Origin of the sequence: Streptomyces sp. LaBMicrA B280, assembly GCF_049222185.1 — a bacterium.
Lineage (GTDB): Bacteria > Actinomycetota > Actinomycetes > Streptomycetales > Streptomycetaceae > Streptomyces > Streptomyces murinus.
The window spans coordinates 169,171-218,285 of the sequence record NZ_JBMJCT010000065.1 but is presented as its reverse complement, the minus strand read 5'-3'; the positions used below and the strand labels follow the sequence as shown (position 1 = coordinate 218,285).

Genomic DNA, 49,115 nt, shown 5'->3' with positions numbered 1-49,115 from the left:
GGAAGCTAAGCCTTTCAGCGCCGATGGTACTGCAGGGGGGACCCTGTGGGAGAGTAGGACGCCGCCGAACAATTTTTAGGGAAACCCCCGCACCGTTGGTGCGGGGGTTTTCTGCGTTCCGGGGTCAGTCCTCGATGACAGGGCGACAGGGCGAAAGGAATGGATCGAGTCTGTCCTGCACTTCGCCCCTGGCCATGACATGGACCCGAAAGGCCCCCGGGCCTGGCGGCTGATCCATATCGGCGGAACGTTCGTAGAGCAGACCCCAGGAGCCGGCGTCTGCCTCTTCCGTGGATCCGGCGATGCCGGACCAACCATGAAACTCGTACGTGTGTCTCTCACAGCGGTTTCGTGGGGGCGTCGTACAGCCCCTTGGCGATCAGGGCCAGGCCCTCGGTCTTCAAGTCCTTGCCGTCGCCGCTCACTTCGTGTCCCCCCACGCTTCGGTCACGTCCACCGCCACCCGGTCCGGCACGATCCCCGCGACCGGCGGGAACAGGGCGCCCGGGCCGCCCGCGTCCAGCGCGACCCCGCACGGCACCCCCGCGGCGGGCACCGCGGCGTCCAGCAGCCGGGCGCCCAGCCAGCGTACGAGAACGGCCGTGCGGCGGAACTCGCCCACTCGCGCGGCCCCTTCATGGCGCACGTGCGCCGACTCGGCGGCGGTCGACCGGGTGAAGGGATCGCCGTTCGACGGCATGGAGATGTTCTGGCCCCCTGAGGTCATGTCAGGGAGCATCGTGGCGGTGTGTGGCCGCTCGCAACGCGAATCGGGCCGGGGCGGCCGAAAACGCACGAGGCGCCCGGACTCCGAGGAGGAGGCCGGGCGCCGGGTGGTGGGGGTCGGGGGTGGTCAGGTCAGGTCAGGGCATCGCGTGGACGTGGGTGCCCACCGTGCCGGACCAGGCGTTGCCGTTCGAGGCGTCCCAGTTGGTGGACCAGGTCATGGCGCCGCGCAGGTCGGGGTAGGTCTTTGAGGGCTTGAAGGAGCCGCAGTTGGTGGCGGCGGTCAGGCAGTCGAGGGCGTTGTTCACGACCGAGGGGGAGACGTAGCCGCTGCCGGCCGCGCTGGTGGAGGCGGGGAGGCCGAGGCCGATCTGGGAGGGGGAGAGGCCGCCCTGGAGCTGGATGCAGGCGAGGGCGGTGAGGAAGTCGACCGTGCCCTGGCTGTAGACCTTGCCGTCGCAGCCCAGCATGGAACCGCTGTTGTAGTACTGGGTGTTGACGACCGTGAGGATGTCCTTCACGTTCAGGGCCGTCTGGAAGTAGGAGGCGGACGTCGACTGCATGTCGATCGTCTGCGGGGCCATCGTGATGATCAGGGACGGGCCCGCCTTCGCGGACAGGGCGCGCAGGGCCTGGGTCATGTACGTCGCGTTCAGACCGTTCTCCAGGTCGATGTCGACGCCGTCAAAGCCGTACGTCTGCATCAGGGAGTAGACGGAGTTCGCGAAGTTCGTGGCCGAGGCGGAGTCGCTGACCGAGATCGTGCCGTTCTGGCCGCCGATCGAGACGATGACCTTCTTGCCGGCCGCCTGCTTGGCCTTGATGTCGGCCTTGAACTGGTCGGCCGTGTAGCCGCCGAGGTCGGCCGAGTCCAGCGTGAAGGTCACCGCGCCCGGCGTGGTGGACGCGTCCGCGAAGGCCACCGCGATGATGTCGTAGGCGGCGGGCACGTCGGAGATCTTCTGGACCTTGGCGCCGTTGTTGAAGTTCTGCCAGTAGCCCGTCACCGCGTGCTTCGGGAGCGAGCCCCCGGTGTTGCCGCCGGTGCCGGTCGAGGCGGTGGTCGCCGTCACCGCCGCCGACTTCTGCGACTCGCCCGCCGCGTTCGTCGCCGTCACCTGGATGGAGTACGAGGTGGCGGCGGACAGGCCGGTGAGGGTGGTCGAGGTGCCGGTCGTCGAGGAGACCTTCGCGCCGTTCTCGTACACGTTGTAGCCGGTCGCGCCGGAGGACGTGGACCAGGTGAGGGAGGCGGAGGACGAGGTCGTGGCGGAGACCGCGAGGCCGGTGGGGGCGGCCGGGACGGTGGGGGGCGGGGTGGTGCCGCCGGTGCCGCCGCCGTCGGGGCCGTAGAGGGAGAGGTCGTCGGCGTAGTAGGCGGCCTGGCCGTACCAGCCGTGGGTGTAGAGCGTGACCGACGTGGTGTTCGCGCCGGTGGTGAACGACGTCGACAGCTGCTTCCAGGCCGTCGTGTCCGGCGTCCAGGTGGAGACGTCCGTGGTGCCCGTGCCCGTCACGCCCAGGTAGGTGTAGCCGCCCTGGACCCAGGAACTCAGCGTGTACGAGGAGTTGGGCTTGACGGCGACCGTCTGGGTGCACTGGGCGTTGTCCTGCCCCGCGGGGGTCGCCTTGAGCGCACTGGTTCCGGAGTGCACCGGAGAGGAGACGGTCGTGCCGCTGCCCGCCGAGCAGGTCCAGTCGGACAGGCCCGATTCGAAGCCGGCGTTGACGACGTTGTTGACGTCGGCCGCGGACGCCGGTGCGGCGGTCGCGGCGAGGCCGGCGGTGGCGAGGGCGAGGGTGACGGCGGCGGACCAGGCCGCGAGCCGGCGTCGGGGTGGTCTGGGGGTGCCTGGTGCTCGGTCCACGGGGACCTCCGGGGGGAGTCGGAGTGGGGCAGGGGTCCAGCGGGTGGATCCCAACGGGTGAATTCCAGGGGAGTGGAATCCGACGGGCTGGAATCCGTGGGGTGGAGCCGGTGGCCACCGGTGCACAGACAAGTTGGTCCAGACCAATCCGGCTGTCAAGAGGTCCAGACCAAAGCGGGGGTCGATGGGTTTCGCAACCTGCCCCGGTTTGCGGGGACTTGCCCCCAGCAAGTTCCACATGGGCTTCACAAACGCTGTTCTCCCGCCCGGCGCGCGTGGATACAGTGCTCAGGTAGTCACGCAGTGAAGTCACCGGGGAGCGGGGCGTGCCAACTGCCATTGCCGTGACCAGCGCCGATCTGGCGCTGCCGCCACAGGACGAACGCACCATGCCCGCCGTCGTGCTGGCCGGACTCGACCGGCATCCGCTCGATCACGCCCTCACCGAACTGAGCGACCTCATCGAGGGGCACGGCCATGTCGTCGTGGTGTGCTCGGCGGCCACCCCGGAGCCGGTCGTACGACGGCTGTACACCCTGCGCTCGCTGCTGGAGAGCGACCGGATCGCGCTGCTCCGGCCCGAGCTGCCGCCCCTCGGAGTCGCCGTCCTGGGACGCCAGTTACGCCAGCTCGCCTCCTGCGACCTCAGCCCCGGCGTGCTGGCCTCCGCCGGGCGGCTGCTCGCCCACTACATCCACGCAGGGGCCGTGCTCGGCTCCGTCGCGCGCCTGGACCGGGTGCCGGTCGGGCTGAAGGCGCACGCCAAGTCCTGGGTTCCGGGCAGCCAGTTCGCCGTGCTCGCCCATCCCGAGCCGCAGCTCGTCAAGGTCGGAGCCGAAGTCACCCTCAAGGGGCCCGAGTTCCCCACCTGGCTGCTGCTCGCCAAGGGGCAGCTGCCCGGCGACTGGGCGGCCGGACTCGGGACCGCGTGGGGGGCGCAGGGCGTGCGGGAGACCGCGCTGCCCGCCGAGTCCCGCACCTGGTGGGGGACCGGCCGCATGGTCGAGTTCTGCGCCCACCTCGACGATCTGTCCGTGCTGTACCAACTGGTCACGTCCGTACGGCAGTCCAGCTGCCACTGGTGCGGGCTCGACGTCATCGGCGACCGCTGCGTCTTCTGCTCCGCCGTACCGCCCGTCCATGAACCGCCCGCCCCACGGGCCCTGGAACCCCGCACGCCCGCCTGAGCCCGGGAACACGCCCACGACCTGTACGTCCATATCCCGAACGACCGATTCCCCCAATGAGGTTGCACGGTTCATGAACTCCCGTCAGCGCCGCGGCGTGATACTCCTGCTCCTGTCCGTCCTGTGCGCTCTGCTCGCGTTCGCCGGTGTGCTCTCCGTCGTCCATGACGTGGACTCCAAGGTCGGCCCCGAGGTCACCGCCTACCGGGTCCGCTCCGACGTGAAGCCGTACACCACCCTGGACGCGGGCCAGTTCGAGAAGGTCAGGATGCCCAAGCGGTGGCTGTCCGGGACTGCGGTCACCGATCTGCGCGCGCTCCAGGGCAAGATCGCCGTCACCACGTTGCGCGCCGGGTCGCTGCTCCAGAGCGACATGATCGTGGACCAGCCCGCCCTCCAGCCCGGACAGCAGGAGGTCGCCATCATGATCGACGCGGCGACGGGCGTGGCGGGGAAGATCACCCCGGGGTCCCGGGTCAATGTGTACGCCACCTTCGCGGGCAAGAAGGAGGGCGACCCCGACCAGTCGAAGATCATCGTCACCGACGCCCGCGTCCTCGACGTCGGCCGGATCACCGCGCTGGACCCGGACGCCGCCAAGAACAACCAGCAGCAGCCGAGCGAGGCCGTCCCGATCACCTTCGCGCTGTCCACCCTCGACGCCCAGCGCATCACCTACGCCGAGTCCTTCGCGCAGCGCGTCCGGCTCGCGCTGGTGGGCCCCGGCGGCGACACGAGCGTCCCGGACAAGGACCGCACCTACGAACTCGCGACGGACAAGTGAGAGGCGGCCCGCATGCCGACCAGGATCCTCCCGGCGGGCGCCGACCCGGACGCCGTCCGCTCCCTCGTCACCCTGCTCAGCCAGCTGCCCGACGCCGAACCGCAGCCGCCGGTCACCGACTCCACCCAGCTGGTGGACGCCCTCGCCCGGCTCGCCGCCGAGGCCGTGGACGAACTGCCCGAGGTGCTCGTCGTCCATGAACGCATCGGCCCCGCACCGGCGTTGGAGCTGATCCGCGAGATCGCCCTGCGCTTCCCCGCGGTCGGCGTCATCCTCGTCACCACCGACGCGAGCCCCGGCCTGTTCGCCGCCGCCATGGACTCCGGCGCCCGGGGCCTGGTCGCGCTCCCGCTGTCGTACGACGAACTGGCAGGCCGGGTGCAGGCGGTCGCCCAGTGGTCGACGGAGGTACGGCGCCACCTCGGCCAGGGCGGCGAGGCGCCGAGCGGCTCCGGCGGTACGGTCGTCACGGTCAGCGGCGCCAAGGGGGGTGTCGGCGCGACGCTCACGGCCGTACAGCTCGCGCTCGCCGCGCAGGCCTCCGGGCGGTCCACCGCGCTGGTCGACCTCGATCTCCAGTGCGGGGACGTCGCCTCCTTCCTGGACATCCAGTTCCGGCGCTCGGTCGCCGACCTCGCCGCCATCAGCGACATCTCGCCGCGCGTCCTCGCCGACGCCCTCTTCCGCCATGACACCGGGCTCGCCCTGCTGCTCGCGCCCGGCGAGGGGGAGCGCGGCGAGGAGGTCACCGACCGGGCCGCCCGGCAGATCGTGCGCGCCCTGCGCTCGCGCTACGAGGTGGTCGTCATCGACTGCGGCGCACAGCTCGGCGGGGCGGGCGCGGCCGCGATCGAGACGGCGGACACGGCGCTGCTGGTGACGACGCCGGATGTGATCGCCGTACGCGCCGCCAAGCGGACCGTGCGGATGTGGGACCGGCTCCAGATCCGCAAGGCGGAGGAGACCACGGTCGTCGTCAACCGGCAGAGCCGGCACACCGAGATCCAGCCCGCGTTGGTGCAGCGGATCACCGGTACGGCGCTGGCGCGCACCGCCGTACCCGCCAACTTCAAGGAATTGCAGGCGGTGGTGGACGCGGGGCGGGTCCATGAGCTGGACGCGCGCAGCACGGTGAAGCAGGCGCTGTGGGCGCTCGCGGGAGAGCTGGGGCTCGCACGGGCGGCGGAGGGCGCGCACCGGGGTGGGGCGCGGGGTGGCGTGCGGGGCAACGGGCGCGGCGGCGGGCGCGACGGGGCGCGTGCCGGGGGCCTTCGGCGGCGGAAGGAGTGAGCCGGTGACGAGGAGGGGCGAGAGGGGCACGGATTCGGGTCGGGTGAGTGATCCGGGTCCGATGAGTGATGTGGGCCGGGTGGGCGATGCGCGGCCGGTGAGCGGGGCGGGCCGGTTGGTCGAGGCGGGTTCGACGAGCGATCCGGGCCGGATGAGCGATGCGGGTCCGACGCGCGGTGCGGGCCGGGTGAGTGATCCGGGTGCGATGAGTGATGCGGGCCGGGTGGGCGATGCGGGTCAGGTGAGCATCGAGTTCCTCGGCATGTTGCCGCTGATCCTGCTCACCCTGGTGCTCGTGTGGCAGGCCGTGCTCGTGGGGTACACCTTCACGCTCGCCGGGAACGCCGCGGACGAGGCGGTGCGGGCCGGTACGGCGGCGTCGCCGGGCGGGGCGCGGCAGGCGGCCTGCGCGGCGGCGGGGCGCAAGGATCTGTCGGCGGCGTGGCGGGGGGACGCGACGGTGAGCTGCGGCGGGTCCGGCTACGTCACGGCCGATGTCTCCCTGAAGGTCCCGGTGCTCTTCCCGGGCCTGATCGCCTTCCCGGCGCGGGTGCACGGGCACGCCGGTGCGGTGGAGGAGGCGAAGGACTGAGATGCGGTACCCGAGCGGGCGTCGTGACCGCCGTGAGAGTCGCGAGCGCGGCCAAGTCGCCATCGAATACCTGGGGTTCCTGCCCGTGCTGCTGATCGTCGCCCTCGCCGGCATCCAGCTCGGCGCGGTCGCCTACGCCGCCGAGCAGGCCGGTACGGCGGCCCGTGCCGGGGCGCGGGCCGCCTCGCTGCGGCAGGACGCGCAGCAGGCGTGCGCGGCGGCGGTCGGCGGGGGGATGCGGGTGAGCTGTGCGGAGGGCGGCGGGGGCGGCTCCGTGACCGTGACGGCGACCGTCCGCATCCCGAAGATCGTATGGAGCTTCGGGGACGCCACGAAGTCGGCGACCATGCCGCTCGACCATTGAGGAGCCGGTGACCATGAGCCTGCGGGCACGTATCAGCACTCCGGAGGAGCACGGCAGCCGGGGCGAGGACGGGCATCTGGTCGCCGCCTACCGGGCCAAGCTGCTGGAGGAGATCGACCTCGCGGAGATGGGCGCGCTGGCCGCCGCGGAGCGCCGCAGCCGTCTCGAACGGGTGCTCGGGCACATCATCAGCCGGGAGGGCCCGGTGCTCTCCACGGTGGAGCGCGCCCAGCTGATCCGGCGGGTGGTGGACGAGGCGCTGGGCCTCGGCATCCTCGAACCCCTCCTGGAGGACACCTCGATCACCGAGATCATGGTGAACGGGGCGGACGCGATCTTCGTCGAACGCGGGGGCCGCGTCGAGCAGTTGCCGCTGCGCTTCGCCTCCGCGGACCAGCTGATGCAGACCATCGAGCGGATCGTGTCGACCGTCAACCGCCGGGTGGACGAGTCGAATCCGATGGTGGACGCCCGGCTGCCGTCCGGCGAGCGCGTCAACGTCATCATCCCGCCGCTGTCGCTGACCGGGCCCGTCCTCACCATCCGCCGCTTCCCGCGCTCCTTCACCCTCCAGGAGCTGATCGGGCTCGGCTCGCTCGACGAGCCCATGGTGTATCTGCTGGCGGGGCTGGTGCAGGCGAAGTTCAACATCATCGTCTCGGGCGCGACCGGCACCGGCAAGACGACCCTGCTCAACGCGCTGTCCGGGCTCATCCCGCCGCACGAGCGCATCATCACCATCGAGGACTCCGCCGAACTCCAGCTCCAGCAGAGCCATGTGGTCCGGCTGGAGTCGCGGCCGCCGAACGTCGAGGGCAAGGGCCAGGTCACCATCCGCGACCTGGTGCGCAACTCGCTGCGGATGCGGCCCGACCGGATCGTGGTCGGCGAGGTCCGCGGCGGTGAGTCCCTCGACATGCTCCAGGCGATGTCCACCGGCCATGACGGCTCACTGGCCACCGTGCACGCCAACAGCGCCGAGGACGCCCTCACCCGGCTCCAGACGCTCGCCTCCATGTCGGACGTAGAGGTGCCGTTCGTCGCGCTGCACGACCAGATCAACAGCGCGGTCGACGTCATCGTCCAGCTCACCCGGTTCGCCGACGGCGCCCGCCGGATCACCGAGATCGCGCTGCTGGACAGCCATGGCGGGGAGCCGTACCGGCTGGCCAGCGTCGCCCGCTTCGAGGCGGAGCCGATGACGGCGGACGGCCGGGTGCCCGGCGCCTTCGCCTACTTCCCGCTGCCGCGCCGCACCGCCGACCGCCTGCACATGGCGAGCCGGCCCGTGCCGGGCGCCTTCGGCGTGGCCCGCACCGCCGACCAGCTCGCCACCCGAGAAGCCAGGTAGGCCCCCACATGGAACTCCACACCCTCGTCCAGCTCACCCTCGGAGCGGCGCTGCTGACCTGCGTGTTCGCGGTGATCGGCGTGCACAGCTACGCCCGGGGCCGGGCCCGGCGGGCCGAGCTGGTGGACCGGCTCACGCACACCGGGCCACCGGATTCGGGCACCGGGCGCGGGCGGCACTTCCGCGATCTCGACCGGCGGCTGCGCCGTACCCGCCTCGGTCGCTGGCTCGAACGGCGCCTCGCCGCCACCGGGTTGGACATCACGCCGGGCGAGTTCTTCGTCGCCATGCTCGGTACGGTCGCCGCGCTCTGGCTGATCGGCCAGGCCGCGCTCGCGCCGTTCTTCGGGCCGATCGCCGGGCTGCTGGGCATCTGGGCGGCGGTGCAGTTCCTCAACTGGCAGCGGCGCAGGCGCATCGAGCGGTTCATCGGCCAACTCCCGGAACTCGCCCGCATCCTGGCCAACGCCACGCAGGCGGGGCTCGCCCTGCGGACCGCGATCGGCATGGCGGCGGAGGAGCTGGAGGCGCCGGCCGGGGAGGAACTGGTCAAGGTATCCGACCAGTTGGCGATCGGCCATTCGCTGGACGACGCCCTCGGTGAACTCGCCGACCGGCTCCCGTCGCGGGAACTGGTCGTGCTGGTGACGACGCTGGTGCTGTCCAACCGGGCCGGCGGCCAGGTCGTCTCCGCGCTGCGCAATCTCACCGAGACGCTGGAGGAGCGCAAGGAGACCCGGCGGGAGGTCCGTACCCAGCTCTCCCAGGTGACCATGACGTCGTACGCCGTGCCCGTTCTCGGGGTCGGCGCGTTGTTCCTGATGAACGGCGTCAGGGACGGCGCCCTGGCCCGGATGACCGGCTCCCCGGTGGGCCAGGGCTGCGTGCTCGTCGCGTTCGGGCTGTACGCGGTCGGTTTCGTCCTCATCCGGCGGCTCAGCCGCATCGACGTGTGAGGGAGGGAGGATCCTGATGGCCTTGCTGCTCGCCCTGCTGACGGGCGTCGCCGTGTGGGGGATCTTCACCGGTGTGCGCATGTACCGCGCCGACGCCAAGCTCCCCGTCGACCTCGCCGTCGCCCTGGAGGTGGGCGCCACCCGCACCGGCGCGGTGGGCTCCGTGATCGACCGCATGGGCATGCGGTACGCGCCGCTGGTGCTGCGGCTGATGGGGCCCCGGCTGGTCGCCCGGTACCGGCGCCGGATCGACCTCGCGGGCAACCCCGGGGGCCTGACCATCGACCGGTACGCCGCCCGCCGCGCGGTGTACGGCGCGCTGGGCGGTGTGGGCTTCCTGGTGTTCCTGCTGCGCGGGCAGTGGTTCGTGGCGGTTCTGCTGCTGCTGTTCGGGGCGTTCTGGACGGAGGTCGGGATCTGGTCGGCGATCCGGGTCCGCCGGGACGTGATCGAGCGGACCCTGCCGGACTTCCTGGACGTGCTGGCGGTCGTGGTCAGCGCGGGGCTCGGCTTCCGGCAGGCCCTGGACCGGGTGGCGTCCCGCTACGAGGGCCCCTGGGCCGACGAACTCCGGATCACCCTGCGCCAGATGGACCTCGGCATGAGCCGCCGCCAGGCCTTCGCGGAGCTGCGCCGGCGCAATGACTCCGAACAGGTCGCCATGTTCGTCACCGCGCTCCAGCAGGGCGAGGAACTGGGCGCGCCGATCGTCGACACCCTCGTCTCGCTGGCCAGGGACATGCGCCGCACGGACGCCCAGAACGCCCGCCGCAAGGCCGCTCGCGCGGTGCCCAAGGCCACGCTGATGATCACCACCTTCATGGTCCCGGCGACGATGCTCCTCCTCGGCGCGGGCCTGATCCTGGGCTCGGGCGTGGACTTCGGATCCCTCACGGGGAAGTGAGGGACGTGGGGTGTGAAAGAGCGAGGCGCGTGCGGGGGGTGCTTTCGGAGGGGGCGCGGTGGGTGCGGGACGGCGGGGCGGGGGCGGGCGGATCGCCACGGCGGGGTGTGACGGCCCCTGCCGGGCCGGTGCCGGGTGCGGCGGGCCCTGGCGGGTCGGTGCCGGGCGACGCGGTGGCTCATGCGGAGCCGGTGCCGGACGCCGCGGTGACGGGCGCCGAGCCGGGGGCGGGGGACGCGGTGGTGACCGGCGGCTCCTCGCCGGATCGTGTGCCGGGTCTTGCCGAGGCGGGGCCGGGCGGGGTGGCGGCTTCGGCTGAGCGCGCGCTGGCGCTGGGCGTGGAGGCCCCTGTCGAGCCGGTGCAGGACGGTGGGACGGCTCCCGCGGAGCCAATGCCGGACCGTGCGGCGGCGGCTCCCGCCGGAGTCTTCGTCCGGCTCTTCGCCGGTCATGTGGCGGGCGGTGCGGCGGCCTCGGCCGAGCCGGTGTCGGGTGCGGCGGGCCCCGTCGAGCCGGTGCAGGACGGTGGGACGGCTCCCGTAGAGCCAATGCCGGACCGTGCGGCGGCGGCTCCCGCCGGAGTCTTCGTCCGGCTCTTCGCCGGTCATGTGGCGGGCGGTGCGGCGGCCTCGGCCGAGCCGGTGTCGGGTGCGGCGGGCCCTGTCGAGCCGGTGCAGGACGGTGGGACGGCTCCCGTAGAGCCAATGCCGGACCGTGCGGCGGCGGCTCCCGCCGGAGTCTTCGTCCGGCTCTTCGCCGGTCATGTGGCGGGCGGTGCGACGGCCTCGGCCGAGCCGGTGCCGGGTGCGGCGGGCCCTGTCGAGCCGGTGCACGACGATGGGACGGCTCCCGCGGAGTCCGCGCCGGACGACGTGACGGCCCCCGCCGGAGCACTCGTCCACGCCTCCGCCGAGTCTCCCGCCGGGCCCTCTGCCCGGACCCCATCCCCATCCCCATCCCCGCCCCTGTCCCCGTCCCCGTCCCCCGCCGAGCCTCCCGCCGCGCCCCCCGCCCGGTCCCTGTCCCCGTCCCCCGCCGAGTCTCCCGCCGCGCCCCCCGCCCGGTCCCCGTCCCCGTCCCCCGCCGAGCCTCCCGCCGGGTCCCCGTCCCCGTCCCCGTCCTCCGCCCAGCCCTCCGCCGATCCCCCCGACCCCCCCTCCGAGCAGCTCCAGATCCGGGCGTTGCAAGCCATGTGTCGGCAAGTCTTCGGGTTTCGGTTGGCCATGATCGGTGTGGCGGCGCCCGCGGCCCTGTTGCATGCCGCGCCCGGGGTCGGGGTGCGGCTGGTCGGGGTGGCGGTCGTTGTCGCGGTCATGGTGTCGTACGTCCTGTTCCGGGACTGGGAGCGGTTCGGGCCGCTGCTGTTGCGGCACCCCGCGCTGCTCGTCGCCGACACCCTCATCGGGTCGCTCCTGCTGGTCTCGGCCGGGCCTGACACCACGCTCGCCTATGCCGGTGTCTGCACCCCGCTGCTCGCCGGGCTGCTCTACAGCTGGCGCGGGGCGGCCTGTTTCGCGTCGCTCCAGGCGCTGATCCTGTTCGTCGTCCACCTCACCCTGAAGGCCGACCGGTCCGCCCCCGTGGCCGAGGCGCTGCTGCTGCCCGGTCTGTGCGTCGTCGCCGGGGCCATGGGCTCGACCCTGCGCGCTCTGATGCTCCGCTTCGGCGCCGCCACCGAGGCGCTGACGACCGTACGGGCGCGGCTCGCCGCGGCGGAGGCCGTGAGTGCCGAACGCGCCCGGCTGGCACGGGAGATGCACGACTCCGTCGCCAAGACCCTGTACGGCGTCGCCCTCGCCGCCGACGGCCTCGCGGCCACCGCCTCGGCCACCGCCCCCGACCCGGCCCGCATCCGCGACCAGGCCGAACTGGTCTCCCGCTCGGCCCGCCGCGCGGCGACGGAATCGAGGGAACTGCTCATGGACCTACGACGCGAAGGGCCCGAACAGGACGAGCGGACCGCGCCGTCCAAGCCGTTCTGGTCCGAACTCGCCGACTCCGTACGAGACTTCGCCGCCCGTACGACGCTCGACGTCACCTGCGCCTGCCCGGACCCCCCGGCCACCCTCCCGCCGCTGCCCGCCGCCCCGGCCCGCGCCCTCCTCGCCGTCGCCACGGAGGCACTGGAGAACGCCCACCGGCACGCGGACGCGACCCGGGTGGACGTACGGCTCCGCGTCGACGGTGCCCTGCTGCGGCTGACGATCCACGACGACGGCCGCGGCCTGCCCCCCGGCACCACCCTCGAACAGCTGCGCGCCCGCGGCCACTTCGGCCTGCTCGGCATGGTCGAGCGGGCCGCACAGGCGGGCGCCCGCATCCGCATCGGCCGCGGCCCCCACCCCCGCGGCACCGAGGTGCGCGTCGAACTCCCCTTGCGCACCCAGGATTCCTGACAGGAGGCACGGCACACCCATGCGGCAGCACCCGAACGACCCCGGCATACCGGCCTTCCAGCCGCCCGCCCGATTAAGGCTGCTGGTGGCCGACGACAATCCCGTGGTGCGCGCCGGTCTGACCGCGCTGCTCACCGACCGCGCGGAGACCACCGTGGTGGCGCAGGCGGCGGACGGCCGCGAGGCGTACGAGGCCGCGCTACGGCATCATCCGGACGTCATCCTCCTCGACGTCCGCATGCCCGGCGTCGACGGCATCTCGGCATTGCCCCACCTGGCGCGCCTCGCGCCCGTCATGATGCTCACCTACAGCCATGAGGCCGAGACGGTGCGGGAGGCGCTGCGGCTGGGGGCGGGGGGATACCTGGTGCACGGCGAGTTCACCACCGAGCAGCTGGTGCGCGCCGTACGGGACGTCCACGAGGGCCGGCCGCATGTGACACCGGGGGCGACGCGGGCGTTGGTGGACGGATTGCGGGGGAGTGCAGCTGCACACGGAGACTCCCAACTCGCCGCCACAGAAGGCCAAAATACCTCCCCTCCTCCTTCACAACTGCAATCCTCTATGGGACAGTCGATCCGCTCGCGGTTCCGGCTGAGTGTCAGGGAGGCGGAGATCATGGACCTCATCGCGTCCGGCATGACCAACCAGCAGATCGCCGCCGTCTGCTTCATCAGCGAGAAGACGGTCAAGAACCACATCAACCGCATCTTCGCCAAGCTCCAGACCGCCACCAGGTCCCAGGCCGCGGCGAAATGGCTGGGGGTGGCGTGAGATGCCGGACCGGACCGGCGCCGACACCGTGAAATGGGCCCGGGGTTGGGCCCTGGGACCCTCGGCCGAGCGGGTGGCCGCCTCGTACGGTGCCCCGATCGGACGCGCAGCTGGAGGGGACAACCGTGAGCAAATGGTTCAACACCACCGTGACGTATCTGATGACCCGCGCCGCGCGCGACGACCGGGGCCAGACCGCGGTGGAGTACCTCGGCATCATCGCGGTGGTGGTGGCGATCGTGCTGGCGATCACCGGGACGAGCATCGGGCAGACGATCTACGACGCGATCACCTCGAAGATCTCCGAGGTCACCGGCGGCTGACCCGTCCGGTCCGCGACGCAGGGCAGGCCTTCCCCATCTATCTCACGGTGGTGGCGGGCCTGCTCTTTCTCGCGCTCGCCTATCTCGCGGTCGGCCAGGCGGCGGTGAACCGGGGCGGCGCCCAGACGGCCGCCGACGCCGCGGCGCTCGCCGCGGCCCAGGACGTGCGGGACCAACTCACCGGCCAGTGGCTGAAGGTGCTGCTCGACCCGACGAAGTGGCAGGCCGTCCTCGACGGCGACGCGCCCCTCGCCGGCGACCCCTGCGCACGGGCCGGGGAACTGGCCGGGCGGAACGACGCCCGGCTGACCGGATGCGCTCCGGCCGGGCCGCTGAAGTACTCGGCCGAGGTGCGGACCGACAAGTCCGTCGGCCGCTCCGTCGTACCCGGCACGGAGAGGTTCCGCTCGACCGCCTCCGCCACCGCCGAGATCGAGCCCCTGTGCACCTTCGAGCTGCCGCCGAAGGGTGCCGGGGACGGTCCCGCGCACGGCGCCGCGAAGGCGGATCTGCCCCGGCTCACCTGCAAGGACAAGGTATGGGACCTGGATCCGGACGACCCCTCGGGACTTCCCGGGCCCGAGGACCTCTTCGATGTGCATCTGGCCGACTGACGAACGACCGACTGGCGAACGATGAGTGACGAAGGAAGCGGACTATGACCATGCGGTTCACCGCGAAGACCCGCAGAGGGATGGTCGCCCTGGCCGTCGCGGCCGGACTGGCCGCGGGCGCGGCCGGGTGCGGCAGCGGCGGCGACGACGGCAAGCGGCCGGAGCGGACGGCACCCGCTTCCAGCGCGGCCGGGGCGGGGCCCAGCGCCCAGAAGGGGCAGTCGGACAAACCGCTGGCCGAACTGCGCGGCTCCGACGGCCTGAGCCTCCAGATCACCTCCGCCCAGCGGGACTCCGGCGGGTTCGTCACCGTCAACGGCACCCTGAAGAACGACGGCGCCCAGAGCGTCGTCATCCCCTCCGCGCTCAGCGGCAACGAGACCGAGATCATCAAGAACGGCAGGTCCCTGGGCGGGGCCACCCTGGTCGACCCCAAGGGCAAGAAGCGGTACTACGTGCTGCGGGACACCGAGGGCCGGCCGCTGACCACCACGGGCTTCTCCACCCTGCGGGCCGGCGACACCCTCGCGGTCTTCATGCAGTTCCCGGCGCCGCCCGCGAACCAGGTGGAGTTCCAGCTGCCCACCTTCTCCTCCGCCACCCTCCCCATCTCCGGCTGAGGCACCCGTGACCACCCGACCCCGTCTCGCGCTCACCCTCACCTCCGCCGCGTTCCTGCTGGCCACCACGCTCACCGCCGCGCACGCCGACAGCACGGACCCCGCCGAGCCCCCCGACACCGCGCCGTCCGCCGCCGCGCCCGTGAAGATCGACCCCAAGGACCCGGACCTCAAGCTGCCCGAGGGCGCCACGCTCGCCCAGCCCAAGGTGCTGGACATCAAGTCGGTCGTGGAGGACCAGAGCGGGGACGAGCGCCGCGAGGACACCAACGCGGACGTCACCTTCGCCCTCCAGGCCGAGGTCCTCTTCGGCAAGGACAGCGCGCAGCTCGGCGCCGACGCCAAGGCCCGTATCGCCGCGATCGCCGCCGAGATCAGGAAGCAGCGCGCCACCCAGGTCCGCGTCTTCGGGTTCACCGACGACCTCGGCTCCTCCAGCCACGGCGTCCTCCTGTCCCGGCAGCGCGCCAACGCCGTCCAGGCGGTCCTCGGCCAGGACCTCGACAGCCCCGACATCACCTTCGAGGTCCGCGGCTACGGCGAGCAGTACCCCATCGCCGACAACTCCACGGAGGAGGGGCGCAAGAAGAACCGCCGGGTGGAGGTGTCCTTCCCGCGCACCGCGGACTGACGGCCGGGGCTCACCCGCCCTCGCCCACCGCCACCTTCACCCGCACCCCGGCCCGCAGCCCCCACCCCGCCATCGCCCCCGCCTCCGCCTCCAGCACATGCCGGGCCCGCGGGCGGGGCAGGCCCAGGCGGCCCGGCTTCATGGTGCGAACGGCGCGGACCGTCAGCCGGCGGTCCAGGTACGCCACGTCGATGGGGATGCGCATCCCGAAGGTGTGGATGCTGTTGGCCGGGGACAGCAGCAGCGCGCCGTCGACACCGGTCCGGCCGAGCAGCCCCCTGGTGCGGGCCCGGTAGGAGGCCGCGATCTCCAGGGGGACCTCCATCGCCCGGGGCTCCCCGGGGATCCGCAGCACTCCCGGGCCGTCCCGCCACCGCCGTCGCGCCATCGTTCCTCCACCGTCAACGGGCCTGCCCCGTAAAGCGTTTGTCCCCTTCCCCATCCCCCGCCAGGAAGGTCCCCATGACTTCACTCGGCATTGTGTTCCGGCCCCGGCTCCCTCCCGAGCGGCTGCGGGTGAGGAGCGGACCGGCTCATCGAGGAGGGCCGGGCGGAGGCCGGGCGCACGGAGCCGCACCGGGTGGTCGTCCATCTCCTGGCCGCCACCGGCGCGGGCGCCGTCGCCGGAGCCGTACGGCGGCAGGTGGAAAAGGGGAGGACCGGGGCGTCGGCGCTCGTCATCATGGAGGGCATGACTCCAGCCCGCCGGTCCTTCGCCGAACTCGTCGCCGAGGGGGCCGCCGTGCCCACCGAGGGGTGGGACTTCTCCTGGTTCGCGGGCCGGGCCACCGAGGCGCGGCCCTCCTGGGGGTACGCGCGCTCGGCGGGGGAGCGGCTGGCCGCCGCCGAGGCCGCGCTGGACATCCAGACCGGGGGCGGGGAGGTGCTGGCCTTCAGCCTCGGCGCGGCCGCCCCGGCCCGGCCCCGGCTGGTCGCCGCCACCGAGGGCTGGCCGCCGAACACGGCCAGGGCCACCGAGCTGCTGCGGCCGCACGGCGCGGTGGTCGTCGCCGCCCCGGACGACGCGCCGCTGCCCTTCGCCGACGGGGCCTTCGACCTGGTGCTCAGCAGGCATCCGGTGGTGCCGCACTGGGCCGAGATCGCGCGGGTGCTGCGGCCGGGCGGCACGTACTTCGCCCAGCATGTCGGGCCCGCCAGCGCCTTCGAGCTGGTCGAGCACTTCCTCGGGCCGCAGCCGGAGACCGTGCGCCGGGCGCGGGATCCGCGGCGGGAGCGGGCCGCGGCCGAGGCGGCGGGCCTGGAGGTCGTCGCCCTGCCGGCGGAGCGGCTGCGGATGGAGTTCCATGACATCGCCGCCGTTGTCCACTTCCTGCGCAAGGTCGTCTGGATGGTGCCCGGGTTCACCGTCGAGGCGTACGAGCCCCAACTCAGGGCGCTGCACGAGCGGATCGAGCGACAGGGGCCGTTCGTCGCCCACAGCTCGCGGCACCTCTTCGACGCCCGCAAACCCCGTTAGAACTCTCCGGGGCCCCGCAGTGTCCACATCGTTATCGGACTCTGTTCACACCAGCCCCACCCGTCACGTAAGTTCAGACCAACGCAATTCGCGCCAGCAAAGCAGCGCGGGCGGTACCGCGCAGTGGAGGGGGCTGCGCGGTGCCGTGAAACGGGGAGATCGCCCCGTTGGGGGCGCGCGGAAGCCGTCACCTCACCGTTCGCCGCACGGGTGGTCCGTCGGAGGGATTCGGGGGCAACACGCCGACGCGCCCCCGGATGGCGGCAAGTCTCCGAAATCCTTCGGTTTTCATCGCGTCCGACCAGGTTTGCCTGGGATTCCCCGGTGAATCGACCGGAAAGACCCCCTGAATCCATCGTTCCGCATCCACCAGGGCGTTCCCGGGTGACTTCGGAGAGTAGTTGTGGGGCGCCAATGCCCCCATCCGCCCTTACGAAGGGTTATGGTGGAAACCCCCCCTCGGGCCGGTCCGTCTCCCCCCCACGGACCGGCCCGTTTTTTCTTGCCCGCGCCAGAGGTCCCGACCGGGAACCGGTCACCACCCGGCGTGCGTCCCTACAGCGAGGACCGGAGTCCCGATCCCGCCCCCGCCCCCTCGCCCCGCCGCAGCAGGGCCGGACCAGGGCCCGGGCAGCGGTAGGCTCGACGGGCCCGGCAACGTACCCCGCGCCAACCCCCCGGAGGGCCACGTGAACCTGCGCGACAAACTGCGCGGCCTGCTGGTCAGGCTCTACGCACGCCGGGTGGAGGGCCACCTCGACCACGCCCAGGTGCCCAAGCACATCGGCGTCATCATGGACGGCAACCGCCGCTGGGCGAAGGCGTCGGGCTCCACCACCGTCCACGGCCACCGGGCCGGCGCGGAGAAGATCGAGGAGTTCCTCGGCTGGTGCTCCGAGACCGATGTCGAGGTCGTCACCCTGTGGCTGCTGTCCACGGACAACTTCGACCGTCCGCAGGACGAACTCGGCCCCCTGCTCGGCATCATCGAGGACGTCGTACGCACCCTCGCCACCGACGGCCGCTGGCGGGTGCACCACGTGGGCGCCATGGACCTGCTCCCCGCGGGCATGCAGGCCACCCTCAAGGAGGCCGAGGAGGCCACCGCCCACACCAAGGGCATAGTGGTCAACGTGGCCATCGGGTACGGCGGCCGGCAGGAGATCGCCGACGCCGTGCGCTCCATGCTGGCCGAGGCCCACGACAAGGGCGTCACGATGGCGGACCTCGCCGAGTCCGTCGACATCGACATGATCGGCCGTCACCTCTACACCAGTCACCAGCCCGACCCGGACCTCGTCATCCGCACCAGCGGGGAGCAGCGGCTGTCCGGATTCATGCTGTGGCAGACCGCCCACTCCGAGTACTACTTCTGCGACGTCTACTGGCCGGCCTTCCGCAAGGTCGACTTCCTGCGCGCGCTGCGCGACTACGCCGCACGTCATCGGCGCTTCGGCGGCTGAGACACGCCCGAGGGCCCCGCCGGTGATTCCACCGGCGGGGCCCTCGCGCATTCCCGTTCGAACTGTCGTCACCAGGAGTTCACCGCCGCTGCGATGGCCGCTTTTGCATGGCGGCGCTCGTTCGAGGGCATAGACCAAGCAGGTCGACGCCCGAACCCCGGGCGTCGGATCTCAGCGGGCGGCAGGGGCCGTCCGCCCGGGAGGTCCTTTGCACCAGCACGACCGTGCGACAGCGCCGCGGAGGTCCGGCCCCCGGCCCGCCGTGTGCAGGGGCCGCCGGCCGGCCCGGTCCGTCCCGCCCTCCCGGCCCGGCTTCCGCTTCGTCGCTCCCCGACCTCATCCGAGGGGGTACGTCCTTCCGTGGTGACCAGCACAAAGCGCCACAAGCCCGACCGGCGCACCTATGTTCTCGACACCAGCGTCCTGCTGGCCGACCCGAACGCCCTGACCCGCTTCGAGGAGCACGAGGTGGTGCTCCCCATCGTGGTGGTCACGGAGCTGGAGGCCAAGCGGCACCATCCCGAACTCGGGTACTTCGCCCGCCAGGCCCTACGCCTGCTGGACGACTACCGGGTGCGGTACGGCCGCCTCGACTCCCCCATCCCGATCGGGGAACTGGGCGGGACCATGCGTGTCGAGCTCAACCACTCGGACCCCAGCGTGCTGCCCACCGGCTACCGCCTCGGGGACAACGACTCCCGCATCCTCGCGGTGGCCCGGAACCTCCAGGCCGAGGGGTTCGACGTCACCGTCGTGTCGAAGGACCTGCCGCTGCGCATCAAGGCCTCGTCCGTCGGGCTCCTCGCCGAGGAGTACCGGGCGGAGCTGGCCATCACGGAGAACTCCGGCTGGACCGGGATGACCGAACTGACGCTCCCCGGCGAGCAGGTGGACGTCCTCTTCGAGGCCGGACACCTCTATGTACCGGAGGCGTCCGAACTCCCCGTGCACACCGGTCTGACCATCCAGTCGGAGCGCGGCAAGGCGCTCGGCCGGGTCACCGCGGAGGGCAACGTCCGGCTGGTGCGCGGCGACCGGGAGGCGTTCGGCATCAAGGGCCGCAGTGCCGAGCAGCGCATCGCCCTCGATCTGCTGCTCGACCCGGACGTCGGGATCGTCTCGATGGGCGGCCGGGCCGGCACCGGCAAGTCGGCGCTGGCGCTCTGCGCGGGTCTGGAGGCGGTCCTGGAGCGCCGCCAGCACCAGAAGGTCATGGTGTTCCGGCCGCTGTACGCGGTCGGCGGGCAGGAGTTGGGCTATCTGCCGGGCAGCGAGGCGGAGAAGATGAGCCCCTGGGCCCAGGCCGTGTTCGACACGCTGTCGGCGGTCACCAGCCGGGAGGTCATCGAGGAGGTCACCGCGCGCGGCATGCTGGAGGTCCTGCCGCTCACCCATATCCGCGGCCGCTCGCTGCACGACGCGTTCGTCATCGTGGACGAGGCGCAGTCCCTGGAGCGCAATGTGCTGCTGACGGTGCTGTCCCGGATCGGCGCCAACTCCCGGGTGGTACTGACCCATGACGTGGCACAGCGGGACAATCTGCGCGTCGGGCGGTACGACGGTGTGGTCGCCGTGGTGGAGAAGCTGAAGGGGCATCCGCTGTTCGCGCATGTCACCCTGACCCGGTCCGAGAGGTCCCAGATCGCCGCCCTTGTGACCGAAATGCTCGAAGACGGTCATATCTGAGCCGATCCAGCCCAGTTGGCGCCGTCCGGCAAAAGGCATCAGAGCCTAGCCGGGCGGCGCCTTCGTGTGTGGGCGATTCCGGAAATCCCTTGGGCCAAACGGGATGTGAGCTTTCACACTCAACTCGGAATTGCCTCCCGGCGTCCGGTTACGGCAGAGTCTCAGTCCTGTCAGGCCCCGCATACGACACAGCTGCACCACCTGGGGGTACCTCCCACGCCTTTAAGGCTGTGGGGGAGGTGTGGAACACCAGGAAAAGCACCAACTCCATAGCGTTCGTCGTATGCCGCCCGCGCACCACGCGGCGCTTCCCGCAGGGGGAGTTGCCCACCGGGCCCGTGCCTCCCGTGACCCCGCAGTTGGGAGGCCAGTGTTCAGGGGCACGATTGCGTCCGCCAGGGTCACCGAAGCGGGCGATGCTGGAAGGAAACCGTGTGAGCCGGATTTCGGTCCGGGGATTCGCAGTGGCCTCGGCCACCGCGGTCACCGCCGTCGGAAGCGTCGTCGGAGTTGCCTCGGGCAGCGTCGCGCAGAACAACGACGCCGAGCCGACGGCAGCAGCCGACACCACGCTCCTCGCGGACATACCCACGGGTCAGCAGGCCCAGGTCCAGTCCGCGACCCTGACGCAGCAGGCCGACTCCCAGGCCATCGCCGCGGACGCGAGCGCCAAGAAGGACGCCGAGGCAGCAGCCCGCAAGGCCGCCGCCGAGACCGCGATCGCGAAGAAGGCAGCCGCCCAGAAGGCGGCCGAGGAGGCCAAGCAGCGCACGGAGACCAAGGCCGCCGCCAGCCGTGGCGACGCCAATGCCAGCTTCCCCGTGCAGACCTCGTACTCGATCGCCCAGATCCAGGCGATGGCCCGCCAGATCGTGCCGTCCGGCCAGTACCAGTGTTTCAGCAACATCGTGAACCACGAGTCCAGCTGGAACTACCGCGCGGTCAACGCCTCCTCGGGTGCCTACGGCCTCGTCCAGGCCCTGCCCGGCGGCAAGATGGCCTCCGCGGGTGCCGACTGGCAGACCAACCCGGCCACGCAGATCAAGTGGGGCCTCAACTACATGAACCAGCGTTACGGCAGCCCCTGTGACGCCTGGACCTACTGGCAGGCCAACGGCAACTACTAGTTCCGGCCACGCCACGCTCAACCCCGCGCAGCCCCTTCCCGTCCTCTGGGAAGGGGCTTTCGCACTGTACGGTCGTAGGCGCACGACTCCACGCGGGGGAAGAGGATGGATGATGTCGCGAGTGCCAGGGTGGCTCGGCAAGCTGGGCGCGGGTCTCACCGAGATGAGCGAGCGGCTGGACGCCCGCCAGGCGGAGGTGTCCGAGGAGGACACCGCGCCCGAACCGGCGCGCCGGGAGCCGGTCATGGCCGATGCGGTGTCCTCGGCCGCGCCCGATGCCGCCTCCGCCACCGCGCCCGACGCCGTCGCCGACGCGGTGCCGCACGCCCGCCGTCCGCCCGTCTCGGCCCCGCCCGTCCCGCGCCCCGATCCCGCCCAGGCCGTGCCCTGGGGAGTGCGGGTCGCGGCCGAGGCCGGCTGGCGGCTGCTGGTGCTCGCGGGCACCGTCTGGGTGCTGATGCGGGTCATCAGCGCCGTCCAGCTGGTGGTGTTCGCCTTCGTCATCGCCCTGCTGATCACCGCGCTGCTGCAGCCGACGGTCGCCCGGCTCACCCGCCGCGGGGTGCCGCGCGGCCCGGCCACGGCGCTCACCGCGATCAGCGGCTTCGTGGTGATCGGCCTGATGGGCTGGTTCGTGACCTGGCAGGTCATGGAGAACATCGACACGCTCTCCACCCAGATACAGTCCGGCATCGACGATCTGCGCAACTGGCTCCTGAAGAGCCCCTTCCATGTCACCGACAAGCAGATCAACCAGATCGCCAAGAACCTGCGCGAGGCCATCGGCGCCAACGCCGACCAGATAACGTCGGCGGGCCTGGAGGGCGTTCAGGTCATAGTGGAGGCCCTGACCAGCATCCTGCTGGTGTTCTTCTCCACGCTCTTCCTGCTCTACGACGGCAAGCGCATCTGGAGCTGGGTCCTGAAGCTGGTGCCCTCGGCCGCCCGGGAGGGCGTGGCCGGCGCCGGCCCGCGCGCCTGGCGCACCCTGACCGCCTACGTCCGCGGCACCGTGCTGGTCGCCCTGATCGACGCGACCTTCATCGGCATCGGGATCTACTTCCTCGATGTGCCGATGGCGGTCCCGCTGGCCGTCTTCATCTTCCTGTTCTCCTTCATCCCGCTGGTCGGCGCGGTCGCCTCCGGCGCGCTCGCGGTGATCGTGGCCCTGGTGACCCAGGGTGTGTTCACCGCGGTGATGACCCTGGTCGTGGTGCTCGCCGTGCAGCAGATCGAGGGGCATGTGCTCCAGCCCTTCATCCTGGGCCGCGCGGTGCGGGTGCACCCCCTCGCGGTGGTGCTGACCGTGGCGGCCGGCGGCATGGTGGCCGGGATCGGCGGCGCGGTGGTCGCCGTACCGCTGGTGGCGGTGGCGAACACGGTGGTGGGCTATCTGCGGCAGTACTCCGAGGAGTTGCACCAGCCGGCCGCCGGGGCCCCGGCCCCGGAGGAGCCGGTGGCGAACGCGGAAGACCCCGCCCACCAGGGGTGAGCGGGGTCCTCGGCTGAAGCGGTGTCGGCCTTACTCGGCCAGCACGGCCTCGGCCTCCAGGGTGGCGCCGACCGCCTGCACGACGGCAGCGATCTTGAAGGCCTCCTGGATGGTGTCGCGCTCCATACCGGCCTTGCGCAGCACCTGCTCGTGCGAGTCCAGGCACATGCCGCAGCCGTTGATCGCGGAGACCGCGAACGACCACAGCTCGAAGTCGACCTTCTCCACGCCCGGGTTGCCGATGACGTTCATCCGCAGGCCGGCGCGCAGGGTGCCGTACTCGTGGTCGGACAGCAGGTGCCGGGTGCGGTAGAAGACGTTGTTCATCGCCATGACGGCGGCCGCGGACTTGGCCGCGGTGTACGCCTCCGGCGAGAGGTTCGCCTTCGCCTCCGGCTCCAGCTCACGCAGCACGATCGGGGAGCGGGAGGCGATCGCGGTCGCGAGCACCGTGCCCCACAGCTGCTGGGCCGGCAGGTCGGAGTTGCCGATGACCGAGCCCAGGTTGAGCTTGAGGTCCTTGGCGTAGTCCGGGACCCGGGACTTCAGCGAGTCGAGCGACATGGGTCACTCACCAGCCAGCAGCGCGACCGGGTCGAGGGTCTCGTCGCCCTTGCTCCAGTTGCACGGGCACAGCTCGTCGGTCTGGAGGGCGTCCAGGACCCGCAGGACCTCCTTGGGGTTACGGCCCACGGAACCGGCGGTCACCATCGTGAACTGGATCTCGTGGTTCGGGTCCACGATGAACACGGCGCGCTGCGCGAAGCCGTCCTCGCCCTCGATGCCCAGGTCACGCATGAGCTCGTGCTTGGAGTCGGCGAGCATCGGGAAGGGCAGCTCGGTCAGGTCCGGGTGGTCCTTGCGCCAGGCGTGGTGCACGAACTCGGAGTCACCGGAGAAGCCGAGGATCTGGGCGTCGCGGTCGGCGAACTCGTCGTTCAGCTTGCCGAACGCGGCGATCTCGGTCGGGCAGACGAAGGTGAAGTCCTTCGGCCAGGCGAACACGACCAGCCACTTGCCCTCGTAGGACTTGTGGTTGAGCTGCTCGAACTCCTTGCCCTTCTCCAGCGAGACGCAAGCGGTCAGGTCGAACTCGGGGAACTTGTCACCGACAGTGAGCACAGGCTCTCCTTGCAGCGAAGAATCACCCCTTTTGAGGATGATTCCCATGGGTTGGACTTCGTCGATGTTGGCACAGGGTGCATTGATTAGGGAAATAGCTACACTCGGTCGTGTTGATCGGAGGTATCTATCAGTGACCATCAGTAACGGCAGACGGAGGCAGCCGAGCCTCGCGCAGCTGCGTGCCTTCGCCGCCGTGGCCGAGCATCTGCACTTTAGGGACGCGGCGGCGGCCATCGGCATGAGCCAGCCCGCCCTGTCCGGCGCGGTCTCGGCGCTGGAGGAGACACTCGGAGTGACCCTCCTTGAGCGTACGACGCGCAAGGTACTGCTCTCGCCCGCGGGGGAGCGGCTCGCGGTGCGGGCCAAGGCGGTGCTGGACGCGGTCGGCGAGCTGCTGGAGGAGGCGGAGGCGGTCCGCGCCCCCTTCACCGGGACGCTGCGCCTCGGGGTGATCCCCACCGTGGCGCCGTATCTGCTGCCGACCGTGCTGCGGCTCGTCCATGAGCGCTACCCCGACCTCGACCTCCAGGTGCACGAGGAGCAGACCTCCAGCCTGATCGACGGCCTGGCCGTCGGCCGTCTGGACCTGCTGCTGCTCGCCGTCCCGCTCGGTGTCCCCGGCATCGCCGAACTCCCGCTGTTCGACGAGGACTTCGTGCTGGTCACCCCACTTGACCACTGGCTCGGCGGCCGCGAGGGCATCCCGCGCGAGGCGCTGAAGGAGCTGAATCTGCTGCTGCTGGACGAGGGGCACTGCCTGCGCGACCAGGCTCTGGACATCTGCCGCGAGGCCGGTCGCGCGGACGCCCCGGTCACTACCACGGCCGCGGGGCTGTCCACGCTGGTCCAGCTGGTCGCGGGCGGCCTCGGCTGCACCCTGCTGCCGCGCACCGCGCTCAAGCTGGAGACCACGCGCAGCAGCCAGTTGCTCACCGGCTACTTCGCCGATCCGGCCCCGAGCCGCCGGGTCGCCCTCGCGATGCGGGCGGGCGCGGCACGCGGTGCCGAGTACGAGGAGCTGGCGGGGGCGCTGCGGGAGGCGATGCGGACGCTGCCGGTGCGGATGCTCGACGGCGGGTGACCGCCGTACGCGAAGGGCCCCTCCCGAATCCGGGAAGGGCCCTTTTCCGTAAGGGACTTACTCGGTGCGCAGCCCCTCCGGGCGCATCAGCCGCAGCAGCGGCGGCAGGCTCAGCGCGGTGACCACGAGGACCACCGCCGCGCCGGCGCCGGTCAGCGACAGCACGCTTTGCCAGTCCACGCCCAGCGGCGAGCCCACCATCTTCAGCAGCACCGAACCCAGCGTCAGTCCGACGGCCGTGGCCAGCAGCAGGCCGAGCGCGACCGGGAGCGCGGTCTGCCAGAACACCGACAGGCTCAGGGTGCGCCGCCGGGTGCCGAAGGCCATCAGCGAGGACAGCAACTTCCGCCGCTCGCGCAGCTGTTCCAGCTGGGTCACCAGCAGGCTGGTGCCGATCAGCGCCAGCACGCACAGGGCGCCGACGTACAGACCGGTGCGGATGGAGGTGAACTTCTTGGACTGCTCGGTGGAGGACCACACCATCACATCGGCGAACGGGTCGACCTTCGCCGCCGTGTTGCGGGTGTACTCGGACACGTCGGGCACGCTCTTGTCGAACATGACGTACACCGTGCCGTCCAGCAGCCGGTCCACCCGGTCCGGCACCGCCGCCGGGGTCAGCAGGATGGCGCTGCTCTTGGTGCCGTTGGGGCTGGTGATCGCGTGGGCCGGCTTCAGGCCCGCCGGCACCTTCCAGCGCACGTCCGGGCCCGTTCCCGCGCCGTGGTCGGCGTCGAGATGGAGCACCCGGCCCGGCTGGGCGAGCTTCCTGACGGCGGGGTCGTCGTCCCCGCCCGTCACCACGAAGGCGTCCCCGTCGCGGCAGGACGGCAGCTGGGCCGTCTCGCGCAGCGAGGCACAGGTGCCGGAGACCAGCACGGTCGTGTCCCCGGGCCCGTTCTTCCAGTCCTTCTCGCCCAGGGAGGCGCTGCCGAGCGAGACCGCCTTGCGCACGCCCTTGGTCGTGCGGAACTGGTCCGCGGCCGTGCGGAACGGGGTGCCGTCCGACAGGTTGATCTGCATCTGCGCCCGGGTGATGTCCTGGCCGGTGTTCTTGGTGTAGTCACCCTGGACCCCGGCGAACAGCATCTGGAGCGCGATCGCGCCGGCCACCGCGACGGCGATGCCGTTCACCATGCGGGCCGCCGAACCGCTGCTCAACTGGAGCCGTCGTACCGCGAGTTGCCAGGCCACCGAGCCGCGGTGCAGCCGGGCCACCACCGCCTCCACGGCCCAGGGCAGCAGCGCGGTGACGCCGACGAGCAGCAGCAGCACGCCGCTGGTCACCAGGTACTGGTTGAACTGGCCGTCCGAGCCGCCCTGGCCGATCATCGGGGCGAGCAGCGCGATGCCGCCCACCGGCAGCAGCAGCCGCCACCACAGCCGGCGGCGCGGCGGCTTGGCCGTACGCACCACGCCCAGCGGCTCGATGACCACCCCGCGCAGCGCGAACAGCGTGACCAGGACTGCCGCCGCGGGCACGGCGAGGACGACCAGCGCGGCCAGCGCGGGCGAGGGGTCGAGGTAGTCGGGGAACGCGCTGACGCCCACGACCTCCACCGAGCCCGCGAACTGCCGGCCCAGCAGGAAGAAGGCGGTGCCGAAGACCAGTCCGACCAGCGATCCGGCCAGCGCCTCACCGGCCGCGATCCGCCGGGTCATCCGGCTGTCGGAGCCCACCAGGCGCAGTGCGGCCAGTCTGCGGTCGCGCCGCTCGCCGCCGAAGCGCACGGCGGTGGCGATGAACACCGCCACCGGCATCAGCAGCACCACGAAGACCACCAGCACCAGCAGGATCAGGATCGGATCCATGCGGGTCGGCGGGGTCGCGTCGGTCGCGCCGTACATGTTGATCCGGGCGGTCCGGGAGCCGTCGATCTTCGGGGCGAGGTTCTTCGCCCCGGCGTAGTAGGCGAGCTCACGCGAGCCCACCAGCCCGTCCTCGGTGATCGTGCCGGTGATCCGGTACGGCAGCCGGGCCCGCAGCAACTGGCCCTCGCTGGAGTCGAGCAGCTTTTTCAGGGCGGGGGAGACGACCATGTCGCCGGTCGCCGGGTACGCGGTCAGGCCCGGCGGGATGGGCGCCTTGGGGCCCTCCGGCTCCACCAGTCGGCCGCGCACGTCATGGCCGTGGAACTCGGTGTCGGTGTCCGAGATCACCAGGGTGTTCGCGGCCTTCGGCCGTACCGGGCCGTAGGTGTGGTCCGCGCGGGCGTTGTCCCGGGTGTGCCGGACCGAGAGCGCGTTCGGTATCGCGGTGGTGAGCAGCAGCAGCGCCACGCCGAGGCCGACCCCGACCGCCGTCAGCAGCACCCGGATCCAGCCCTCACGCCCTCCGGTGAAGGCGAACCGGAAGCCCAGGCCGAGGTCTCTGCCCCACTGGCGGGTGTTCATACGGCGCGCTCCATGTCCCGGGACTTGCCGTCGCGTACGACGATCTCCCGGTCGGAGTAGGCGGCGACCCGGGCCTCGTGCGTGACCAGCACGACGGCCGCGTTGGTGGAGCGGGCCGCGTCGGTGAGCAGCTCCATCACGCGCTCGCCGTTGAGGGAGTCGAGCGCGCCGGTCGGCTCGTCCGCGAACACCATCCGGGGCGCGGTGACCAGGGCGCGCGCCACCGCGACCCGCTGCCCCTGGCCGCCGGAGACCTCGCCGGGCCGCTTGCCGCCCAGGTCGTCCACCTCCAGCCGCTCCAGCCAGGTCAGCGCGGCCCGTTCGGCCTTCTTGCGTGGGGTGCCGTTGAGCCGCAGCGGCAGCGCCACGTTCTCCACACAGGTCAGCTCGGGGACCAGCTGGCCGAACTGGAAGACGAACCCGAACTCGCTGCGCCGCAGCGCGCTGCGCTCGGCGTCGCTCATGCCGGACAGCTCCCGGCCGTCGTACATGATCGACCCGGAGTCGGGCGGCACGATGCCGGCCAGGCAGTGCAGCAGCGTCGACTTGCCGGAGCCCGAGGGGCCCATGATGGCGACGACCTCGCCGGGGTGGATGGAGAACTCGGCGCCGTCCAGCGCGACCGTCGGGCCGTACGCCTTGCGGAGGTCCCGGGCGGTGAGCAGGGAACCGGGGGGAGGAGTCATGCGGCGACCTCCGCGCGCAGCTTGTCCAGACGGGCGGTGGTCAGTTCCAGCCAGCGCAGATCGGCCTCCAGATGGAACAGGGCGTGGTCGCAGATCAGCTGGTCGGCGAGGTCGCCCTTGCGCTTGCGGTCGGTGAGGATGCGCATGCTGCGCAGATGCTCGGAGCGCTGGACGTCGAGGACGCCGGCGGCGTCGCGGTGGGTGAGGAGGGCGAGGACGACCTTGGTGTACAGGGTCGACTGGAGGTACTCCTCCGGCTTCTCCGGGGTGGCGAGCCAGCGCTGCACGTCGGTGATGCCGGCGTCGGTGATGGCGTACCGCTTGCGCTCGGGGCCGCCGCCGGTCTCTATGCCGTCGACCTCCACGAGGCCGTGCTTCAGCAACCGGGACATCGTCGAGTAGACCTGGCCGTAGTGCAGGGGCCGGTCCTGACCGAACTTCTCGTCGAAGGCCCGCTTGAGGTCGTAGCCGTGGCGCGGGCCGGACTCCAGGAGTCCTAGGAGGGTGTGACCGATGGACATGCCCCGCACTCTACACACCGTGTATACGCAATGTGTATACACGCCGGGTGTAGCTCTATGACTTCTGGGCGCGGAGCAACCTTGGACCCCTGGTAACCGTCGGTTCCCTTGGAACGGGTGCTGATTCTCACGTCCGTAAAAGAGCGGATCGGTTGCCCTTTGTCATATAGGCGAGTGTTAGCTTTCGGAGCTGACCACCGAGACGGAAGCGGAGCGAAGGACTCATGGGACGAGCGGAAGAGAGACGAGCGCGACAGCGCGGCGGCCACCGCGCGGCGCCCCAGCGCCGCCGCTCGATACCCGAGACCGGCAACGGATCGGCGGGTCTCGCGCCCGGGGGCAAACCCCGCAAGAGCTTCCTGCGCCGGATGTTCACGTGGAAGAAGATCCTCGGTACGTTCTTCGGACTGTGCCTGCTGTGCATAGGCGGCTTCGCGGCCGCCTACGCGCTGGTGGACATACCGGCGGGCAACGCCGACGCCCAGCTGCAGAGCAACATCTACAAGTACAGCGACGGCACCATGCTCGCCCGCACCGGGCAGCTCAACCGGGAGAGCGTCGACCTCTCCGAGGTCCCCAAGGACGTCCAGCTCACCTTTGTCGCGGCCGAGAACAAGAGCTTCTACCACGACTCCGGCGTCGATCTGCGGGGCACCGCACGCGGTGTGCTCAACACCGTCATGGGGCGCGGCACGCAGGGCGGTTCGACGATCACCCAGCAGTACGTCAAGAACTACTACCTCGACCAGAACCAGACCGTCTCGCGCAAGCTGAAGGAACTGGTCATCTCGCTGAAGCTGGACCGTCAGAAGTCCAAGGGGTACATCCTCGCGGGCTACATCAACACCAGCTACTACGGCCGCGGCGCCTACGGCATCCAGGCCGCGGCGCAGGCGTACTACCACAAGGACGCCAAGGACCTCACGGTCGAGGAGGGCGCCTACCTCGCGGCCCTGCTCCAGGCGCCCAACGAGTACGACTTCGCGCTGGCTTCCGACACCGGCAAGCGGCTGGCCGAGGCGCGCTGGAACTACGTCCTGGACAACATGGTCAAGCAGCACTGGCTGGACGCCGGCAAACGCCAGGCCATGCACTTCGAGAGGCCGAAGGCGCCCAAGGCGGCGCCCGGCATGAAGGGCCAGACCGGCTACCTGGTGGACGCGGCCAACGCCTCCCTGGAGCGGCAACTGGTCGCCCAGGGCAGCGCCGCCACGATCGGCGACGCCGAGGCGCTGGTGAAAAAGGGCGGCTGGACCATCACGCTCAACATCGACAAGGGCAAGCAGCACCAGCTGGAGCAGGCCGTCAAGCAGCAGCTGACCAGCAAGCTCGACGCGAAGCGGCGCTCCGTCGACGGCGATGTCCAGCCCGGTGCCGTGTCCGTGGACCCGAAGACGGGCAAGGTCCTCGCCATGTACGGCGGCGTGGACTACTTCAAGCACTTCAGGAACAACGCGACCCGCACCGACTACCAGCCCGCCTCCACCTTCAAGCCGGTGATCCTCGCCGCGGCGCTCCAGCAGGGCTCCGTCACCCAGGACGGCAAGCCGATCAACGCCGACACGGTGTACGACGGCACCAGCGGCCGCCAGGTCGTGGACCACGGCGGCAAGGTCGGCTTCGGCCCGCCCAACGAGGACGACGCCAACTACGGGAACATCACCGTCCAGAAGGCCATGGACGACTCCGTCAACTCCGTCTTCGCGCAGATGGGCGTCGACGTCGGCATGGACAAGGTGATGAGCACCGCCAAGCAGCTCGGCATGGACACCACCGGCATGCAGGCGGTGCCCGCGCAGACGCTGGGCTCCATGGGCGCGAGCCCGCTGGAGATGGCCGGTATCTACGCGACCCTCGACAACCACGGCAAGAAGGTCACCCCGGCCATCATCAAGTCGGTGGAGCACAAGGACCGCGACGTCACGCTCCCGAACCCGATCGGCGACCAGGTGCTCAGCAGGACGGCGGCCGACACGGTCACCTCCGTGCTCACCGGCGTGGTCGACGACGGTACGGCCAAGGTGTCGGTGGCGGCCAACCCGGCGCGTGACGGGCAGCAGGTGGCCGGCAAGACGGGTACGTCCGACAACAACAAGTCGGCCTGGTTCACCGGCTACACGCCCGGCCTGGTCACCTCGGTCGGCCTGTTCGGCGAGAGCGCCAAGACCCACGCACAGGTCCCCCTGACGGGCGCCACCGGCCTGCTCCCGGGCACCGGCCGGGTCAACGGCGGCACCTACCCGGCGCAGATCTGGGCCGCCTACACCTTCAACGCGATGGACGGCGTCAGCAAGTTCGACCTGGACACCTCCCAGGGCGCCGCCGTCGAGACCCCGACGCCGTCGAACAGCGCGACCAAGACCCCGACCCAGTCGCCCTCGCAGTCGCCGTCGGGCACGCCGTCGCAGTCCCACTCCCCGACCCAGTCGCCCACCCAGTCGCCGACGCAGAGCCCGACCCAGTCGCCGACGCAGACCCCGACCGCCCCGCCGACCAGCGAGCCGCCGACGGGCGACCCCACCCAGGACAACCCGCTCGATCAGTTCGGGGGACAGCGGGAGCAGCTGGGACAGCAGCAGCGGATGAAACAGCCGTAGCCGGACATGCGGCAGAAACGGCCGTAGGCGGTACGCATGAGGGAGGGCGCCCGGTACTTCACCGGGCGCCCTCCCTCATGCGTACCGCCTCAGCCGCGGTGCAGCTCGAACCACACCACCTTGCCGGTGCTCAGCCGGGTCGCGCCCCACCGCCGGGCCAGCTTGTTGACCAGGTACAGGCCCCGCCCGCCCTCGTCCGTGGCCCGCGCCTGCCGCAGCCGCGGCAGCTGCGGCACATCGTCGCCGACCTCGCAGCGCAGTACATGGGTGCGCAGCAGCCGCAGCGTCACCGGCCGCGACGCGTACCGTACGGCGTTGGTCACGACCTCGCTGACCAGCAGCTCCACCGAGTCGGTGAGGTCCTCCATGTCCCAGCGGGCGAGCGCGCGCCGGGCCAGCCGACGGGCCTGGCCCGGGGCCGAGTCCTCCGGCTCCAGCGTCCAGTACGCCACATCGCTCGGCGCGATCCCGTCGAAGCGGGCCGCGAGCAGCGCGATGTCGTCGTCCCGGTCGCCGGGCCCGAGCATGTCGAGGACCTCGTCGCACAGGGCCTCCAGCGGCGGCGGATGGTCCGGACCGGTCAGCTGCGCGGTGGCGGCGAGCCGCTCGCGCAGCTGCTCTATGCCCGTCCACACGTCCCGCAGCCGGGACTCCACCAGGCCGTCGGTGTACAGCAGCAGCGTGGCCCCGGCCGGCGCGTCCAGCTCGACCGCCTCGAAGTCCACCCCGCCGACGCCGATCGGCGCGCCCGGCGGCACCCGCAGCACCTCGGCCCGCCCGCCCAGATGCAGCAGCACGGGCGGCGGATGACCGGCGTTGGCGATGGTGATGCGATGCGTGACCGGGTCGTAGACGGCGTACAGACAGGTCGCCATGCGGTCGGTGCCGAGCCGCTGGGCCTGCTCGTCCAGGTGGTGCAGCACCTCCTGCGGCGGCAGATCGAGCCCGGCCAGGGTCTGCGCGGTGGTGCGCAGCTGGCCCATGATCGCCGCCGAGGTCATGGAGTGGCCCATGACGTCGCCGACCACCAGCGCGACCCGGCTGCCGGGCAGCGGGATCGCGTCGTACCAGTCGCCGCCCACCCGCGCGGTCTCCGCGGCCGGCAGATACCGGGAGGCGAGCCGCACCCCGGTCGGGCGGGGCAGGGTCTCGGGCAGCATGGTGCGCTGCAACTCGTCGGCGATGTACGCCTCGCGGCCGTAGAGCACCGCCTTGTCGATGCCGAGCGCGCTGTGCGTGGCCAGTTGGGCGGCCACCAGCAGATCGTCCGTCTCGAACGCGGGGCGCTCGGGGCGGCGCAGGAACAGGGCGGCGCCGATCACCCGGCGCCGGCCGCGCAGCGGCGCGAGGATCGCGTGCTGCCCGGAGGGTACGAGCGCCTCCGCGCCGTCGCCGAGCAGTTCGGGCAGCGCGGCCCTGGCGGCCGGGGCGTCCGCGAACACCGGGCGCACCCCGCGCAGCACTTCGTTCAGCGCGCCGCCGGGGCGCACCTCGCACAGCTCGGTGGTCAGCGAGGACAGCTCCGCGAGCGCGACCGGCTCGGGCTCCGGCTCGAACGCGCCGGGCAGCAGGACGCCGTCGGTGTCCCGCTCCTCAGGTATGCGGTCGGTGCGGCGCAGCCGCAGGACGACGGGGCCGGTGGGCCGTTCGTCGCCGACCGGCAGCGGGTCGCGCAGATAGACGAGGATCGCGTCGGAGAACGTCGGCACCGTGGCCCGGCACAGACCCATCACGATCTCGTCCAGGTCGAGGCCGCGGGCGATCCGCCGGGTGGCCGCGCCGACGAACCTGAGCCGGTCGCCGTCACGCCGCATGGGCATCGGCCGCCCCGGCGGCAGGCCCCGTCCGGTACGGCGCTCCGGACCGCCCGGCGCCCGCTCCTGGTCGGCGCCTGGCTGCGGCGGAATGGCCTCCGCGGGACGCGGGCGATGGGCCGCGCCGGCGTCCGCGGTGGCGGGCTGGGAGTGCTCCGGGCCGTTGACTGGGGGCTCCTTCCCCTTGCCGTCCATTGGCTGGCCACACGAGGTGGCCGTCCCGGGCCCCGACGGCGTCCCGTCCGCCCGTGCCTGCACGGGTAAGACGGGGGTGCCGACCGGTTCCGGGGCATGCGTCAGCGCCCCGCGGCCGTCCGCGGGGTCGGCGCCCGCCTCGGGGCGCTCGAAGGAGGTGGGCTGCTCCGTCACGCGTGTCGCATCCATCCGTCCGGGGCTGCGCGCCGGGCGCGCAGTCGGTCCCGCAGAAGTCCCGATACCCGCAATACGTGCCCCGGGAACGGATTTTCCGCGGGCCCGGAGGAAGTTCCCGTGCCACCGGCGTGGCCCGCGCGCCCGGCGGTGCTCCCCTGATACCCCTCGTTCACGTCCCTGCCGCCCCTCGGTGACGATCGGTCAAGCCCGGCGCAAGCCGCGGAAGTTGTCGCTCCGAAGCGCCCTTGCGGAGGACGATCCTACGTTTCTTGCCCGGGGGCGCATCAAGAGTCTCATGAGGACACGTGCGCGGGCGTACGGTCCCAGCCCTCGGGGAGTGACGGTACCGCCCAGGACTCGTCCGGGCGCCACCCCGGCCAGCCTTCCGAGAACGGCGGCCCCCAGGCCGCGATCGCCTCCAGGGCGGCCCGCCCGGCCGCGCGGACCCGTTCGGCGGTCTCGGCGGACATCAGGCCGTCCCGCTGGGCCTGTGCGAACTCGTCCTCGTCGCGCCAGTGCCAGCTGCGGTCCGGACGGACGTCGATGTCCAGGAAGTGGTCCTCGGAGTCCACCCCGCCCGCCCAGCGGACCAGCGGTTCCTCCAGGTTGACGTACCAGTTCTTGAACCGCCAGCCCGGCTCCCAGAACAGCCACACCGACCAGGGCACGCCGGGCTGGGCGAGCTTCAGCACGCCGGTGCCGAGCCAGCGGTCCCGCCGTACCGTGCGCGGCTTGGTGTAGCGGGACTCCAGCGGCTCGCGGTGCACCGGCGTGCCGTCGGCCAGGGCCGGCTTCACGCACTCGGTGCCGGGGGCCAGCCAGACGGCGAGCAGTTCGGCGTCGTCGCGTACGACGGTGACGGGCCGCACGATGTGGAACCTCGCGCCGCCGTTCTCCCGGTAACGCCACAGGATCGGGGTCCCCGGCGCCCAGTACGCCGCAGGTCCCGCCGCCGCTTGCCGCATCGTTCCGTCGTCCGTCATGGGCAGATATTAGGTGCCGGGCGGGGCGGGCGCTGCGGCGCGGGTCACGGTTCCCCCGTGCGCGTGCGCGGTGGCCGAAAAGGTTCGCTCAGGGGTTACGGACGGGTCATCCGCAGCACATCCAGCGCCTCGTCGAGCTGCTCCGCGGTCAGCTCGCCGCGCTCCACGTACCCGCCCTCCAGCACCACCTGACGGATTGTCCGGCGTTCGGCGAGCGCCTTCTTGGCGACCTTCGCGGCCTCCTCGTAGCCGATGTACTTGTTCAGCGGGGTGACGACGGACGGCGACGACTCGGCGTACTCACGGGCGCGTTCGCGGTCGGCGGTGATGCCGTCGACGGTGCGGTCCGCCAGCAGCCGGGTCACGTTGGCCAGCAGCCGGATCGATTCCAGGACGTTCTTGGCGATGACCGGGAGCATCACGTTCAGCTCGAAGTTGCCGGCGGCGCCCGCGGTGGCGATCGTTGCGTCATTGCCGACGACCTGGGCGGCGACCATCAGCACGGCCTCCGGCACCACCGGGTTGACCTTGCCCGGCATGATCGAGGAGCCCGGCTGGAGGTCGGGCAGCCGGATCTCGGCGAGCCCGGTGCGCGGGCCCGAGGCCATCCAGCGCAGATCGTTGGCGATCTTCGTCAGCCCGACCGCGATGGTCCGCAGCTGCCCGCTGGTCTCCACGATGCCGTCCCGGGCGCCCTGCGCCTCGAAGTGGTCGCGGGCCTCGGTCAGCGGCAGCCCGGTCGCGCGCGCCACCTCCTCGATGACGGCGGCGGAGAACCCGGGCGGGGTGTTGATGCCGGTGCCCACCGCGGTGCCGCCCAGCGGCAGCTCGGCCAGCCGGGGCAGCGAGGCGCGCAGCCGCTCGACGCCGTGGCGGACCTGCGCCGCGTAGCCGCCGAACTCCTGGCCAAGTGTCACCGGCGTCGCGTCCATCAGATGCGTGCGGCCCGACTTCACCACGTCGGCGAACTCGGCGCTCTTGCGCTCCAGCGCGGCGGCGAGGTGGTCGAGGGCCGGGATCAGGTCCTGGGTGACGGCGGCGGTGGCGGCGATGTGGATCGAGGAGGGGAAGACGTCGTTGGACGACTGCGAGGCGTTGACATGGTCGTTCGGATGCACCGGGCGCCCGAGCCGCTCGCTCGCCAGGGTCGCGAGGACCTCGTTGGTGTTCATGTTGGACGAGGTGCCGGAACCGGTCTGGAAGACGTCGACGGGGAAGTGCTCGTCCCAGTCGCCCCGGGCGACCTCCCCGGCCGCCTCCTGGATCGCCCCCGCGACGTCCTTGTCCAGCACCCCGAGTTCCGCGTTCACCTTCGCCGCGGCCGCCTTGATCCGCGCGAGCGCCTCGATGTGCGCCCGCTCGATCCGCTGCCCGGACACGGGGAAGTTCTCCACGGCCCGCTGCGTCTGCGCCCGCCACTTGGCACCCGCCGGTACCCGGACCTCGCCCATGGAGTCGTGCTCGATGCGGTATTCGCTCATACCGGGAACAGCGGGCGAGGGCCCGCTGTTGTTCCGCGCGTTGGTCCATCGGCCGCGCCCCGACCCTCGTACGGGTCACCCCGGCCCTGACCGCGCACCGGGAGGTCGGCGAACGGCGGCTGGGGAGCCGGGTCCTGGGGCCCTGCGGGCGAGGCGGCGGGGCGAACCGCGCCCCCGCCGCGTGCCCCGGGGCGGGGCACGCCGGGCGGGGCACGCCGGGCCGGGGCCGCGCACGGTGTCGAGGTGCACGGCCCGGCCGCGTGCCGATGGCGTCATGCCGGGCCGGGGTCTCGTAACGCGGTTGGGGTGAACGGCGGCTGGGGATCGGGGCCTGGCCGGGGCCGCGCACGGTGTCGAGGTGCACGGCCCGGCCGCGTGCCGATGGCGTCATGCCGGGCCGGGGTCTCGTAACGCGGTTGGGGTGAACGGCGGCTGGGGATCGGGGCCGGGCCAGGGCCGCGCACGGTGTCGAGGTGCGCGGCCCCGCCGTGTGTCGCGGGTGCTACGCCAGGCCGGGGCCCCGTACCGGGATCGAGGTGAAGGTGGGCGCGGGGGCCGGGTCCTGGAAGAAGTCGTTGCCCTTGTCGTCCACGACGATGAACGCCGGGAAGTCCTCGACCTCGATCTTCCAGACGGCCTCCATGCCGAGCTCCTCGTACTCCAGGACCTCGACCTTCTTGATGCAGTCCTGGGCGAGACGGGCCGCGGGGCCGCCGATGGAGCCCAGGTAGAAGCCGCCGTGGGCGTCGCACGCGTCGGTGACCTGCTTGCTGCGGTTGCCCTTGGCGAGCATCACCTTGGAGCCGCCGGCCGCCTGGAACTGCGCCACGTAGGAGTCCATCCGGCCGGCCGTGGTCGGACCGAAGGAGCCGGACGCGTAGCCCTCGGGCGTCTTGGCGGGACCGGCGTAGTACACCGGGTGGTCCTTCAGGTACTGCGGCATCTCCTCGCCGGCGTCCAGCCGCTCCTTGATCTTGGCGTGCGCGATGTCACGGGCCACGACCAGCGGACCGGTCAGCGACAGCCGGGTCTTGACCGGGTACTTGGTCAGCTCGGCGAGGATCGTGTCCATCGGCTGGTTGAGATCGATCTCGACGACGTCGCCCTCGGTCTCCAGGTGCTCGTCCGTCGTCTCCGGCAGGAACCGGGCCGGGTCCCGCTCCAGCTGCTCCAGGAAGACGCCCTCGGCGGTGATCTTCGCGACGGCCTGGCGGTCGGCCGAGCAGGACACGGCGATGGCGACCGGGCAGGACGCGCCGTGCCGGGGCAGCCGGACCACGCGGACGTCGTGGCAGAAGTACTTGCCGCCGAACTGCGCCCCGATGCCGATCTTCTGGGTCAGCTCGAAGACCTTCTCCTCCAGGTCCGTGTCCCGGAAGCCGTGGCCGAGCGGCGAGCCCTCGGTGGGCGCGTTGTCCAGGTAGTGCGCGGAGGCGTACTTCGCGGTCTTGAGCGCGTACTCGGCGCTGGTGCCGCCGACGACGATCGCCAGGTGGTACGGCGGGCACGCGGCCGTACCGAGCGAACGGATCTTCTCCTCCAGGAACTTCATCATGGAGGCCTCGTTCAGCACCGCCTTGGTCTCCTGGTACAGGAAGGACTTGTTGGCCGAGCCGCCGCCCTTCGCCATGAACAGGAACTTGTAGGCGCCGCCGTCCGTCGCGTACAGCTCGATCTGCGCGGGCAGGTTGGAGCCGGTGTTCTTCTCCTCCCACATGGTGAGCGGAGCCATCTGCGAGTAGCGCAGGTTCAGCTTGGTGTAGGCGTCGTAGATGCCGTGCGAGAGGTGCTTCTCGTCCGTGCCCTCGGTGAGCACGTTCTGGCCGCGCTTGCCCATGACGATCGCCGTGCCGGTGTCCTGGCACATCGGCAGCACGCCCGCCGCCGCGATGTTCGCGTTCTTCAGCAGGTCCAGGGCGACGAACTTGTCGTTCGCGGACGCCTCGGGGTCGTCGATGATGCGGCGCAGCTGGGCGAGGTGGGCCGGGCGCAGGTAGTGCTGGATGTCGTGGATGGCCTCCGCGGCCAGCGCCCGCAGTGCCTCGGGCTCCACCTTGAGGAACGTCCGTCCGTCCGGGCCCTCGACGGTGGACACGCCCTCGGACGTGACCAGCCGGTAAGGGGTGGTGTCCTCTCCCTGGGGGAGCAGATCGGTGTACGCGAACTCAGGCATCTCAGCCCATTCCTCACTCTGACGGACGGTGCCCGCCGACGCTGGCGGGCTCGTCCAGCGTAGAACCTGCCGCCGACAGTGAACTTGTGAGGTAAGGCTCAGTGGCCGTGAGCCCGCGTTCCGGCCGGGCCGGAGGCCCGACGACACACCGGGGTTGTCCACACCCCTAGTCGCGATCTATCGCGTTTCGGTACGCTGCTGCCGTGGACCTTCAGAAGCCCGCCCGTACCCAGGACGCCACCCCGAGCGTCTCCGCCCTGCGCGCCTCGGACGCCGACCGCGACCGGGTCGCCGACCTCCTCCGCGAGGCCCTCGCCGAGGGCCGGCTCACCGCCGACGAACACGCCGAGCGCGTGGACGGCGTGCTCAACGCGAAGACGGTCGGCGAGCTGGAGGTCTTCATCCAGGACCTGCCCGCCGCCCACCAGCACGCCTCCCGCGCCGCCTACACCCCCGCCCCGCCGCGCCCCACGGACGACATACCCAGCGAGTCCGACGCCAACGTGGTGGCCGTCTTCAGCAGCGCGGTCCGCCGCGGCCGCTGGCGCGCCGGGCGCCGGATGCACGCGTACTCGATCTTCGGCAGCGTCGAGATCGACCTCAGCGAGGCGATCTTCGAGTACCAGCAGGTCGTGATCAAGGCCGTCTCGGTCTTCGGCGACATCCAGATCCGCGTCCCGGAGAACGTGTCGCTGCGCGGCACCGGCGGCGGCGTCCTCGGCAACTTCGAGGTGGCCACGCTGGACTCGACCGAGACGGACGCGCCGGTCGTCTACGTCGACGGCTGGGCCGTCCTCGGCAATGTGGAGGCCCGGCCGAGGCGCGGCAAGCTCGTCTCGGACATCCTGGAGCGGGTCCAGGACAAGGTCGAGCGGAAGCTGCGCAGACACCTGGACCGTTGACGGCCGCGAACTCCCCGGCAATCGTCCGCCGTCGGGAACGCAGTGCATAGGCGCGCGTACAGCGGGTAGGCCTTGCTGCATCGTCGCTCGCTCGCGAAGCCGTCGTCAGGAGTAGACCCGTGCTGCAACCGCCGCATTCATCCCTGCAGGTAGCTGCCGTACCGGCCCAGCGGGTGCCAGCGCGGGAGCGGGACCAGGAGGCGCCCTGGCACACCGAGGCCGTGTGCCGGCGCGACGAGGCGGGGCTGTTCTTCGCCCCGTCCAAGGAGCCGACCGCCGCCCGGCTGTCCCGCGAGGAGGCGGCCAAGCGCGTCTGCGCCCGCTGCCCGGTCATGGTCGAGTGCCGCGAACACGCCCTCCTCCAGCCCGAGCCCTACGGCGTCTGGGGCGGCCTGACGGCGGCCGAGCGCCGTGTGGTCCTGGCGAGGCGCCGCCGCCGCGAACTGGACCTGAAGAAGACGGCCCGTGTGACGACGGACCGCATAGCCGGCTAGGGCGGCGCTCTCCGCCTCCCGCGCCCGGAAAAGCGAACGGCGCCCTCTCCGCACAGAGGGCGCCGACGGCTCGCGAAGTGGCTTACTTGGCCCGCTCGAAATCGACCGCGCTGTAGGCCCGCAGCTTGCTGAGGCGGTGCTCGGAGTCGATCCGGCGCACCGTGCCCGACTTCGAGCGCATCACGATCGACTCGGTGAGCGCGGTCTCCGACCGGTACCGCACACCGCGCAGCAGCTCACCGTCGGTGATGCCGGTGGCCACGAAGAACACGTTCTCCCCGGACACCAGGTCGTCCGTCGTGAGCACCCGGTCGAGGTCGTGCCCGGCGTCGATCGCGCGCTGCCGCTCCTCGTCGTCCTTGGGCCACAGCTTGCCCTGGATCGTGCCGCCCAGGCACTTCACGGCGCAGGCCGAGATGATGCCCTCCGGCGTGCCGCCGATGCCGAGCAGCAGGTCGACGCCCGTGCCCTCGCGCAGCGCGTAGACGGACCCGGCGACATCGCCGTCGGAGATCAGCTTGATGCGGGCGCCGGCGTCCCGTACCTCCTTGATCAGGCCCTCGTGCCGGGGCCGGTCCAGGATGACGACGGTGACGTCCTCCGGGGTCGCCTTCTTCGCCTTGGCGATCCGCCGGATGTTCACGGCGACGGGCGCGTCGATGTCCACGAAGTCCGCGGCCTCGGGGCCGGTGACCAGCTTGTCCATGTAGAACACGGCGGACGGGTCGAACATGGCGCCGCGCTCGGCGGCGGCCAGCACCGCGATCGCGTTCGGCATGCCCTTGGCGGTGAGCGTGGTGCCGTCGATCGGGTCGACGGCGATGTCCACCTCGGGGCCGGTGCCGTCCCCGACGTGCTCCCCGTTGAAGAGCATCGGGGCCTCGTCCTTCTCGCCCTCGCCGATGACGACGACGCCGTTCATCGAGACGGTGGAGACGAGGGACCGCATGGCGCGCACCGCGGCGCCGTCGGCGCCGTTCTTGTCACCGCGCCCGACCCAGCGGCCTGCGGCCATCGCCGCGGCTTCGGTCACCCGGACGAGTTCCAGGGCGAGGTTGCGGTCGGGAGCCTCGGCGGGAACATCGAGTTCGGAGGGCAGGTGATGATTTTCGGTCATCGGGGCGCACCTTTCTGATACGGCGACGGCCGGATGAGGGTCTTGGCCATGACTCTATCGTTAGGCAGACAAAATGAGCAGGGGACCCCACGTTTGAGCGCCTGAGGCACCTGCGACGATAGGGACGTGGCAGGTTCGAAAGGCAAGCAGAAGACGGCCCGGGACATGATTCTCTCCCTGGCCCTGATCGGCATCGCGGCGGCGGTCGTCTACCTCTTCGCCATCCCGCACGACAATCACGCTCCCGACCTCAAGCGGGTCGACTACCGGGTCGAGCTGATCACGGCCCGCAGGGCGGCGAGCTACCCGGTGGCGGGGCCCGAGGGCCTGTCCGACACCTGGAAGGCCACCTCCGTGAGCTACGACGGCGCCAATGGCGACTACTGGCACCTGGGCTTCCAGACCCCTGACGCCCAGTATGTCCAGATCGAGCAGTCGGCGCAGAAGCGGGCCGACTTCATCGACCAGGCCACCCAGGGCGCGAAGGCCACCAAGGCCACCGAGCGGATCGACGGCCGCGTCTGGACCCACTACACCGGCGGCCGCTACGACGCCCTCGTCCTTCAGGGCACGCCCGGCTCGACCACGGTGGTCGCCGGTACGGCCTCCTTCGCCGACCTGACGAAGATGGCGTCCGCGCTCCGGATGGAGAAGACCTCCGCGCCGTAAACCCTCTGGGTGTCGGAAAGGGGCCCCCGGCGATGCCGGGGGCCCCTTTCCACTGCTGCTCAGGTGTGGCTCAGACGGTCGTGATGACGTCCTCGTACGCGAGCCGCGGGGAGCGCGGGTACGACGCGTCCGGGCCCGGGCGGCCGATGTTGACGACCATCAGCGGGGTGTGGTCGTCGTCCAGGAACTCCTTGCGCACGCCCTCGAAGTCGAACCCGGTCATCGGGCCCGCGGCGAGGCCGGCGGCGCGCACGCCGACGATGAAGTAGGCGGCCTGGAGCGCGGAGTTCAGCGCGGCGGAGCGCTCACGCGCCGGGCGCTCGGCGAAGAAGGCGTCCTTGGCGGCCGGGAAGGCCGGGAACAGGGCCGGCAGCTCCTCGTGGAACTCGTTGTCCGCGGCGAGGATCGCGACCAGCGGGGCGGTGGCGGTCTTGGGCCGGTTGCCCTCGGCCATGTGCCGCACCAGGCGCTCACGGGCCTCGGGGGAGCGGACCAGGGTGACGCGCAGCGGGGTCTGGTTGAAGGCGGTGGGGCCGTACTTGACCAGGTCGTAGATCGCCCGCACCTGCTCCTCGGTCACCGGCTCGTCGGTGAAGGTGTTCGCGGTGTGGGCCTCGCGGAACAGCAGGTCCTGGGCGGCGGGGTCAAGAACGAGAGACATCGTGACTTCCTCGGTGATGCGTACGGTCCGCTCCGGACCGCGGCTGACCGTACGACCATACGCCCATTGAGTTTTAACTTTCAACAAAACCCGCTGCGGGGTGACCCACCCCACAGCCCAGGGGTGCGCCCTACTCGGCGCCCCCCTCGCCCTCTTCCTCCTCCGCGAGCGCCGCGTCCAGGCGGGCGCGCGCCCCCTCCAGCCAGCGCCGGCACACCTTGGCCAGCTCTTCCCCGCGCTCCCACAGCGCCAGGGAGTCCTCCAGCGAGGTGCCGCCCGCCTCCAGCCGCCGTACGACCTCGATCAGCTCGTCCCGCGCCTGCTCGTACGAGAGCGTCTCCTGCGCCCCGCCGGTCTCCGTCTTGCCGGTCATTCGCCCACCTTCACCGTGAATTCGCCGTCGGCGACGCGCGCTCGCAGCGCCTCGCCCTCACTGACCTCGCCCGGATCGCGCACCACGTGCCCGTCGGAGCGCTGCAACACCGCATAGCCGCGTTTCAGCGTGGCCGCGGGGGAGAGGGCCACCACACGCGCGCGGGTGTGCGTCAGCTCCGAGTCCGCGCGGTCCAGCAGATGGCCGAGGGTGCGCCGGCTCCGCCCGGCCAGGGAGGCCACGTGGTCCGCGCGCTCGTCGAGCATCCGGTGCGGGTCCTCCATCGCGGGCCGGGCCAGCGCGTGCGCCAGCCCCCGCTCCTCGCGCTCGATCAGCGCGTGCGCACAGCGCCGGGCGCGGCCCCGCAGCATCCGCACCCGCTCCAGCTCCTCGCCCACGTCCGGTACGACCTTCTTGGCCGCGTCGGTCGGGGTGGAGGCGCGCAGATCGGCGACCAGGTCGAGCAGCGGGCTGTCCGGTTCGTGCCCGATCGCGGACACGACCGGGGTACGGCACCCCGCGACCGTCCGCACCAGCTGCTCGTCGGAGAACGGCAGCAGATCCTCCACGCTGCCGCCGCCCCGGGCGACGATGATCACGTCCACGCCCTCGATCGCGTCCAGTTCCTCGACCGCCCGCACGACCTGCGGGACGGCGTGCACCCCCTGCACGGGGACATTGCGCACCTCGAAGCGGACCGCGGGCCAGCGATGCCGGGCGTTCTCCAGCACATCACGCTCGGCCGCCGAGGCCCGGCCGCAGACCAGGCCGATCAGCTGCGGCAGGAACGGCAGCGGCTTCTTGCGCTCCGCCGCGAACAGCCCCTCCGCCGCGAGCGACTTCTTCAGCTGCTCGAGCCGGGCCAGCAGCTCACCGACCCCGACCGGCCTTATCTCGGCCGCGCGCAGGGAGAGTTGCCCCCTTGGCGCGTACCACTCCGGCTTGGCCAGCACGAGGACGCGGGCGCCCTCGCCGACGACGTCCGCGACCTCGTCGAACACCTGCCGGAAGCAGGTCACGCTGACCGAGATGTCGTACGACGGGTCGCGCAGCGTCAGGAACACGACACCGGCGCCCGGCCGCCGCGACAGCTGGGTGATCTGCCCCTCGACCCACACCGCGCCCAGCCGGTCGATCCAGCCCCCGATCAACCGGGAGACCTCACCGACCGGCAGGGGTGCCTCAGGGGTCGTCTTCAAAGCCATGCGCCGAGCGTAATGGCCGCCACCGACAAGGCGGTCCGGCCGGGCGCGGGCAACTGATCCCGGCGCGTCCCCGTGCCCCCTACGATGGACCCATGACCGCTTCGCCTCGCCGCCGTGTCCTGCTCGCCGCCCCCCGAGGCTATTGCGCCGGTGTGGACCGTGCCGTGATCGCCGTCGAGAAGGCCCTGGAACAGTACGGCGCCCCGATCTACGTCCGGCACGAGATCGTCCACAACAAGTACGTCGTGCAGAGCCTGGAGAAGAAGGGCGCCGTCTTCGTCGAGCGCACGGAAGAGGTGCCCGAGGGCAACATCGTCATGTTCTCGGCCCACGGCGTGGCCCCCGTCGTCCACGAGGAGGCCGAGCGGGGCCGCCTCGCCACCATCGACGCGACCTGCCCCCTGGTCACCAAGGTCCACAAGGAAGCCGTCCGGTACGCGAACGAGGACTACGACATCCTGCTGATCGGCCACGAGGGCCACGAGGAGGTCATCGGCACCTCCGGCGAGGCCCCCGACCACATCCAGCTGGTCGACGGCCCCGAGGACGTCGCCAAGGTCGAGGTCCGCGACCCCTCGAAGGTCGTCTGGCTGTCGCAGACCACCCTCTCCGTGGACGAGACCATGGAGACCGTCGACGCCCTGAAGACCAAGTTCCCGGGCCTGGTCTCGCCGCCCAGCGACGACATCTGCTACGCCACGCAGAACCGCCAGATCGCCGTGAAGCAGATGGGCGCCGACTCCGACCTGGTGATCGTCGTCGGCTCCCGCAACTCCTCCAACTCCAAGCGGCTGGTCGAGGTCGCCAAGCTCGCCGGTGCCCGCGAGGCGTACCTGGTGGACTTCGCCGACGAGATCGACGAGACCTGGCTGGAGGGCGTGGGCACCGTCGGCGTCACCTCCGGCGCCTCCGTCCCGGACGTCCTGGTCGAGCAGGTCCTGGAGTGGCTCGCCGCGCGCGGCTACGGGGACGTGGAGATCGTCAAGACCGCCGAGGAGTCCATCACCTTCTCGCTGCCCAAGGAGCTCCGCCGCGACCTGCGCGAAGAGGCGGCGAAGCTGATGGCCGAGCGCGGCGGATCGGGCGCTTCCGCGGAGTGATCGCGACCTCCTGGGCGTGACTGTCAGTGGCCCGTCGTAACGTGGAGCCATGCAGATCTTCGGCGTGGACATCGGCGGATCCGGGATCAAGGGCGCCCCTGTGGACCTCGACAGGGGCGACCTCGCCCAGGAGCGCTGCAAGGTGCTCACCCCCCACCCGGCGACGCCCGACGGCGTGGCCGACGGGGTCAAGCAGGTCATCGACCACTTCGGCTGGACCGGCCCGGTCGGCCTGACCTTCCCCGGCGTGGTCACCGGCGGCGCGACGGTCCGTACGGCGGCCAATGTCGACAAGAGCTGGATCGACACCGACGCGCGCGCCCTGTTCGGTGACCGACTGGGCGGCCTGCCGGTGACGGTGGTCAATGACGCGGACGCGGCGGGCGTGGCCGAGATGCAGTTCGGCGCGGGCCGGGGCCGCGGGGGCACCGTCATCCTGCTCACCTTCGGCACCGGCATCGGCAGCGCCCTCTTCGCGGACGGCGTCCTGGTCCCCAACACCGAACTGGGCCACCTGGAACTCGGCGGCCATGACGCCGAGCACAAGGCGTCAAGCAAGGCCAAGGAGGACCACGACCTGAGCTGGGAGCAGTGGGCGCGCCGCGTCCAGAAGTACCTGGCGCACGTGGAGATGCTGTTCTCGCCCGAGCTGTTCATCATCGGCGGCGGGGTCAGCCGCAAAGCCGACAAGTTCCTGCACCACATCGAGGGCGTCAAGGCCGACATCGTCCCCGCGCAGCTCCAGAACAACGCGGGCATCGTGGGGGCGGCGATGCGGGCGGCGCAGCGGTCGTAGGGGCGGCGGCCGAGGGGACGGCGCGGGACCGTCCGGCACGGGTTCACCCACCCCGCGCTCCCTCCCCTCCCCTTCCCTCGCTCCCCGGTCGCTCAGTGCGGGCGCCGCCGCGACCGAACCCACCGCACCCGCCGTACGAGCACGATCACCCCGGCGGCCAGCGTCCCCCCGTACAGCCAGCCGGCCTGGGTGGCCAGCCCGGTCACCAGGCCCATCAGCCGGCCGACCATCCCCTCCCGCCCGTCGGCGACCACGAGCAGCCCGCTCGCGAAGGCGATGGGCACGCCGACGGGCGCGGTCAGCACGTCCCCGGGACGCACCCACAGCGCGGTCAGCACGCACACGGGCAGGAACAGCACGCCGTACACCGGCAGCGAGCCGTCGAGGAGCAGCTGGTCGAGGCAGCCCAGGAGGAACATCGCGGCGATGCAGAACAGCCCGCCGCCGAGCCCGGTGAGCCGGGGGCCCGGCAGCCTCGGACCCGATACCGGCCGGGCCGGCCGTGACTGCCCCGCGCCGCGTCCCGCCTCCGGGCCGGGCGGGCGGTCCGCGTCCCGCCTCCGGGCCGGGCGGGCGGCGCCGGGCCTGCGGCGGCAGATGGGCGTGCGGCGGGTGGCCGCGTCGCCGTCCGTCGTTCGGGGGTCGCGTTCTGTGCTGCTCCATTGGACCAACTTAGGTCTGCTTATGTGCCCGATCGGCTCCCAGACACGCCGATGGGCGGACCTTGGCCGGGCGGACGGCGCTCCCGGGAGGAGGGCGCGCGGAACGCCGTAGACTGGTGGATCGGCCAGTGTCCTCCGAGGGCCTGGCAGCCCCAGCTCCTGGCCCTCTCATCCACGGGAAGTCGCAACGTGTCGCTCACGATCGGAATCGTCGGCCTGCCCAACGTCGGCAAGTCGACCCTGTTCAACGCCCTGACCAAGAACGACGTGCTGGCGGCCAACTACCCGTTCGCCACGATCGAGCCCAACGTCGGCGTGGTCGGTGTCCCGGACGGCCGGCTGGCCCAGCTGGCCTCGATCTTCGGCTCGGAGCGCATCCTTCCGGCCACGGTCGACTTCGTGGACATCGCCGGCATCGTGCGCGGCGCGTCCGAGGGCGAGGGCCTGGGCAACAAGTTCCTCGCGAACATCCGCGAGTCGGACGCGATCTGCCAGGTCATCCGCGCCTTCAAGGACGAGAACGTCGTCCATGTCGACGGCAAGGTCTCGCCCAAGGACGACATCGAGACGATCAACACCGAGCTGATCCTCGCCGACCTCCAGACCATCGAGAAGGTCCTGCCGCGACTCCAGAAGGAGTCCCGGATCAAGAAGGACGTCGCGCCGAAGGTGAAGGCGGTCGAGGAGGCCAAGGAGATCCTGGAGAAGGGCGACACGCTCTTCGCGCACGGCATCCTCCAGGGCACCGAGCGGGCCGAGCTGCTGCACGACCTGCACCTGCTGACCGCCAAGCCGTTCCTCTACGTCTTCAACGTGGACGAGGACGAGCTGACGGACGAGGACTTCAAGAACGAGCAGCGCGCGCTGGTGGCCCCCGCCGAGGCGATCTTCCTGAACGCCAAGCTGGAGGCCGACCTCGCCGAGCTGGACGAGGACGAGGCCCTCGAACTCCTCCAGTCCGTCGGCCAGGAGGAGCCCGGCCTCGCCACCCTGGCCCGCGTCGGCTTCAACACCCTCGGCCTGCAGACCTACCTCACGGCCGGCCCCAAGGAATCCCGCGCCTGGACCATCAAGAAGGGCGCCACCGCCCCCGAGGCCGCCGGTGTCATCCACACCGACTTCCAGAAGGGCTTCATCAAGGCCGAGGTCATCTCCTTCACCGACCTCCTCGCCACCGGCTCCGTGACCGAGGCCCGCGCCAAGGGCAAGGCGCGCATGGAGGGCAAGGACTATGTGATGCAGGACGGGGATGTGGTGGAGTTCCGGTTCAATGTGTGATCGGATTATCACTGTACGTTAATGCGGCGCATGGATTTGGGGTTGAGCTCTCTCGGGAGCTCGGCCCCTCCTGTCCATTTTCAGTCGTAGCGTTCGAGGCAGGTGGCTTTGATGCCGCACGGTCAATACTTCACGATTGCCATCAAGCGGCGTACGACGTGGTGATCCCTGTCGAAAGTCCTGCGAAGGCCATCGCAGGCCCAACGCACGCCCGATTGGGGCACCGGGCGACCCAAGTCCGCCGACAGTAGGTAGAAGTGTGCGGCGGTCCAGATGATGTCCGGATGGCCGGGCGGCAAGGTCTCTTTCCGATACTTCAGGGTGTCTTCCAGCAGCGGGAGAGCTTTCCTGAAGTCATTCAGAGCGATGAGGCAGAGTGCCAGGTCATGGGCTGTGTCCAAGGTGTGCTGATGGCGGACACCGAGGTGGTCGACTTGGAGCCGGTAAATTTTCATGCCCTGTTGATAAGCTCCGCTGGGATTCTCCGGCGTCTGAAGCCTTGCCAGGTAGCTTGCCGTGCGCATCGCTGTCCGGCTTTCCTCGCCGAAGATCTTGCACTGCTCCTTCCATGAAACTCCGGCGACCTCGCATGCGTCGGAGTGGTGACCCTTGGCACCGAGGTCGAGCGCGCAATACACTGACGCGACCAGAGTCATGGGGTCGCTCGGCCCCAGGCTTCTGTCCCTTTCCAGGTAGACCTGCAGGTTGAGTCGTTCGGCGTCTTCGTAGTGCCCACGTCCGAAGTGGGCGCGAGCCAGCACTGACATCATCACCATTTCGTCGACACGACATTGAGCGAAGTGCTCCGCCCATGCTGTGCGAAGATGGCCGAGACCATCAATTACCTCCTTATATCTGCCGCTATCCATCAAATAGCTATACGTGTCAAAGATCGCTTTGCGGCCAGGCCCCGTACGGATGTGGGCTGGATCGAATGCGAGGACGGAGGGAGTCACCAGCGCCCAGTCGCCCCACGCTCCCTCTGTCGCGGCCCGCTCTGGCACCGCTGCCACCAACAACTGTTCCGCCATTTCGAAGGCGCCGGCCTCATCTTCAGGGCGGTCAGCGAGCAGGTCGCGGATAACTGTGCCACTGATTTCATCGAGTTTCACCGCCCCAGTCTGTAATGTCATCAGGCCTCGATCGCGTAGACCTCCCAGCCTGCGGTGCAGGTCGTACATGGTCAGTAGGTACCGCTCATCCGAATCCGATACTTCCCATCGGTCCCCCCTCAATGCGCGGGTAGGAAACGGATGGGGGCCGAGAATAATCAGTGCGTGAAGGAGATGAAGCATCCGCCGGTCTTCCTCTGTTCCGGCCGCAAGCGCACTCGTTGCCTTCGACAGTCGGCCTGTCAGCGATCTCGGGAAATCAGATGAGCGATATCCGCTGAGGATTTTCGAAGCACACGAGTCCAACTGTTCCAGCAGTTGCCCTGGCGTCATGCCACTCGTCAGCCAACTCGCTGCGTTCTCCATGGCAAGCGGCAAGTAGTCCAGCGCACTGGCCAGACGCACGGCGTCAGCTTCTGTGAGTCCATGGACCAGCGTCCTCAGCAGGAATACCGATTCCGCCGGGGGCAGCGCCGGAACCTGGATCACACGAGCAACCCGATGCCAGACCCCGGCGTCGGCCCGCGATGTGATCAGTACTCTGGTTCCATCCCGAGGTAGATACCGGACGACGTCGTCCGGTTCTGACACTCCGTCCAACACCAGAAGATGAGGGCCGTTTCTTCCACCGATGGCGGCCAGGTAGGCGGCGAGCCGTTCGGCCGGTTGACCGGAACCGGCACTTGTCATGTCGATCCAGCTCATATCTGCGTACCGAGAGCGCAGCCGATGGGCCGCTTCGCGGATCACCGTTGTTTTCCCGATGCCTACTCCGCCGTTTACTACGATCGGTACGCCGTCGTCCGACCGGTCCAGATAGCCGGGAAGCACGTCGTCCACCAGTTCGGCTCGTCCGAGGAAACTTGGATCGCGGTGCGGCAGCGCAAAACTTT

General features: G+C 71.0%; 46 protein-coding genes and 1 rRNA gene (1 of these 47 running past the window's edge). 28 read left to right on the top strand and 19 right to left on the bottom strand.

What is annotated here, in order from left to right; translation table 11 throughout:
* A 5S ribosomal RNA gene (gene rrf, locus ACLF5H_RS36800) occupies positions 1-70 on the top strand; the annotation flags it as partial.
* Positions 71-124: 54 nt separating this feature from the next.
* Here the strand turns inward: rrf and ACLF5H_RS36795 are convergent.
* The 3 genes from ACLF5H_RS36795 to ACLF5H_RS36785 all read right to left on the bottom strand — a co-directional run bounded on the left by ACLF5H_RS36795 (position 125) and on the right by ACLF5H_RS36785 (position 2,594).
* Entirely contained in the window at positions 125-304 is a 180-nt protein-coding gene (locus ACLF5H_RS36795; protein WP_421680341.1) for an Imm7 family immunity protein, read from the bottom strand.
* Positions 305-421: 117 nt separating this feature from the next.
* On the bottom strand, positions 422-727 hold the full coding sequence (locus tag ACLF5H_RS36790) for a hypothetical protein (RefSeq protein ID WP_421680328.1): 306 nt from the start codon (positions 725-727) through the stop codon (positions 422-424).
* Between the two features lie 136 nt (positions 728-863).
* Positions 864-2,594, bottom strand: coding sequence for a chitinase (locus tag ACLF5H_RS36785; RefSeq protein WP_421680327.1), 1,731 nt, complete (start codon positions 2,592-2,594; stop codon positions 864-866).
* A 326-nt stretch (positions 2,595-2,920) separates the two neighbouring features.
* On the opposite strand from ACLF5H_RS36785, the gene ACLF5H_RS36780 reads away from it, so the two are divergent.
* From ACLF5H_RS36780 to ACLF5H_RS36715, 14 genes are all read left to right on the top strand, one after another.
* Positions 2,921-3,781, top strand: a complete 861-nt coding sequence (locus ACLF5H_RS36780; protein ID WP_421680326.1) for a hypothetical protein — start codon at positions 2,921-2,923, stop codon at positions 3,779-3,781.
* Between the two features lie 73 nt (positions 3,782-3,854).
* Entirely contained in the window at positions 3,855-4,565 is a 711-nt protein-coding gene (cpaB, locus tag ACLF5H_RS36775) for a Flp pilus assembly protein CpaB (RefSeq protein ID WP_037664275.1), read from the top strand.
* 12 nt (positions 4,566-4,577) lie between these two features.
* Positions 4,578-5,855 carry an AAA family ATPase gene (locus ACLF5H_RS36770; protein WP_421680325.1) on the top strand — a complete coding sequence of 426 codons (1,278 nt, stop codon included), beginning with the start codon at positions 4,578-4,580 and terminating at the stop codon, positions 5,853-5,855.
* A gap of 205 nt (positions 5,856-6,060) precedes the next feature.
* Positions 6,061-6,447 carry a TadE/TadG family type IV pilus assembly protein gene (locus tag ACLF5H_RS36765; protein WP_421680324.1) on the top strand — a complete coding sequence of 129 codons (387 nt, stop codon included), beginning with the start codon at positions 6,061-6,063 and terminating at the stop codon, positions 6,445-6,447.
* Position 6,448: 1 nt separating this feature from the next.
* Positions 6,449-6,811 carry a TadE/TadG family type IV pilus assembly protein gene (locus tag ACLF5H_RS36760; RefSeq protein ID WP_421680323.1) on the top strand — a complete coding sequence of 121 codons (363 nt, stop codon included), beginning with the start codon at positions 6,449-6,451 and terminating at the stop codon, positions 6,809-6,811.
* Positions 6,812-6,824: 13 nt separating this feature from the next.
* Entirely contained in the window at positions 6,825-8,162 is a 1,338-nt protein-coding gene (locus tag ACLF5H_RS36755) for a CpaF family protein (protein WP_421680322.1), read from the top strand.
* Between the two features lie 8 nt (positions 8,163-8,170).
* Complete coding sequence (locus tag ACLF5H_RS36750) at positions 8,171-9,118, top strand: type II secretion system F family protein (protein WP_421680321.1); 948 nt, start codon at positions 8,171-8,173, stop codon at positions 9,116-9,118.
* Positions 9,119-9,134: 16 nt separating this feature from the next.
* Complete coding sequence (locus ACLF5H_RS36745) at positions 9,135-10,022, top strand: DUF5936 domain-containing protein (protein ID WP_421680320.1); 888 nt, start codon at positions 9,135-9,137, stop codon at positions 10,020-10,022.
* Between the two features lie 1,019 nt (positions 10,023-11,041).
* Positions 11,042-12,418 carry a sensor histidine kinase gene (locus ACLF5H_RS36740; protein WP_421680340.1) on the top strand — a complete coding sequence of 459 codons (1,377 nt, stop codon included), beginning with the start codon at positions 11,042-11,044 and terminating at the stop codon, positions 12,416-12,418.
* Positions 12,419-12,437: 19 nt separating this feature from the next.
* The gene (locus ACLF5H_RS36735) at positions 12,438-13,193 is read left to right on the top strand and encodes a response regulator (RefSeq protein ID WP_421680319.1); all 756 of its coding nucleotides are present in this window, start codon (positions 12,438-12,440) and stop codon (positions 13,191-13,193) included.
* Between the two features lie 125 nt (positions 13,194-13,318).
* Entirely contained in the window at positions 13,319-13,516 is a 198-nt protein-coding gene (locus ACLF5H_RS36730; protein WP_421680318.1) for a Flp family type IVb pilin, read from the top strand.
* The gene (locus tag ACLF5H_RS36725; RefSeq protein ID WP_421680339.1) at positions 13,513-14,130 is read left to right on the top strand and encodes a pilus assembly protein TadG-related protein; all 618 of its coding nucleotides are present in this window, start codon (positions 13,513-13,515) and stop codon (positions 14,128-14,130) included. The genes ACLF5H_RS36730 and ACLF5H_RS36725 overlap by 4 nt, the downstream gene beginning before the upstream one ends.
* A 44-nt stretch (positions 14,131-14,174) precedes the next feature.
* Positions 14,175-14,750 carry a hypothetical protein gene (locus ACLF5H_RS36720; RefSeq protein ID WP_421680317.1) on the top strand — a complete coding sequence of 192 codons (576 nt, stop codon included), beginning with the start codon at positions 14,175-14,177 and terminating at the stop codon, positions 14,748-14,750.
* Positions 14,751-14,757: 7 nt separating this feature from the next.
* Positions 14,758-15,381 (top strand): OmpA family protein, encoded by a 624-nt coding sequence (locus ACLF5H_RS36715; RefSeq protein WP_421680316.1) that lies wholly within the window; start codon positions 14,758-14,760, stop codon positions 15,379-15,381.
* Positions 15,382-15,391: 10 nt separating this feature from the next.
* Here ACLF5H_RS36715 and ACLF5H_RS36710 read toward each other — a convergent pair whose 3' ends face one another.
* Positions 15,392-15,769: a DUF192 domain-containing protein gene (locus ACLF5H_RS36710; RefSeq protein ID WP_421680315.1), complete on the bottom strand. Its 378-nt coding sequence runs from the start codon at positions 15,767-15,769 to the stop codon at positions 15,392-15,394.
* A gap of 303 nt (positions 15,770-16,072) precedes the next feature.
* On the opposite strand from ACLF5H_RS36710, the gene ACLF5H_RS36705 reads away from it, so the two are divergent.
* The 5 genes from ACLF5H_RS36705 to ACLF5H_RS36685 all read left to right on the top strand — a co-directional run bounded on the left by ACLF5H_RS36705 (position 16,073) and on the right by ACLF5H_RS36685 (position 22,626).
* Entirely contained in the window at positions 16,073-16,858 is a 786-nt protein-coding gene (locus ACLF5H_RS36705; RefSeq protein ID WP_421680338.1) for a class I SAM-dependent methyltransferase, read from the top strand.
* Positions 16,859-17,547: 689 nt separating this feature from the next.
* A complete protein-coding gene (locus ACLF5H_RS36700) occupies positions 17,548-18,321 on the top strand; it encodes an isoprenyl transferase (protein WP_421680314.1) in 774 nt (257 codons plus the stop codon).
* Positions 18,322-18,681: 360 nt separating this feature from the next.
* Positions 18,682-20,007: a PhoH family protein gene (locus ACLF5H_RS36695; RefSeq protein WP_361675051.1), complete on the top strand. Its 1,326-nt coding sequence runs from the start codon at positions 18,682-18,684 to the stop codon at positions 20,005-20,007.
* A 434-nt stretch (positions 20,008-20,441) separates the two neighbouring features.
* Positions 20,442-21,134: a transglycosylase SLT domain-containing protein gene (locus ACLF5H_RS36690; protein ID WP_421680313.1), complete on the top strand. Its 693-nt coding sequence runs from the start codon at positions 20,442-20,444 to the stop codon at positions 21,132-21,134.
* 112 nt (positions 21,135-21,246) lie between these two features.
* On the top strand, positions 21,247-22,626 hold the full coding sequence (locus ACLF5H_RS36685; RefSeq protein ID WP_421680312.1) for an AI-2E family transporter: 1,380 nt from the start codon (positions 21,247-21,249) through the stop codon (positions 22,624-22,626).
* A gap of 30 nt (positions 22,627-22,656) precedes the next feature.
* Here ACLF5H_RS36685 and ACLF5H_RS36680 read toward each other — a convergent pair whose 3' ends face one another.
* Positions 22,657-23,190: an alkyl hydroperoxide reductase gene (locus ACLF5H_RS36680; protein ID WP_365203873.1), complete on the bottom strand. Its 534-nt coding sequence runs from the start codon at positions 23,188-23,190 to the stop codon at positions 22,657-22,659.
* Positions 23,191-23,193: 3 nt separating this feature from the next.
* Positions 23,194-23,748, bottom strand: a complete 555-nt coding sequence (locus tag ACLF5H_RS36675) for a peroxiredoxin (protein WP_085566341.1) — start codon at positions 23,746-23,748, stop codon at positions 23,194-23,196.
* Positions 23,749-23,881: 133 nt separating this feature from the next.
* Between ACLF5H_RS36675 and ACLF5H_RS36670 the strand changes: the two genes are divergently transcribed.
* Entirely contained in the window at positions 23,882-24,832 is a 951-nt protein-coding gene (locus tag ACLF5H_RS36670; RefSeq protein ID WP_421680311.1) for a LysR substrate-binding domain-containing protein, read from the top strand.
* A 57-nt stretch (positions 24,833-24,889) separates the two neighbouring features.
* Here ACLF5H_RS36670 and ACLF5H_RS36665 read toward each other — a convergent pair whose 3' ends face one another.
* Genes ACLF5H_RS36665 through ACLF5H_RS36655 form a run of 3 tightly spaced genes read right to left on the bottom strand, consistent with a single transcriptional unit; the run spans position 24,890 to position 28,433 of the window.
* Positions 24,890-27,226 (bottom strand): ABC transporter permease, encoded by a 2,337-nt coding sequence (locus ACLF5H_RS36665; RefSeq protein ID WP_421680310.1) that lies wholly within the window; start codon positions 27,224-27,226, stop codon positions 24,890-24,892.
* Positions 27,223-27,912, bottom strand: a complete 690-nt coding sequence (locus ACLF5H_RS36660; protein WP_136099932.1) for an ABC transporter ATP-binding protein — start codon at positions 27,910-27,912, stop codon at positions 27,223-27,225. Before ACLF5H_RS36660 ends, ACLF5H_RS36665 begins: the two co-directional genes overlap by 4 nt.
* Entirely contained in the window at positions 27,909-28,433 is a 525-nt protein-coding gene (locus tag ACLF5H_RS36655) for a PadR family transcriptional regulator (RefSeq protein ID WP_037661752.1), read from the bottom strand. Before ACLF5H_RS36655 ends, ACLF5H_RS36660 begins: the two co-directional genes overlap by 4 nt.
* 224 nt (positions 28,434-28,657) lie before the next feature.
* Between ACLF5H_RS36655 and ACLF5H_RS36650 the strand changes: the two genes are divergently transcribed.
* Positions 28,658-31,030 carry a transglycosylase domain-containing protein gene (locus ACLF5H_RS36650; protein WP_421680309.1) on the top strand — a complete coding sequence of 791 codons (2,373 nt, stop codon included), beginning with the start codon at positions 28,658-28,660 and terminating at the stop codon, positions 31,028-31,030.
* Between the two features lie 89 nt (positions 31,031-31,119).
* Here ACLF5H_RS36650 and ACLF5H_RS36645 read toward each other — a convergent pair whose 3' ends face one another.
* From ACLF5H_RS36645 to ACLF5H_RS36630, 4 genes are all read right to left on the bottom strand, one after another.
* Positions 31,120-33,213 (bottom strand): SpoIIE family protein phosphatase, encoded by a 2,094-nt coding sequence (locus ACLF5H_RS36645; protein WP_421680308.1) that lies wholly within the window; start codon positions 33,211-33,213, stop codon positions 31,120-31,122.
* Positions 33,214-33,509: 296 nt separating this feature from the next.
* Positions 33,510-34,199 carry a DUF402 domain-containing protein gene (locus ACLF5H_RS36640; protein ID WP_421680307.1) on the bottom strand — a complete coding sequence of 230 codons (690 nt, stop codon included), beginning with the start codon at positions 34,197-34,199 and terminating at the stop codon, positions 33,510-33,512.
* 95 nt (positions 34,200-34,294) lie between these two features.
* The gene (locus ACLF5H_RS36635) at positions 34,295-35,680 is read right to left on the bottom strand and encodes a class II fumarate hydratase (protein ID WP_421680306.1); all 1,386 of its coding nucleotides are present in this window, start codon (positions 35,678-35,680) and stop codon (positions 34,295-34,297) included.
* Positions 35,681-36,182: 502 nt separating this feature from the next.
* Positions 36,183-37,853 carry a fumarate hydratase gene (locus ACLF5H_RS36630; RefSeq protein WP_421680305.1) on the bottom strand — a complete coding sequence of 557 codons (1,671 nt, stop codon included), beginning with the start codon at positions 37,851-37,853 and terminating at the stop codon, positions 36,183-36,185.
* A gap of 203 nt (positions 37,854-38,056) precedes the next feature.
* Between ACLF5H_RS36630 and ACLF5H_RS36625 the strand changes: the two genes are divergently transcribed.
* Together ACLF5H_RS36625 and ACLF5H_RS36620 are read left to right on the top strand one after the other, a co-directional pair.
* Positions 38,057-38,755 (top strand): DUF1707 domain-containing protein, encoded by a 699-nt coding sequence (locus ACLF5H_RS36625; protein ID WP_421680304.1) that lies wholly within the window; start codon positions 38,057-38,059, stop codon positions 38,753-38,755.
* A 119-nt stretch (positions 38,756-38,874) separates the two neighbouring features.
* Positions 38,875-39,249, top strand: a complete 375-nt coding sequence (locus ACLF5H_RS36620) for a WhiB family transcriptional regulator (RefSeq protein WP_046423476.1) — start codon at positions 38,875-38,877, stop codon at positions 39,247-39,249.
* 82 nt (positions 39,250-39,331) lie between these two features.
* Here ACLF5H_RS36620 and glpX read toward each other — a convergent pair whose 3' ends face one another.
* The gene (gene glpX / locus ACLF5H_RS36615) at positions 39,332-40,366 is read right to left on the bottom strand and encodes a class II fructose-bisphosphatase (protein WP_421680303.1); all 1,035 of its coding nucleotides are present in this window, start codon (positions 40,364-40,366) and stop codon (positions 39,332-39,334) included.
* Between the two features lie 126 nt (positions 40,367-40,492).
* On the opposite strand from glpX, the gene ACLF5H_RS36610 reads away from it, so the two are divergent.
* Complete coding sequence (locus ACLF5H_RS36610; protein ID WP_421680302.1) at positions 40,493-41,035, top strand: DUF4245 domain-containing protein; 543 nt, start codon at positions 40,493-40,495, stop codon at positions 41,033-41,035.
* 70 nt (positions 41,036-41,105) lie between these two features.
* Here ACLF5H_RS36610 and ACLF5H_RS36605 read toward each other — a convergent pair whose 3' ends face one another.
* The 3 genes from ACLF5H_RS36605 to xseA form a co-directional block, all read right to left on the bottom strand.
* On the bottom strand, positions 41,106-41,696 hold the full coding sequence (locus ACLF5H_RS36605; protein WP_421680301.1) for a malonic semialdehyde reductase: 591 nt from the start codon (positions 41,694-41,696) through the stop codon (positions 41,106-41,108).
* Between the two features lie 130 nt (positions 41,697-41,826).
* On the bottom strand, positions 41,827-42,069 hold the full coding sequence (locus tag ACLF5H_RS36600) for an exodeoxyribonuclease VII small subunit (protein WP_421680300.1): 243 nt from the start codon (positions 42,067-42,069) through the stop codon (positions 41,827-41,829).
* Positions 42,066-43,274 carry an exodeoxyribonuclease VII large subunit gene (gene xseA, locus ACLF5H_RS36595; RefSeq protein WP_421680299.1) on the bottom strand — a complete coding sequence of 403 codons (1,209 nt, stop codon included), beginning with the start codon at positions 43,272-43,274 and terminating at the stop codon, positions 42,066-42,068. Before xseA ends, ACLF5H_RS36600 begins: the two co-directional genes overlap by 4 nt.
* A 92-nt stretch (positions 43,275-43,366) precedes the next feature.
* Between xseA and ACLF5H_RS36590 the strand changes: the two genes are divergently transcribed.
* Positions 43,367-44,374 carry a 4-hydroxy-3-methylbut-2-enyl diphosphate reductase gene (locus ACLF5H_RS36590; RefSeq protein WP_421680298.1) on the top strand — a complete coding sequence of 336 codons (1,008 nt, stop codon included), beginning with the start codon at positions 43,367-43,369 and terminating at the stop codon, positions 44,372-44,374.
* 49 nt (positions 44,375-44,423) lie between these two features.
* Positions 44,424-45,170: a polyphosphate--glucose phosphotransferase gene (gene ppgK / locus ACLF5H_RS36585; protein ID WP_421680297.1), complete on the top strand. Its 747-nt coding sequence runs from the start codon at positions 44,424-44,426 to the stop codon at positions 45,168-45,170.
* A 92-nt stretch (positions 45,171-45,262) separates the two neighbouring features.
* On the opposite strand, the gene ACLF5H_RS36580 is transcribed toward ppgK, so the two are convergent.
* Positions 45,263-45,841 carry a DUF6542 domain-containing protein gene (locus tag ACLF5H_RS36580; RefSeq protein ID WP_421680296.1) on the bottom strand — a complete coding sequence of 193 codons (579 nt, stop codon included), beginning with the start codon at positions 45,839-45,841 and terminating at the stop codon, positions 45,263-45,265.
* 180 nt (positions 45,842-46,021) lie between these two features.
* Between ACLF5H_RS36580 and ychF the strand changes: the two genes are divergently transcribed.
* Positions 46,022-47,110 carry a redox-regulated ATPase YchF gene (gene ychF / locus ACLF5H_RS36575; RefSeq protein ID WP_421680295.1) on the top strand — a complete coding sequence of 363 codons (1,089 nt, stop codon included), beginning with the start codon at positions 46,022-46,024 and terminating at the stop codon, positions 47,108-47,110.
* Positions 47,111-47,232: 122 nt separating this feature from the next.
* On the opposite strand, the gene ACLF5H_RS36570 is transcribed toward ychF, so the two are convergent.
* Positions 47,233-49,115 carry the 3' portion of a tetratricopeptide repeat protein gene (locus ACLF5H_RS36570; protein ID WP_421680294.1) on the bottom strand. The gene runs 7 nt beyond the window's last position, so the window shows 1,883 of its 1,890 coding nt (coding positions 8-1,890); its start codon lies beyond the right edge, outside the window; it ends in the stop codon at positions 47,233-47,235.

Bases quoted from the DNA above. Each gene is read 5' to 3' on its own strand.
- ACLF5H_RS36685 (WP_421680312.1), top strand. From the start codon at position 21,247: ATGTCGCGAGTGCCAGGGTGGCTCGGCAAGCTGGGCGCGGGTCTCACC.
- ACLF5H_RS36760 (WP_421680323.1), top strand. From the start codon at position 6,449: ATGCGGTACCCGAGCGGGCGTCGTGACCGCCGTGAGAGTCGCGAGCGC.
- xseA (WP_421680299.1), bottom strand. From the start codon at position 43,274: ATGGCTTTGAAGACGACCCCTGAGGCACCCCTGCCGGTCGGTGAGGTC.
- ppgK (WP_421680297.1), top strand. From the start codon at position 44,424: ATGCAGATCTTCGGCGTGGACATCGGCGGATCCGGGATCAAGGGCGCC.
- ACLF5H_RS36770 (WP_421680325.1), top strand. From the start codon at position 4,578: ATGCCGACCAGGATCCTCCCGGCGGGCGCCGACCCGGACGCCGTCCGC.
- ACLF5H_RS36710 (WP_421680315.1), bottom strand. From the start codon at position 15,769: ATGGCGCGACGGCGGTGGCGGGACGGCCCGGGAGTGCTGCGGATCCCC.
- ACLF5H_RS36605 (WP_421680301.1), bottom strand. From the start codon at position 41,696: ATGTCTCTCGTTCTTGACCCCGCCGCCCAGGACCTGCTGTTCCGCGAG.
- ACLF5H_RS36720 (WP_421680317.1), top strand. From the start codon at position 14,175: ATGACCATGCGGTTCACCGCGAAGACCCGCAGAGGGATGGTCGCCCTG.
- ACLF5H_RS36735 (WP_421680319.1), top strand. From the start codon at position 12,438: ATGCGGCAGCACCCGAACGACCCCGGCATACCGGCCTTCCAGCCGCCC.
- ACLF5H_RS36590 (WP_421680298.1), top strand. From the start codon at position 43,367: ATGACCGCTTCGCCTCGCCGCCGTGTCCTGCTCGCCGCCCCCCGAGGC.
- ACLF5H_RS36705 (WP_421680338.1), top strand. From the start codon at position 16,073: ATGACTCCAGCCCGCCGGTCCTTCGCCGAACTCGTCGCCGAGGGGGCC.
- ACLF5H_RS36660 (WP_136099932.1), bottom strand. From the start codon at position 27,912: ATGACTCCTCCCCCCGGTTCCCTGCTCACCGCCCGGGACCTCCGCAAG.
- ACLF5H_RS36750 (WP_421680321.1), top strand. From the start codon at position 8,171: ATGGAACTCCACACCCTCGTCCAGCTCACCCTCGGAGCGGCGCTGCTG.
- ACLF5H_RS36640 (WP_421680307.1), bottom strand. From the start codon at position 34,199: ATGACGGACGACGGAACGATGCGGCAAGCGGCGGCGGGACCTGCGGCG.
- ACLF5H_RS36755 (WP_421680322.1), top strand. From the start codon at position 6,825: ATGAGCCTGCGGGCACGTATCAGCACTCCGGAGGAGCACGGCAGCCGG.
- cpaB (WP_037664275.1), top strand. From the start codon at position 3,855: ATGAACTCCCGTCAGCGCCGCGGCGTGATACTCCTGCTCCTGTCCGTC.
- ACLF5H_RS36680 (WP_365203873.1), bottom strand. From the start codon at position 23,190: ATGTCGCTCGACTCGCTGAAGTCCCGGGTCCCGGACTACGCCAAGGAC.
- ACLF5H_RS36600 (WP_421680300.1), bottom strand. From the start codon at position 42,069: ATGACCGGCAAGACGGAGACCGGCGGGGCGCAGGAGACGCTCTCGTAC.
- ACLF5H_RS36790 (WP_421680328.1), bottom strand. From the start codon at position 727: ATGACCTCAGGGGGCCAGAACATCTCCATGCCGTCGAACGGCGATCCC.
- ACLF5H_RS36650 (WP_421680309.1), top strand. From the start codon at position 28,658: ATGGGACGAGCGGAAGAGAGACGAGCGCGACAGCGCGGCGGCCACCGC.
- ACLF5H_RS36665 (WP_421680310.1), bottom strand. From the start codon at position 27,226: ATGAACACCCGCCAGTGGGGCAGAGACCTCGGCCTGGGCTTCCGGTTC.
- ACLF5H_RS36635 (WP_421680306.1), bottom strand. From the start codon at position 35,680: ATGAGCGAATACCGCATCGAGCACGACTCCATGGGCGAGGTCCGGGTA.
- ACLF5H_RS36765 (WP_421680324.1), top strand. From the start codon at position 6,061: ATGAGTGATGCGGGCCGGGTGGGCGATGCGGGTCAGGTGAGCATCGAG.
- glpX (WP_421680303.1), bottom strand. From the start codon at position 40,366: ATGACCGAAAATCATCACCTGCCCTCCGAACTCGATGTTCCCGCCGAG.
- ACLF5H_RS36655 (WP_037661752.1), bottom strand. From the start codon at position 28,433: ATGTCCATCGGTCACACCCTCCTAGGACTCCTGGAGTCCGGCCCGCGC.
- ACLF5H_RS36630 (WP_421680305.1), bottom strand. From the start codon at position 37,853: ATGCCTGAGTTCGCGTACACCGATCTGCTCCCCCAGGGAGAGGACACC.
- ACLF5H_RS36745 (WP_421680320.1), top strand. From the start codon at position 9,135: ATGGCCTTGCTGCTCGCCCTGCTGACGGGCGTCGCCGTGTGGGGGATC.